Annotated in this window: 57 protein-coding genes and 1 tRNA gene (2 of these 58 running past the window's edge); 27 read left to right on the forward strand and 31 right to left on the reverse strand. The window is 67.3% G+C overall.

Annotated features, from left to right (window positions below; translation table 11 throughout):
- Both secD and yajC read right to left on the reverse strand, forming a co-directional pair.
- Window positions 1-1,022: the 5' portion of a protein translocase subunit SecD gene (gene secD, locus NUW81_RS06065; protein WP_245111518.1), read on the reverse strand. Its footprint begins 610 nt before the window's first position; 1,022 of the gene's 1,632 nt are visible here — the first part of the coding sequence; it begins with the start codon at window positions 1,020-1,022; its stop codon lies off the left edge, out of view.
- A gap of 9 nt (window positions 1,023-1,031) precedes the next feature.
- A complete protein-coding gene (yajC, locus tag NUW81_RS06070; protein WP_245111519.1) occupies window positions 1,032-1,361 on the reverse strand; it encodes a preprotein translocase subunit YajC in 330 nt (109 codons plus the stop codon).
- 184 nt (window positions 1,362-1,545) lie between these two features.
- On the opposite strand from yajC, the gene NUW81_RS06075 reads away from it, so the two are divergent.
- Together NUW81_RS06075 and NUW81_RS06080 are read left to right on the forward strand one after the other, a co-directional pair.
- A tRNA-Pro gene (locus NUW81_RS06075) sits at window positions 1,546-1,622 on the forward strand.
- Window positions 1,623-1,762: 140 nt separating this feature from the next.
- A complete protein-coding gene (locus NUW81_RS06080; RefSeq protein WP_245111520.1) occupies window positions 1,763-2,488 on the forward strand; it encodes a TIGR02117 family protein in 726 nt (241 codons plus the stop codon).
- Here NUW81_RS06080 and hslU read toward each other — a convergent pair.
- The 8 genes from hslU to NUW81_RS06120 all read right to left on the reverse strand — a co-directional run bounded on the left by hslU (window position 2,485) and on the right by NUW81_RS06120 (window position 8,001).
- Entirely contained in the window at window positions 2,485-3,807 is a 1,323-nt protein-coding gene (gene hslU / locus NUW81_RS06085) for an ATP-dependent protease ATPase subunit HslU (protein ID WP_245111521.1), read from the reverse strand. The two genes, NUW81_RS06080 and hslU, sit on opposite strands and share 4 nt — an antisense overlap.
- A gap of 31 nt (window positions 3,808-3,838) precedes the next feature.
- Complete coding sequence (locus tag NUW81_RS06090) at window positions 3,839-4,873, reverse strand: FAD-dependent oxidoreductase (protein WP_245111522.1); 1,035 nt, start codon at window positions 4,871-4,873, stop codon at window positions 3,839-3,841.
- Between the two features lie 32 nt (window positions 4,874-4,905).
- A complete protein-coding gene (gene hslV / locus NUW81_RS06095; RefSeq protein ID WP_245111523.1) occupies window positions 4,906-5,448 on the reverse strand; it encodes an ATP-dependent protease subunit HslV in 543 nt (180 codons plus the stop codon).
- Between the two features lie 23 nt (window positions 5,449-5,471).
- Window positions 5,472-6,419, reverse strand: a complete 948-nt coding sequence (locus NUW81_RS06100; protein WP_245111524.1) for an alpha/beta hydrolase — start codon at window positions 6,417-6,419, stop codon at window positions 5,472-5,474.
- Between the two features lie 99 nt (window positions 6,420-6,518).
- The gene (locus tag NUW81_RS06105; RefSeq protein WP_245111525.1) at window positions 6,519-6,770 is read right to left on the reverse strand and encodes a hypothetical protein; all 252 of its coding nucleotides are present in this window, start codon (window positions 6,768-6,770) and stop codon (window positions 6,519-6,521) included.
- A complete protein-coding gene (locus tag NUW81_RS06110; protein WP_245111526.1) occupies window positions 6,733-7,110 on the reverse strand; it encodes a hypothetical protein in 378 nt (125 codons plus the stop codon). The genes NUW81_RS06105 and NUW81_RS06110 overlap by 38 nt, the downstream gene beginning before the upstream one ends.
- Window positions 7,103-7,426, reverse strand: coding sequence for a hypothetical protein (locus tag NUW81_RS06115; RefSeq protein ID WP_245111527.1), 324 nt, complete (start codon window positions 7,424-7,426; stop codon window positions 7,103-7,105). The genes NUW81_RS06110 and NUW81_RS06115 overlap by 8 nt, the downstream gene beginning before the upstream one ends.
- Complete coding sequence (locus NUW81_RS06120) at window positions 7,423-8,001, reverse strand: glycoside hydrolase family 108 protein (RefSeq protein WP_376741966.1); 579 nt, start codon at window positions 7,999-8,001, stop codon at window positions 7,423-7,425. The genes NUW81_RS06115 and NUW81_RS06120 overlap by 4 nt, the downstream gene beginning before the upstream one ends.
- A 238-nt stretch (window positions 8,002-8,239) precedes the next feature.
- Here NUW81_RS06120 and NUW81_RS06125 point away from each other — a divergent pair, with 238 nt between their 5' ends.
- Window positions 8,240-10,180 carry an autotransporter domain-containing protein gene (locus tag NUW81_RS06125; protein ID WP_245111529.1) on the forward strand — a complete coding sequence of 647 codons (1,941 nt, stop codon included), beginning with the start codon at window positions 8,240-8,242 and terminating at the stop codon, window positions 10,178-10,180.
- Window positions 10,181-10,262: 82 nt separating this feature from the next.
- On the opposite strand, the gene NUW81_RS06130 is transcribed toward NUW81_RS06125, so the two are convergent.
- Window positions 10,263-10,865, reverse strand: coding sequence for a hypothetical protein (locus NUW81_RS06130; protein WP_245111530.1), 603 nt, complete (start codon window positions 10,863-10,865; stop codon window positions 10,263-10,265).
- Window positions 10,866-10,969: 104 nt separating this feature from the next.
- On the opposite strand from NUW81_RS06130, the gene NUW81_RS06135 reads away from it, so the two are divergent.
- Window positions 10,970-12,487, forward strand: a complete 1,518-nt coding sequence (locus NUW81_RS06135) for a DUF389 domain-containing protein (RefSeq protein WP_245111531.1) — start codon at window positions 10,970-10,972, stop codon at window positions 12,485-12,487.
- A gap of 73 nt (window positions 12,488-12,560) precedes the next feature.
- A complete protein-coding gene (locus NUW81_RS06140; RefSeq protein WP_245111532.1) occupies window positions 12,561-13,025 on the forward strand; it encodes a hypothetical protein in 465 nt (154 codons plus the stop codon).
- Between the two features lie 78 nt (window positions 13,026-13,103).
- Here the strand turns inward: NUW81_RS06140 and NUW81_RS06145 are convergent, their stop codons facing one another.
- The 3 genes from NUW81_RS06145 to uvrB all read right to left on the reverse strand — a co-directional run bounded on the left by NUW81_RS06145 (window position 13,104) and on the right by uvrB (window position 16,569).
- Window positions 13,104-13,634, reverse strand: coding sequence for a hypothetical protein (locus NUW81_RS06145; RefSeq protein ID WP_245111535.1), 531 nt, complete (start codon window positions 13,632-13,634; stop codon window positions 13,104-13,106).
- Window positions 13,635-13,771: 137 nt separating this feature from the next.
- Window positions 13,772-14,305, reverse strand: coding sequence for a CIA30 family protein (locus NUW81_RS06150; protein WP_245111537.1), 534 nt, complete (start codon window positions 14,303-14,305; stop codon window positions 13,772-13,774).
- Window positions 14,306-14,373: 68 nt separating this feature from the next.
- Complete coding sequence (uvrB, locus tag NUW81_RS06155) at window positions 14,374-16,569, reverse strand: excinuclease ABC subunit UvrB (RefSeq protein ID WP_245111539.1); 2,196 nt, start codon at window positions 16,567-16,569, stop codon at window positions 14,374-14,376.
- A gap of 98 nt (window positions 16,570-16,667) precedes the next feature.
- Between uvrB and NUW81_RS06160 the strand changes: the two genes are divergently transcribed.
- The 4 genes from NUW81_RS06160 to NUW81_RS06175 all read left to right on the forward strand — a co-directional run bounded on the left by NUW81_RS06160 (window position 16,668) and on the right by NUW81_RS06175 (window position 18,631).
- The gene (locus NUW81_RS06160) at window positions 16,668-17,126 is read left to right on the forward strand and encodes a DUF3617 domain-containing protein (RefSeq protein ID WP_245111541.1); all 459 of its coding nucleotides are present in this window, start codon (window positions 16,668-16,670) and stop codon (window positions 17,124-17,126) included.
- A gap of 110 nt (window positions 17,127-17,236) precedes the next feature.
- Complete coding sequence (locus tag NUW81_RS06165) at window positions 17,237-17,446, forward strand: hypothetical protein (protein ID WP_376741939.1); 210 nt, start codon at window positions 17,237-17,239, stop codon at window positions 17,444-17,446.
- Window positions 17,447-17,509: 63 nt separating this feature from the next.
- On the forward strand, window positions 17,510-18,058 hold the full coding sequence (locus NUW81_RS06170; protein WP_245111545.1) for a DUF3617 domain-containing protein: 549 nt from the start codon (window positions 17,510-17,512) through the stop codon (window positions 18,056-18,058).
- Window positions 18,059-18,097: 39 nt separating this feature from the next.
- Complete coding sequence (locus NUW81_RS06175) at window positions 18,098-18,631, forward strand: DUF3617 domain-containing protein (RefSeq protein ID WP_245111547.1); 534 nt, start codon at window positions 18,098-18,100, stop codon at window positions 18,629-18,631.
- An 83-nt stretch (window positions 18,632-18,714) separates the two neighbouring features.
- Here NUW81_RS06175 and NUW81_RS06180 read toward each other — a convergent pair whose 3' ends face one another.
- Window positions 18,715-19,476, reverse strand: a complete 762-nt coding sequence (locus tag NUW81_RS06180) for a carbonic anhydrase (protein ID WP_245111549.1) — start codon at window positions 19,474-19,476, stop codon at window positions 18,715-18,717.
- 256 nt (window positions 19,477-19,732) lie between these two features.
- Window positions 19,733-19,912, reverse strand: a complete 180-nt coding sequence (locus tag NUW81_RS06185; protein ID WP_245111551.1) for a hypothetical protein — start codon at window positions 19,910-19,912, stop codon at window positions 19,733-19,735.
- A 693-nt stretch (window positions 19,913-20,605) separates the two neighbouring features.
- On the opposite strand from NUW81_RS06185, the gene NUW81_RS06190 reads away from it, so the two are divergent.
- The 3 genes from NUW81_RS06190 to NUW81_RS06200 are packed head-to-tail and all read left to right on the forward strand — an operon-like array spanning window position 20,606 to window position 24,429.
- On the forward strand, window positions 20,606-22,468 hold the full coding sequence (locus NUW81_RS06190; protein WP_245111552.1) for a ribonucleoside-diphosphate reductase subunit alpha: 1,863 nt from the start codon (window positions 20,606-20,608) through the stop codon (window positions 22,466-22,468).
- Window positions 22,469-22,516: 48 nt separating this feature from the next.
- Window positions 22,517-23,557 carry a ribonucleotide-diphosphate reductase subunit beta gene (locus NUW81_RS06195; RefSeq protein WP_245111553.1) on the forward strand — a complete coding sequence of 347 codons (1,041 nt, stop codon included), beginning with the start codon at window positions 22,517-22,519 and terminating at the stop codon, window positions 23,555-23,557.
- 59 nt (window positions 23,558-23,616) lie between these two features.
- Complete coding sequence (locus NUW81_RS06200) at window positions 23,617-24,429, forward strand: DUF7946 domain-containing protein (RefSeq protein WP_245111554.1); 813 nt, start codon at window positions 23,617-23,619, stop codon at window positions 24,427-24,429.
- A gap of 140 nt (window positions 24,430-24,569) precedes the next feature.
- Here the strand turns inward: NUW81_RS06200 and NUW81_RS06205 are convergent, their stop codons facing one another.
- Window positions 24,570-24,854, reverse strand: a complete 285-nt coding sequence (locus NUW81_RS06205) for a hypothetical protein (protein WP_245111555.1) — start codon at window positions 24,852-24,854, stop codon at window positions 24,570-24,572.
- Window positions 24,855-25,237: 383 nt separating this feature from the next.
- Here NUW81_RS06205 and NUW81_RS06210 point away from each other — a divergent pair, with 383 nt between their 5' ends.
- On the forward strand, window positions 25,238-25,531 hold the full coding sequence (locus NUW81_RS06210) for a hypothetical protein (protein WP_245111556.1): 294 nt from the start codon (window positions 25,238-25,240) through the stop codon (window positions 25,529-25,531).
- Here NUW81_RS06210 and NUW81_RS06215 read toward each other — a convergent pair.
- Together NUW81_RS06215 and ppk2 are read right to left on the reverse strand one after the other, a co-directional pair.
- Window positions 25,528-25,818, reverse strand: a complete 291-nt coding sequence (locus tag NUW81_RS06215; RefSeq protein ID WP_245111557.1) for a ribosomal protein L7/L12 — start codon at window positions 25,816-25,818, stop codon at window positions 25,528-25,530. The two genes, NUW81_RS06210 and NUW81_RS06215, sit on opposite strands and share 4 nt — an antisense overlap.
- Window positions 25,818-26,591, reverse strand: a complete 774-nt coding sequence (ppk2, locus tag NUW81_RS06220) for a polyphosphate kinase 2 (RefSeq protein WP_245111558.1) — start codon at window positions 26,589-26,591, stop codon at window positions 25,818-25,820. Before ppk2 ends, NUW81_RS06215 begins: the two co-directional genes overlap by 1 nt.
- Window positions 26,592-26,762: 171 nt before the next feature.
- On the opposite strand from ppk2, the gene NUW81_RS06225 reads away from it, so the two are divergent.
- The 4 genes from NUW81_RS06225 (at window position 26,763) to NUW81_RS06240 (ending at window position 28,474) form a co-directional block, all read left to right on the forward strand.
- Window positions 26,763-27,179 carry a DUF1330 domain-containing protein gene (locus NUW81_RS06225; RefSeq protein WP_245111561.1) on the forward strand — a complete coding sequence of 139 codons (417 nt, stop codon included), beginning with the start codon at window positions 26,763-26,765 and terminating at the stop codon, window positions 27,177-27,179.
- A gap of 34 nt (window positions 27,180-27,213) precedes the next feature.
- Entirely contained in the window at window positions 27,214-27,714 is a 501-nt protein-coding gene (locus NUW81_RS06230) for a nuclear transport factor 2 family protein (RefSeq protein ID WP_245111563.1), read from the forward strand.
- An 11-nt stretch (window positions 27,715-27,725) separates the two neighbouring features.
- On the forward strand, window positions 27,726-28,238 hold the full coding sequence (locus NUW81_RS06235; protein ID WP_245111565.1) for a DsrE family protein: 513 nt from the start codon (window positions 27,726-27,728) through the stop codon (window positions 28,236-28,238).
- 77 nt (window positions 28,239-28,315) lie between these two features.
- Window positions 28,316-28,474, forward strand: a complete 159-nt coding sequence (locus NUW81_RS06240) for a hypothetical protein (RefSeq protein ID WP_245111566.1) — start codon at window positions 28,316-28,318, stop codon at window positions 28,472-28,474.
- Here NUW81_RS06240 and NUW81_RS06245 read toward each other — a convergent pair.
- On the reverse strand, window positions 28,471-28,974 hold the full coding sequence (locus tag NUW81_RS06245) for a thermonuclease family protein (protein WP_245111567.1): 504 nt from the start codon (window positions 28,972-28,974) through the stop codon (window positions 28,471-28,473). The two genes, NUW81_RS06240 and NUW81_RS06245, sit on opposite strands and share 4 nt — an antisense overlap.
- 187 nt (window positions 28,975-29,161) lie before the next feature.
- On the opposite strand from NUW81_RS06245, the gene NUW81_RS06250 reads away from it, so the two are divergent.
- The 3 genes from NUW81_RS06250 to pepN are packed head-to-tail and all read left to right on the forward strand — an operon-like array spanning window position 29,162 to window position 33,728.
- Complete coding sequence (locus NUW81_RS06250; protein ID WP_245111568.1) at window positions 29,162-30,163, forward strand: threonine aldolase family protein; 1,002 nt, start codon at window positions 29,162-29,164, stop codon at window positions 30,161-30,163.
- A complete protein-coding gene (locus NUW81_RS06255; RefSeq protein WP_245111569.1) occupies window positions 30,160-31,095 on the forward strand; it encodes a DMT family transporter in 936 nt (311 codons plus the stop codon). Before NUW81_RS06250 ends, NUW81_RS06255 begins: the two co-directional genes overlap by 4 nt.
- A 23-nt stretch (window positions 31,096-31,118) precedes the next feature.
- The gene (gene pepN / locus NUW81_RS06260) at window positions 31,119-33,728 is read left to right on the forward strand and encodes an aminopeptidase N (protein ID WP_376741940.1); all 2,610 of its coding nucleotides are present in this window, start codon (window positions 31,119-31,121) and stop codon (window positions 33,726-33,728) included.
- A gap of 16 nt (window positions 33,729-33,744) precedes the next feature.
- Here the strand turns inward: pepN and NUW81_RS06265 are convergent, their stop codons facing one another.
- From NUW81_RS06265 to NUW81_RS06280, 4 genes are read right to left on the reverse strand one after another with little or no spacing between them, the layout of a single operon-like run.
- Complete coding sequence (locus tag NUW81_RS06265; RefSeq protein ID WP_245111571.1) at window positions 33,745-34,326, reverse strand: ABC-type transport auxiliary lipoprotein family protein; 582 nt, start codon at window positions 34,324-34,326, stop codon at window positions 33,745-33,747.
- Entirely contained in the window at window positions 34,323-35,276 is a 954-nt protein-coding gene (locus NUW81_RS06270) for an MlaD family protein (protein WP_245111574.1), read from the reverse strand. Before NUW81_RS06270 ends, NUW81_RS06265 begins: the two co-directional genes overlap by 4 nt.
- Window positions 35,277-35,285: 9 nt before the next feature.
- Window positions 35,286-36,077: an ABC transporter ATP-binding protein gene (locus NUW81_RS06275; protein ID WP_245113708.1), complete on the reverse strand. Its 792-nt coding sequence runs from the start codon at window positions 36,075-36,077 to the stop codon at window positions 35,286-35,288.
- On the reverse strand, window positions 36,077-37,177 hold the full coding sequence (locus tag NUW81_RS06280; protein WP_245111577.1) for an MlaE family lipid ABC transporter permease subunit: 1,101 nt from the start codon (window positions 37,175-37,177) through the stop codon (window positions 36,077-36,079). Before NUW81_RS06280 ends, NUW81_RS06275 begins: the two co-directional genes overlap by 1 nt.
- 106 nt (window positions 37,178-37,283) lie before the next feature.
- Between NUW81_RS06280 and NUW81_RS06285 the strand changes: the two genes are divergently transcribed.
- Window positions 37,284-38,459, forward strand: coding sequence for a CDP-alcohol phosphatidyltransferase family protein (locus NUW81_RS06285; RefSeq protein ID WP_245111579.1), 1,176 nt, complete (start codon window positions 37,284-37,286; stop codon window positions 38,457-38,459).
- Window positions 38,456-39,124: an HAD family hydrolase gene (locus tag NUW81_RS06290; RefSeq protein WP_245111582.1), complete on the forward strand. Its 669-nt coding sequence runs from the start codon at window positions 38,456-38,458 to the stop codon at window positions 39,122-39,124. The genes NUW81_RS06285 and NUW81_RS06290 overlap by 4 nt, the downstream gene beginning before the upstream one ends.
- A gap of 132 nt (window positions 39,125-39,256) precedes the next feature.
- On the opposite strand, the gene NUW81_RS06295 is transcribed toward NUW81_RS06290, so the two are convergent.
- Genes NUW81_RS06295 through lgt form a run of 4 tightly spaced genes read right to left on the reverse strand, consistent with a single transcriptional unit; the run spans window position 39,257 to window position 43,255 of the window.
- Window positions 39,257-40,522: a cystathionine gamma-synthase family protein gene (locus tag NUW81_RS06295; RefSeq protein WP_260508483.1), complete on the reverse strand. Its 1,266-nt coding sequence runs from the start codon at window positions 40,520-40,522 to the stop codon at window positions 39,257-39,259.
- Between the two features lie 35 nt (window positions 40,523-40,557).
- Window positions 40,558-41,334: a peptidoglycan editing factor PgeF gene (pgeF, locus tag NUW81_RS06300; RefSeq protein ID WP_245111584.1), complete on the reverse strand. Its 777-nt coding sequence runs from the start codon at window positions 41,332-41,334 to the stop codon at window positions 40,558-40,560.
- Entirely contained in the window at window positions 41,331-42,308 is a 978-nt protein-coding gene (locus tag NUW81_RS06305) for a class I SAM-dependent methyltransferase (RefSeq protein ID WP_312025023.1), read from the reverse strand. The genes pgeF and NUW81_RS06305 overlap by 4 nt, the downstream gene beginning before the upstream one ends.
- The gene (lgt, locus tag NUW81_RS06310) at window positions 42,305-43,255 is read right to left on the reverse strand and encodes a prolipoprotein diacylglyceryl transferase (RefSeq protein ID WP_245111587.1); all 951 of its coding nucleotides are present in this window, start codon (window positions 43,253-43,255) and stop codon (window positions 42,305-42,307) included. The genes NUW81_RS06305 and lgt overlap by 4 nt, the downstream gene beginning before the upstream one ends.
- Before the next feature lie 64 nt (window positions 43,256-43,319).
- On the opposite strand from lgt, the gene NUW81_RS06315 reads away from it, so the two are divergent.
- The 5 genes from NUW81_RS06315 to NUW81_RS06335 are packed head-to-tail and all read left to right on the forward strand — an operon-like array spanning window position 43,320 to window position 49,096.
- On the forward strand, window positions 43,320-44,981 hold the full coding sequence (locus NUW81_RS06315; protein WP_245111589.1) for a class I adenylate-forming enzyme family protein: 1,662 nt from the start codon (window positions 43,320-43,322) through the stop codon (window positions 44,979-44,981).
- Window positions 44,982-44,987: 6 nt separating this feature from the next.
- Entirely contained in the window at window positions 44,988-47,099 is a 2,112-nt protein-coding gene (locus NUW81_RS06320; RefSeq protein ID WP_245111592.1) for a molybdopterin cofactor-binding domain-containing protein, read from the forward strand.
- Window positions 47,100-47,102: 3 nt separating this feature from the next.
- Entirely contained in the window at window positions 47,103-48,101 is a 999-nt protein-coding gene (hemH, locus tag NUW81_RS06325) for a ferrochelatase (RefSeq protein WP_245111594.1), read from the forward strand.
- 18 nt (window positions 48,102-48,119) lie between these two features.
- The gene (gene phbB / locus NUW81_RS06330) at window positions 48,120-48,845 is read left to right on the forward strand and encodes an acetoacetyl-CoA reductase (protein WP_245111596.1); all 726 of its coding nucleotides are present in this window, start codon (window positions 48,120-48,122) and stop codon (window positions 48,843-48,845) included.
- Window positions 48,845-49,096, forward strand: coding sequence for a ribbon-helix-helix domain-containing protein (locus tag NUW81_RS06335; protein WP_245111598.1), 252 nt, complete (start codon window positions 48,845-48,847; stop codon window positions 49,094-49,096). The genes phbB and NUW81_RS06335 overlap by 1 nt, the downstream gene beginning before the upstream one ends.
- A gap of 10 nt (window positions 49,097-49,106) precedes the next feature.
- Here NUW81_RS06335 and NUW81_RS06340 read toward each other — a convergent pair whose 3' ends face one another.
- The 3 genes from NUW81_RS06340 to NUW81_RS06350 all read right to left on the reverse strand — a co-directional run.
- Window positions 49,107-49,958, reverse strand: coding sequence for an ATP-grasp domain-containing protein (locus NUW81_RS06340; RefSeq protein ID WP_245111600.1), 852 nt, complete (start codon window positions 49,956-49,958; stop codon window positions 49,107-49,109).
- 9 nt (window positions 49,959-49,967) lie between these two features.
- The gene (locus NUW81_RS06345) at window positions 49,968-54,605 is read right to left on the reverse strand and encodes an NAD-glutamate dehydrogenase (protein WP_245111603.1); all 4,638 of its coding nucleotides are present in this window, start codon (window positions 54,603-54,605) and stop codon (window positions 49,968-49,970) included.
- A 96-nt stretch (window positions 54,606-54,701) separates the two neighbouring features.
- A protein-coding gene (locus tag NUW81_RS06350) for a PAS domain-containing protein (protein ID WP_245111605.1) crosses the window boundary here: on the reverse strand, window positions 54,702-54,989 show its 3' portion. 1,908 nt of this gene lie beyond the right edge of the window; the window shows 288 of its 2,196 coding nt (coding positions 1,909-2,196); the start codon falls outside the window, past its right edge; it ends in the stop codon at window positions 54,702-54,704.

Here is a 54,989-nt window from a genome sequence, read left to right on the forward strand (position 1 = left end):
AAATTGCCGCTGATCTGCGCCTGCCCGCCGAGGATCGGCTCGTTGATATTGGGTGCCGAGAGCACCTGCCCGTCGAGCAGCATGGCGAAGGGCTTGCCGACATTTTCCTGCGTCACGCGGCCGAAGCGGCGCGCTCCCTGCGAATTGAAGGTCAGGCTGACGACGGGATTGCCGTCCTGGTCGAAGCTCTGCTGCGCATTGGCAAGCTGGTCGCCCGACACGATGACGCGGCGCTTCAGCGCGATCTTGGGCACGCCGTCGGCGCTGCGATAGCCCGTCGCGGGCATGCCCGGAGGCGCATCGGGATAGGGCGCCAGTTCGCTGCCCACGGGGGCACGGCCGGCGTCCACCTCGGCAGGGTTGGCCTCGAGGTCGACGAGCTTGAACTCGAGACGCGCGGTGCGGCCGATGAGGGCTTTGAGCGCCTCGGGATCCTCGACGCCCGGCACCTGCACGAGGACGCGGTTGTCGCCCTGCGTGCGGACCGTGACCTCGCGGGTACCCGACGGGTCGATACGGCGGCGCACGACGTCGCGCGCCACGGTCACCGCATCCTGCAGCGCGCTGGTGGCGCCTTCGGGGGTCGGGGTCAGGACGACGCGCGTGCCGTCCTCGACCGAGACGTCCCAGTCGCGCTGGCCGGTGAGGCCGACGGGCTGGGTCATCGCGCGCAGCCGCTCGACCGCCTCGTCGAGCTGGCCGGGGTCGCGCACCATGAAGGACAGGCGCCCGTCGGCGGTCGACACGTCACCGATCCGCACGCGCGGGTCGTTGCGAAGCTCGGTCTGGACATTGTCCTCCTGCGCCTGGAGCCGCTGCTTGGCGAGGTCTTCCTCGTCAGCCTCGAGGAGCAGGTAGGAGCCGCCCGCCAGATCGAGCCCGAGGCTGATCCGGCTTTGCGGCAGGAAGTCGGGGTAGTTTTCGAGCTTCTCCTCGGGGAGGAGGCTCGGAATGGCCATCAGGAGACCGGCGAGGATGATCCCCCAGATCGCCCAGACCTTCCAGCGCGCAAATTCGAGCATGGCTCTGTCCTAGTCGTTGGCCGGCTTGGCGGTCTTGTCGATGACGTTGGCCAGCATGCTCTTCACGCTGCGGACCTTCTGGCCGCCGCCGAGATCGATCTCGACCTCGTCGTCGGTGACCTTGGTCACCTTGCCGATGAGCCCGCCGCCGGTGACGACGCGGTCGCCCTTCTTGACGGCGGCGATGGTGTCCTGGTGCTCGCGCATCTTCTTTTGCTGCGGACGGATCAGCAGCACGTAGAAGATGATGAAGATGAGCAGCAGCGGGAAAAGCTGGAAGAAGAAAGCGGCCGCGCCCGACGGTTCGGCGGCGGCGGCGGCAAGGAGATTGATGGTCATGTGATCACTCTTGTTCGGCTGCGGGGCAGCGGCTCCGACCGATGGTCGGATCACTCCCCCCGTTTTTCAAGTCGGGCAAGCGCCTATCACTTGTGAAAATGTTTTGCCAGAGGCGCTTGCATGGGGCGGATGATCGGGCTAGAGGCCCCTTCGCGCTCGCGGCACCCATAAGCCGCGGGACGGTCGGGGAGTAGCGCAGCCTGGTAGCGCATCACACTGGGGGTGTGGGGGTCGCAGGTTCGAATCCTGTCTCCCCGACCATTTTCTTTCGGGAAGCGACTAAGGCGTGCCGCACGGCGCGCCTTTTTTGTTTGCCCCGCCCACGCGCTCTGTCGCGACGGGGGGTGACGAGACAGGCCCGCCCCTTCCTGCTACCGCCAGATGAGCAAGAGGGAACGGGCGTGGCAAGGCTCAAGCGAAGCACATCACGGAAAAAGACGAAGAAGGCGCGGCCCGGCTGGCTGCGCCTCCTCGCCGCCATGCTGTTCGTCCCGCTGTTCGTCTATCTCGGCCTCGCCGCGCTGGGCAGCCTCGTCCCCGTCAACCGCGGCTGGGTCGAGGCAGACGAGGGCGTCACCGTCTATCTCGTCGACAATGGCGTCCATCTCGACATCGCCTTTCCCGTCGCGGCGGCGGGCGTGAGCTGGGCGCCCTATTTTCCCGCCGGCGACCTGGCCGATCCCGACTGGGCCAATGCGGCCCATGTCATGATCGGCTCGGGCGATCGCGGCATCTATACCGAGGCCAAGGACTGGGCCGACCTCAAACCCGGCACGGCGCTTCGCGCGCTGGCCGGCGGCGACCGCGTCATGCATGTCCAATATGTCACGGGCCCCGAGCGCTTCGCCGACGCCGAGATCCGCCTCACCCTCGCCGAATATCGCCGCCTGTGGCAGTCGGTGCGCGAGAGCTTCGCGATGGACGAGGACGGCTGGCCGCAGCGGCTCGACACCCCCGGCTACTGGCCGTCCGATGCCTTTTACGAGGGCAAGGGCGGGTTCAACGCGATCATGACCTGCAACCAGTGGGTCGCGCGCCAACTGCGCATCGCGGGGGTGGAATCGAGCCTGTGGAGCCCCCTGTCGAAGGGGCTCCCCTGGCGTTACCGCGAGGTGGGTGAAGACTAGAGGACGTAGCGCGACAGGTCGGTGTCGCCGGCAATGTCCTTCAACTGGCTTTCGACGAAGGCGGCATCCACGACCACCGTCTCGCCCTTGCGCTCCTCGGCCTCGAAGCTCACGTCCTCGAGCAGCTTTTCCATCACCGTCTGCAGGCGCCGCGCGCCGATATTCTCGACGCTCTCGTTGACGTCGGCAGCGATGCGCGCGAGCGCTTCGATCCCCTCGTCGGTGAATTCCACGCTGACGTCCTCGGTGCCGAGCAGGGCGCGATACTGGTCGGTCAGGCTGGCGCGCGTATCCTTGAGGATGGCGACGAAATCCTCCTTCGTCAGCGCGCGCAATTCGACGCGGATCGGCAGGCGCCCCTGCAATTCGGGCAGCATGTCCGACGGCTTGGCGACGTGGAAGGCACCGCTCGCGATGAACAGGATATGGTCGGTCTTGAGCGGCCCGTACTTGGTCGCGACCGTCGTCCCCTCGATCAGCGGCAACAGGTCGCGCTGCACGCCCTCGCGGCTCACCGAGCCGCCGCGCACGTCCGAGACCGCGATCTTGTCGATCTCGTCGAGGAAGACGATGCCATTGGCCTCCGCATCCTCGAGCGCGGCGCGGTTCACATCGTCATCGTCGAGCCGCTTGTCGGCCTCTTCCTCGACCAGCCGGTCATAGGCCGCGGGCACCTTTAGCTTGCGCTTCTTCCTGGGCATCTGCCCGCCCATCCGCTTCATCATGTCGCTGAGGTTGATCATGCCGATACCGCCCTGCCCCGGCACGTCGAAGGGAGAAGAGGGCGCCTCGACCACCTCGATCTCGACCTCGGCCGTATCGAGGCTGCCGTCCTTGAAGCGCTCGCGGAAACTCGCGCGCGTCGCCTCGCTCGAGGTCTCGCCCGTCAGCGCGTTGAGCAGCCGGTCCATCGCCGCTTCCTCGGCGGCGCGCTTGACCTTGCGGCGGCGGCGATCGCGTTCCAGCCGCACCGCTTCCTCGACGAGGTCGCGGGCGATCTGCTCGACGTCGCGGCCGACATAGCCGACCTCGGTGAACTTGGTCGCCTCGACCTTGATGAAGGGCGCATCGGCAAGCTTGGCCAGCCGGCGGCTGATCTCGGTCTTGCCGCAGCCGGTCGGCCCGATCATCAGGATGTTCTTGGGTGTCACCTCGGCGCGCAGTTCGGGGCCGAGCTGCTGGCGCCGCCAGCGATTGCGCAGCGCCACCGCGACGGCCTTTTTCGCCTCGCGCTGGCCGATGATATGTTCATCCAGTGCCGCCACGATCGCCTTGGGGGTGAGCGGCTGCGCCTTCGTAATCGGGATATGTTCGTTCATGCCGCCAAGGTGGGAAGCGGCCTCCCCGCCTTCAAGAGAAGCAGCGCGACGCCTGGATCTCGCGGTGGCCTGCCATGATGCGCTCGATCGTCGCGGGCTCGGGGGTGCGCGACCATTGCCCCCGCTCCCACGTGCCCCCGAGCAGCACCGCATCGTCGCGCGGGAAGCAATAGCCCTCGGGCAGCACATAGGCGAAATCCACCGCCTGCCGCTCGACCCACGCCAGCTGCCCGCGCGCCGGCACCAGCCCCGTGTCGCCGACAAGCTGGCGCGCGTGGACGCCCGTGCAGTTGAACACGACCGGCTCGTCGAGCCCCGCCACCTCTTCGAGCGAGGCGAAGCGCCGCACCACCATCCGCCCCCCGTCCGCGAGGAATTGCGCCAGCAGTTCGGACAGGAAGCGCGGCGTCTCGACATACATGGTGCGATAGCGCTGCAACCCGTTCGCCCGCCCGTGGACGGGCATGTAGCGCTCCTCTATGTCGCTCCGCTCCCCGCCCTCGCGCTCATAGGTATCGACCCAGCGCACCCCGTAGCGCGGTCCCGCCATCGCCGAAAAACGCTCCCACGAAATCGCCATCGCCGCATCGAGCTGGCGCTGCTTGCCCTGCGAATAGCGTCGCCCGATCCCCACCGGCCGGACCTGCCCGCCCGCGACCCAGCTCGTCGTCTCTTGCGGAAGCTCGGCGCTGTAGATGGTGACCTCGCCCCCGCGCTCCTGCAGCAGCCGCGCGGTGGTCAGCCCCATCACCCCCGCACCGATGACCGCATAAGGGCCGGTGCGCGGTCCCGCCTCGACCGCCAGCGCGGACGAGCCCCAGCTGAGCGTGATGCCGCCCCCGCCATGGCCGTAATTATGGACGAGCGCCTTGGGCCCCAGCGCATCGCGCCGCACCACGAACCCGTCATCGCGATAGGGCCTGAGCCCCGCGCTCGCGCGCAGCAGCCGCTCCGCGCCAATATCGGCAAAGGCGCGGCATGGCGCCGGTGCCAGCACCCGCGGCCCCGCGCAGCCCGCCAGCAGCAGGCCCGATCCGGAGGCGGCAAGGAAGGCGCGGCGGTCCATGCCGCCACCCTACGCCCTCGCGCGGTTACGGCCTAGACCGTCTCGACCGTCAGATTGTCGTTGGTGAAGACGCACACCTCGGCGGCGATCTGCATGGCCTTGCGCGCCAGCTTCTCGGCGTCCTGCTCATAGTCCGACAGCGCCTTGGCCGCCGCGAGCGCATAGTTGCCGCCCGAGCCGATCGCCGCGATCCCGCCCTCGGGCTCGAGCACGTCGCCATTGCCCGTGACGATCAGCATCGTCTCGGCATCGGCGACGATCATCATCGCCTCGAGGTTGCGGAGATATTTGTCGGTGCGCCAGTCCTTGGCGAGCTCGACCGCCGCGCGCATCAGCTTGCCCGAATGCGCCTCCAGCTTCTTCTCGAGCCGCTCGAACAGGGTGAAGGCATCGGCGGTGGCACCGGCAAAGCCGCCCACCACCTTGCCCTCGCGGCCGAGGCGGCGGACCTTGATGGCATTGGGCTTCATCACCGTATTGCCGAGGGACACCTGCCCGTCGCCCGCCACGACGGTCGTGCCGCCGCGCTTGATGCCGATGATGGTGGTGCCGTGAAACTTGGGTGTATCGCTCATGACCCGCATGTGGGGAGCGATGCTCAGTCCTGCAAGCCGAGCGCCGCATCGAGGAAATCGGCAAGGTCGCCCGCGATGTCGGCCTTGTCGACGATGGGCGAAAATGCCTTGATCGGATCGGAGTGGGTCAGCCCGCGATAGAGCTTCATCTCCGAGCGCCCGCCCGCCGCCAGCACCTTGCGATGCAGCTGCTGCGCATTGCGTGCCCGCACGATGATGTCGGCGGTGCCATGCTGGAGGAACAAGGGCGGCGCATCGCCATGGGCGAGGTGATAGGGCTGCGTTTCGTGCGCGGGCTCGTGCGCGCCCAATGCCGCGATCGCGCGCGGGTCGACGAAGGGCATGAAATTGGTCGGCGCCGAGATCAGCCCCGCCGCCTTGATCGCATCGCCCCGCACGCCCGCCGCCTCGACGTAACGCCCGTCCAGTGCGAGGATCCCCGCCAAGTGCCCGCCCGCGCTATGCCCCGCGACCGCCAGCCGGTCGGCATCGCCGCCCAGCTCGGCACCATGTTCGAGCGCCCATTTCACACTGAGCGCCCCGTCCTCGATAAAGGCGGGGAAGCGATGCTCGGGGGCCAACCGGTAATCGGGCAGGATGACGAGATAGCCGCGCGCCGCCATGCTACGCGCCACCCAACCGAACTCACGCCGCTCGCCGCGCACCCAGCCGCCGCCATAGAAGAAGACGAGCATCGGCAGCGGCCCGTTGCCGCGCTTCACCGGCGCATAGACGTCGAGCTTCTGGCGCGGATGGTCGCCATAGGCGATCCCCTCGGCGACCTGCCGCGCGACATCCTTGGGCTCGCGCATCTTGCTCAGCCGGTCGAACAGCGCGATCGGCGACACGCCGACCTTCTCCAGCGCATAGAGCGAGGTCTCCCCCGCCACCGCGAGCCGCCGCGCCCAGCGCCGCGCGCGCCGCCGCGCCTGCGGCGAGACGGGCGTCGGCATCTTGTCACGATCAAGCATCGGGAAGGGAGGCAATTCCAGTTTCATATCGCTATCGAGAATAGCATTAGCGACCAAAATCAACAAGAATTTGACGAACAGCCAATGTCCCGTTCGAGGTCACAGACCGAGACGCCCCAGCAGGCCGCGCCGCCGCGCGCCCTCGCTCGCCCTGGCATGGCGCGCCTCGCACGTCTCGATGATCGCCAGCGCGTCGCGCGTGCGCGCATTGGCGCGGTCGAGCCGCCCCGTCTGCGCATCGGCAAAGGCGATCCAGTCGCCAACGCTTGCCGCCTCGGGCGGCAGCGGCGCGCCTGCCACCCCGTCGCGCCAGTCAGCGGGCACCAGCCCCGCGCACCCGGCAGCGGGCATGGTCACGATAGGCGGCGCGGCGGCACAGCCCGTCAAGGCCGGCCCCGCCAACGCCAGCATCCACAGTCGCATCGGCCCCTGTCGCATCGCTGATCTCCCTTGCATTGTCGCGCGTGATGGCTTCCTCCGCCGCAGTCGCCGCGCCATTGGCCGCGACGGTCCCGACCGCCGCGCGGCCCGCCGCCGCGCCCGCCATCGCCGCCTCCCGCGCCGCGCGTGCCTCGGCGCCCGCCTGAAGCGCCCGCTGGCGACAGGTGCCGAGCAGCAGGAGCGCCAGGAGAAGGCCGCCGACCAGCACCGCCCGCAGCGCGAGCGACAGCCCGCGCCAGGCCTCAGGCATCGGGCGCCTCGTCGGGATGCCGCGCCCCGCCATCGGCCTCGAACTCCGCGCCAAAGGCCCTCGCCTTCACGCTGCGCCGGTTGATCGCCAGCCCGAGGCTCAGGAGGACCGTCCCGATGATCGCGATGAGGCCATAGTTCGACCGCGCCAGCGCCTGCAGCGCGGGCAGCGCCAGCGCGTCATCCTTCGCCCCCGCCTCGGCGATGGTCGCAATGATCCGACCCGACAGGAAGGTCAGCACCCCCGCCCCCGCCACGCTCGCCGCCAGCGCCACCATCCCGCGCCAGTCGCGCGCGCTCCAGCGCGGCAACTTCACGCCCGGTCCCCGAGCCGGTTGGCGAGCCAGCCGTAAAGGAAGGTCTCGTTCGCCGGCCTTTTCTCGGCGAGCCGCAGGTAGCGCTCGCCCTGCAGGGCCTCCAGCGCGCGGAGCAGCACCGTCTCGCCCTCCTCGCCGCGTAAGCTCAGGAATGCCTCCAGCGCCGCCAGCGTCTTGCGCCCGATCCGCCCGTCGGGGACGAGATCGGCATAGTCGCGCCCCTGCCGGTTCAATGCGGTCAGCGCGCGCTGGAGAAAGGTCGAGGCCACCCCCGGCCCCATGTTGGCGCCGGTGTCGAACAGCTCGGCCGCCACCCCCGGCGCCACCGCCGCCACCGCATCGAAGCGCGGACGCAGCCAGTAGAGCCGCCGGTAGATCGCCCGCGCCTCCGCCCGCGGCAGCAGCGCCATCGGCCCGTCATAGCCATGCGCGCGCGCCACCCGCTCGGTGATGCCGAAGCGCGTCGCCCCGCCGGCATCCGCAGGGTCGTCGACATAGCCGCCCTCGCGATCGATCAGCCCGTCCACCAGCCGGTCGAGATAGTCCACCCGTCGTTCGGGCGTCGAATAGTCCATCGGTTTCATCGCTCACGTCCCTCCTTGGTCGAGTCGCACCGATTTAACCTTTTTGGTTATCTGTAGGACAGCAACTTGTTCCAGCTGCTGTCGTCGCCCGCCGTGTCCAAAGAGCAACAGCCCTGCGACTTTCCGACGAAGGGCGGGGCCGCGCGCTTGTCTTGGGCGCAGGCCTTTTGCAACGCTCCGGCCATGTCAATCTTGGGGCGCGTGTCCGGCCCCGTCAGGAGAGAAAAACATGTCCAAGACCCGTCTGCTGACCGCCACGATGCTGGCGGCGGCCGCTGCTACCGCCCTGCCGCAGGCCGCCTCGGCCCAGCGCATCGACCGCGTCGTCTCCTTCGGCGACAGCTACACCGATGACGGCAATGCCTTCGAACTGGGCGGCGTGGATCCGCGTACCACCGTGGTCTACACCTCGGGCCGCTTCTCCAACGGTGCGGCCTATACCGAAGTCCTCGCCGAGCTGCTCGGCGTGAGCGCCGACATCTTCGGCGTCGGCGGTGCCAAGGCCAATGGCGGCAACACCAACGACCTGCTCCCGGGCCTCGACTACCAGGTCGGCAGCTTCCTCGCCGGCGGCTATCTCGAGCAGCTCGAAGTCGCCCCCGGCGTCGTCATCCCCAACCCCTATAACGACGTTTTCCCGACCGTTTCGGGCAACTTCTCGGAAAGCGACCTCGTCACCTTCAACATCGGCGGCAACGACGCGCGCGACTTCCAGCTCGACGTCGCGCTGGGTGATGCCGACATCGCCGACCTCGGCGCCGAAGCCGCCGCCAGCGTCGCCGGTGCCACCGCCGCGATCGACGCGGTCGTCGCCGCGGGCGCGCAGAACATCAGCTGGATCGCGGGCAACACCGCCAACCTGCCCGAAACCGCGCTCTATCCGCCGGCCGCCAACGCCGGCGCGATCCGCCAGGCCTATAAGGACATCTACGACGCGGGCACCCGCTCGGTGCTCGCCGACTATGCCTCGCAGGGCATCATGGTCCACTATCTCGACCTCGACACGCTGTCGGGCGTCCTCGCGCAGAACCTGTCGGAATTCGGCTTCACCGACCTTGCCTGCCCGATCTTCGACACGGCGGCCGCGGCCGGCGGCGACCTCAGCTCGCTCGTCTGCGCGCTCGATGACAGCGTCGCCAGCCAGTATGTCTTCTACGGCGACGGCGTGCACCTCACCGCCGCCGGCTCGGAAGTCGTCGCCCGCTACATCGCGACCCAGACGCAGGCCCCGCTGACCCTCGACGGCCCGAGCGACGTGTCGTTCGAGAACGCCCATCACTTCACCCGCGTCATCGGCAACCGCCTCGCCGGCACCGCGCCGCGCGACGGCGACTATGCCGAGGGCGTCAGCGTCTTCATCGAAGGTGACGGCTTCACCCGCACCAAGGCGATGAACTTCTCGACCGACGAATTCGCCATGAACGGCGCGGGCGTCACCGCCGGCGTCGAATTCGGCATGGGCAATGCGGTTGTCGGCCTGGCCGGTCGCTACGGCGTTCCCGAAGGCGAATATTTCCGCGGCACCTCGGCGGTCGACGGCGAGAGCCTGTCGGGCGCGGCCTATGGCGCCTATGCCCTCGGCCCGATCTTCGCGCAGGCCTATGTGGGCCTTGGCACCGACAGCTTCGACCTCACCCGCACGGGCGTGCTCGAAAGCCTGCCGATGACCGCCGAGTTCGACGGCGACCATTTCGTCGCGGGCGGCAAGATCGGCTATCTCGCCAACATCCTCGGCATGCGCCTTGGCCCGGTGGTCGGCCTCGACCATGTCAGCCTCGACGTCGACGGCTATAGCGAGAGCGGCGACCCCGTCCTGGCGCTCAGCGTCGACGGTGTCGGCATGGACAGCCTGCGCGGTCACGCCGGCCTCGAGATGCGCACCGACTTCGAAGGCTATGGCGTCCAGATCCGTCCCTACTTCTCGATGGTGGCGGAACAGGAACTCGACAGCGACCAGCGCACCTACGCCTTCGCGCAGGCCACCGCGCCCGAGATCGTCAACAGCTACACCACCGTCGAAGTCGACGACAGCGTCTACGGTCGCTTCAACGGCGGCTTCACCGCGCTCATCGGCTCGAACGTCAACCTCAACGCCAACATGTCCTACTCGCTGTGGAAGGACAGCGGCAACGACGCCAGCGTGATGGTGGGCCTCGGTCTCGGCTTCTAACAGCCGGCACCAGCCAGACGAAAAAGGGCGGCGGGTCACTCGACCCGCCGCCCTTCTTCTTTGTGCGCACGGGAGCGCCGCGCTATTCGGCCGCCGCTGCTTCCTCGTCCATGACCAGCGGCGCATCGCCGATCTCGCGTTCGGCATCGACCCCGCCGACCGCGCAGCGGTCGAGCAGCCCGCGCAGCTCGTCGCTGCCGGCCACCACGATCGGCTCGACGCTGGTTGCCGTGATGTTGACCGGCGCCTCGCCCGCAAAGGCCTCGGCGATGCTGTTGGCCAGTTCGCCGCGCGCCAGCGTGGCGGTCCAGTCGAAGCGGTCCTCGCCCTCGGCCTCGGCGGCCACCACCGGCACGCGCGCGCTCGACCCGTTACCGACGATGGTCAGCGTGCCCGCGCTGCCCGAGCCCTCGACCCCGTAGCGGGTCAGGATGAGACCGTTGTCGTCATCGCCGCAGGCGATCGACAAAGCGGGGTCCGCGCCCTCGGGTCCGAGCAGCGCCGCATTGCCCGTCACCTGCCAGGCCATGTCGCTGACCGGCAGCGCCGCGGTCTCGCCATCTTCGACAAGGGTCGGCGTCTCGACGGGCTCGACGACGGACAATTCCTCCTCCGACACCGGTTCGGTGCGCGCGCAGGCAGCAAGGAGGACGAGCGGGGCGAATGCGGGGATGAGCTTTTTCATATCCCCAACCTAGGCAGCCCGCGGCCTTCCGCCAAGTCCTCCACGCCCCGATCCCCTTGTGAAACAACTTGGCACGTGCCGCCCCTTGGGCCACTCATGCGCCCATGACCGATACGAGCGCGCCGCGTCCCACCGTCGAGATCAACGACAATCTCAAGATCCTCGCCCTGCTGCGTCGCCAGTGGCGCCGCCATTTCGTCCGCGAGGTCGACCATGAGGCCGCCATCACCCGCCTGCGCGAGGAAAGCGGCGCCGACCCGCGCTACATCTTCATGATCGCCATGTCGGCGGGCATAGCGGTGCTCGGCCTCATCATGTCCTCGCCTGCGGTGGTCATCGGTGCGATGCTCCTGTCGCCGCTGATGGGCCCGATCATCGGCGCGGGCTTCGCGCTCGCCACCTGGGACGTGCGCTGGATGCGCACCTGCGCCCGCGCCCTGTTCCTCGGCGTGCTGGCCGCCGTGCTCTTCTCCGCCTTCCTGTCGTGGCTCAGCCCGATCCAGCAGATCACCAGCGAGATCGCAGCGCGAACCCGACCCACGCTCCTCGACCTGTTCGTGGCGCTCTTCTCCGCGCTCGCGGGCTCCTACGCGATGATCAAGGGCCGCGCCGGCACCATCGTCGGGGTCGCCATCGCGGTCGCCTTGATGCCCCCGCTCGCCACCGTCGGCTTCGGCCTCGCCACCCTCGACTGGGACGTGTTCGGCGGCGCGCTCATGCTGTTCACGACCAACCTCGTCACCATTGCCGCCGCTGCCGCCGCGATGGCGCGCTTCTACGGCTTCCGCACCTCGCTCTCGAAGAAGCGCGGCATCGTCCAGTCGCTCGTCATCATCGGCGCGCTCATCCTTCTCGCCGTGCCGCTCACCCTCAGCTTGCGCGACATCGCCTTCGAGGCGCAGGCGACGCGCTCGATCAACCAGGCGGTCGCCCGCGAATTCGACAAGCGCGCGGTCATCGATGCCCTGTCGATCGACTGGGACGCCGAGCCGCTCGCCGTCTCCGCCATCGTCCTCACCCCCGACCTTCGCAGCGAGGCCGAGACCCGCGCCGAACGCGTCCTCGCCGACACGCTCGAGCGCCCCGTCGCCGTCCAGATCGAGCAGTTCCAGGTCGATGTCGGGGGCGAGGCGGCACAGCAGGCCGCCCTCGCCGCCGCGCGCGGGCGCGAGGCCGCCGAGGCCGTCCAGCGGCAGGTCGACAGCCTTACCCAGATCGTCTCGATCGTCGCCGGCGTGGATCCGCAGGACGTGCTCGTCGACCGCGACAAGCGACGCGTCCAGGCACGCGCGCGCGCCATCCGCGGCGCCGACTATGCCGCCTATCGCGGCTTCGAGGAGCGCATCGCCGACCGCGTGCCGGGCTGGAGCGTCGAGCTCGTGCCCCCGCTCCTGCCGCTCCGCCCGATCGCCATCGGCGAGGAAGGCGGGCTCGATCCCGAGACGCTCGGCACCGCGATCTGGGCCGCGCGCCGTCTCGACATGGGGCTGGCAGCCACCGGCCCCGCGCCCGCGCTCGAGACGCTCGCCGAGCTGACCGGCGACCTGCCGCTCGAGCGCGAGGTGGACGAGGATGCCGCCACGCTCACGCTTCGCTGGCAGGCACCGTCGGCGGGCAATTGACGGGGCGGTGGCCTTGCGTCACCTTCGCTTATGTCGGGCACCGGACGCGGTGCCGCACGTCAGGGGGAATATCATGACCGAACGCATCGTCACCTCGAACGCCACCGCCGCCGCGCCCGCCGCGCCGTGGCACCTGTGGGCCGTGGGCATCGTCAGCCTCTTGTGGAATGCCTTCGGCGCCTACGACTATCTGATGACGCAGACGCGCAACGACGCCTACATGGGCCAGTTCACCGAGACCCAGCTCGACTATTTCTACAGCTTCCCTACCTGGATGGAGGCCTTCTGGGCGCTGGGTGTCTGGGGTGCGGTCGCGGGCTCGGTGCTGTTGCTCCTGCGCAAGCGCTGGGCGCTCCACGCCTTCATCGTCTCGGCCATCGGCCTCGCGGGCTCGACCTTCTACAGCTACGGCGTCGGCAACCTGCCCGAGGAGCTGTCGGGCGCGGGCTACACCGCCTTCACCGCCGTCATCATCGCCATCACCCTGTTCCTCATCTGGTACAGCTGGTCGATGACCAAGAAGGGCGTGCTCCGCTAGCACCCGCTTCGACCACCAAGAAAAAGGGGCCGGCGCCACCAAGGCACCGGCCCCTTTCCTCATTCGCTCCGGATGCGCTTACTGCGCGCCCATCGACCGGCCGGCCTCGCCCTTGGCATAGAGGCCCTGTTCCTCGAGCCCGTGGCGGACGTCTTCACCAACCGCGGCATTATGCTCGGCAACGGTGCCGATGATCTCGCCCTTCTTGTTGAGCAGCACCGGCGTGTCGCTCGACCCGACCGGCACCATGCGCACGTAGACGGGATCGGGATACAGGTGGTTGGAGGCCCCGTTCGAGCCGTCGATCACGCCGCCAATGATGCCGCCGGCGATGATGTTGCCGAAGGTCGCACCGCCGGTGCGGCTCTGGATGAAGATGGTCACCGGCTCATAGCCGTCCAGCGTGAAGGTCACCGCCGAATCCTTGCCGCGCTTCATCTGATATTCGCACGGCGCCTCGCAGGTCAGTCCCGAGACCAGCTCGACATGCGCGCCTTCCGGATCGGACTGGAAGGCCACCGGCTGGCTGGTGCCGTTCACGACCGTGGCACAACCACCAAGACCGGTCGCGGCCACCGCGAGCGCGGCCGCCGTCACAAATTTCTTCATCTTCGATAGTCCCCTTTGAACTCACTAAGGCGCCCGTGTCCCCCGAACCATCGAGGTCCCCCCGTGGACACCGGCCGCGCCACCCTCGTCAAAGAAGGATTAAATTGGAAACGAAAAATACGGTTAACATGAGCTGTTCACTCGCGACATGCCTCGATCGCCATCAAGTCGAGCTCGAACGGCCCGTCGCGCCCGTCGGCGAGGATCACGCCGATGCTGTGCGCGGAGGACAGGTCATAGCCCGGCCCGCGCAACGCCTGCCCGAACAGCGAGGGTGACAGCGCCTCGATTGCCACCGACGCCATCGCGCCCTCGGGCTCGAGATCGCCGCGATAGGCGACCCGCCGCCCGCTCACATTCTGGTCCGAGCGCAGGCTCAGCTGATATTGGCGCCCGTCGCCGCGCATCGTCACGCGCACATGGCTCGCGCCGTCAATGGCGGCAGGTGCGAGGTCCCGGCGGATCGATGAAAAGCCACCCCCGTCGGTCACGATCTGGCCCGAAAAGCGCAGCGCCTCGCCAGCGGGCGACAGTCCCCCGCGCGACAGGCCGCCCATCACCCCGTCATTGACGACCTGCCAGCGCGCGCGCTCGGCGGGATCGGAAAAGTCGGCGATTGTGCGGCATTCGCCGGGGGCGAGGGCAAGGCTAATGGCCATGAGAAACTCCATCGGGACACTCCTACGTCCCCCCAGCCCCTCGTTCCTAGACCTGGTCGAGCGCGCGCCGCCAGCCGTCCTTAAGGCCGCCCGCCCATCCGCTTGGCCTTGGTCTTGCCGAAGCGCGTCTTGCGCGTGCCCGGGCGGCCGGCGTTGGAATAGCCGACCTTGGGCGCGGCGCGTTCGGCTTCGGGGATGCCGAGCTCGTCTTCCTCGAGCTTCCTGATCTCGTCGCGCAGCCGCGCCGCTTCCTCGAATTCGAGATCGGCGGCGGCTTTCCGCATCTTCTCCTCGAGTTCGCCGATATAGGCGCGCAAATTGTGCCCCGCGAGCGGGGGCGCCTCGGCCTGCGGATGCGCCGCGCCGCCCGCGACCGCGTCCTTGACGTCCTTGAGCAGGTCCTCGACCGCGCGCTTGGTCGACTGCGGTGTGATGCCATGCTCCTTGTTATAGGCGACCTGCTTCTCGCGGCGGCGCTGCGTTTCGTTCAGCGCACGCTCCATCGAGCCCGTCACCCGGTCGGCATAGAGGATGACGCGCCCGTCGACATTGCGCGCCGCGCGCCCGATCGTCTGGATGAGCGACGTCTCGGAACGCAGGAAACCTTCCTTGTCGGCATCGAGGATGGCGACCAGCCCGCATTCGGGAATGTCGAGCCCCTCGCGCAGGAGGTTGATCCCGACCAGCACGTCATAGACCCCGACCCGCAGGTCGCGAATGAGCTCAATGCGCTCCAGCGTCTCGACGTCCGAGTGCATGTAGCGCACCTTGAGGCCCTGCTCGTGCATATATTCGGTGAGGTCCTCGGCCATCCGCTTGGTCAGCGTCGTGACCAGCGTGCGATAGCCCGCCGCCGCCACCTTCCGTGCCTCGTTGACGAGATCGTCGACCTGGTCCTCCACGGGGCGGATATCGACTGGCGGGTCGATGAGGCCGGTCGGGCGGATGACCTGTTCGGAGAACACCCCGCCCGTCTCCTCCATCTCCCACGGACCCGGCGTTGCCGACACGAACATCGACTGGGGGCGCATCGCGTCCCACTCGTTGAAGCGGAGCGGGCGGTTGTCGATACAGCTCGGCAGCCGGAAACCATGCTCGGCCAGCGTGATCTTGCGCCGATGATCGCCCCGCGCCATCGCGCCGATCTGCGGCACCGTCTGGTGGCTTTCGTCGACGAACAGCAGCGCATTATCGGGGAGATATTCGAACAGCGTTGGCGGCGGCTCGCCCGGCAGGCGTCCCGTGAGAAAGCGCGAATAATTCTCGATCCCCGCGCAAGAGCCGGTGGCGGCGATCATCTCGAGATCGAAATTGGTCCGCTGTTCGAGCCGCTGCGCCTCGAGCAATTTGCCCTCCGCCGTCAGCTCCTTCAGCCGCTCCTCCAGCTCATGCTTGATCGCATGGCGCGCCTGTTCGAGCGTGGGCCCCGGCGTCACATAGTGCGAATTGGCATAGATCTTCACGCGGTCGAGCTTGGCCCCCGGCTTGCCGGTCAGCGGATCGAACTCGAGGATTTCCTCCACGTCGTCGCCGAAGAAGGACACGCGCCACGCCATGTCCTCATAGTGCGAGGGGAAGATCTCGAGATTGTCGCCGCGCACGCGGAAACTGCCGCGCGTGAAATTGGCATCGTTGCGCTTGTACTGGAGCGCCACCAGCTTCCTGATGATCTCGCGCTGGTCGACGCTGTCGTCCTTCTTGAGGCTGAAGGTCATCGCCGAATAGGTCTCGACCGACCCGATGCCGTAGAGGCAGCTCACCGAGGCGACGATGATGACGTCGTCGCGTTCGAGCAGCGACCGCGTCGCCGAGTGGCGCATCCGGTCGATCGCCTCGTTGATGGACGATTCCTTCTCGATATAGGTGTCGGTCCGCGGGACGTAGGCCTCGGGCTGGTAATAGTCGTAGTAGCTGACGAAATATTCGACCGCATTGTCGGGAAAGAAGCTCTTGAACTCGCCATAGAGCTGCGCGGCGAGGATCTTGTTGGGCGCGAGGATGAGCGCGGGCCGCTGCAGCGTCTCGATCACCTTGGCCATCGTGAACGTCTTGCCCGAGCCCGTGACGCCGAGCAGCACCTGGCTGTTCTCGCCATGGTCGCGCACGCCCTCGGTCAGCTCGCGGATCGCGGTCGGCTGGTCGCCCGCGGGCTCGTAGTCCGACTTCAGCACGAACTTCCTGCCCCCCTCTGCCTTCTCGGGGCGCGCGGGACGATGCGGCTTGAACTCTTCCCCCGTCTCGGGTTCGGCGAGGCTGGTGCGGATCTGGATGGCCATAGAAGCGTCAATGTGGGGGCCGGACGAAGGTTGCGCAACCAAGGCGCCTATGGCTTGCTCAGCGCCCGTTCACCCGCCCGATGGGACAAGGCTAGCCCATGCGTATCCTGCCCTTCCTCGCTGTCTCCCTGCTCGCCGCGCCGCTTGCCGCCGCCGCGCCGCCGCCGCCGCTCGCCCCGGGCCTCTGGTCGGTCGAAGCGCGCGTCGTCTCGGTCGACAGCAAGCAAGTGCCCCTCCTCGTCCGCAAGATGGTCGAGGGGCGCGTCGAGACCTACGAACGTTGCGTCAGCCCCGAGGAAGCCGCCGGCAAGTTCGAGCATGTCCTCGTCCAGAAGGAAGCCAGCTGCCGCTTCGCCGAAACCGACTTCGCCGACGGCAGGATGCGCGTGCGCGGCCGCTGCACCTCGGACAAGGGCAATATGACCATCGACCTCTCCGGCCGCCATTCGGGCGCGCGCTTCACCGCGACCAGCCGCACCCACCTCCAAAGCCCGCTTGGCGCGGTCAATGTGACCACCGCCCATGTCGGCACCCGGCGCGGTGCCTGCCCCGCCTGAGCCCGATGCCGCGCCGCGTCCCCCAAGGCCCGCCGCCCCCCGCTCCGTCCCCCGAGAGATGCTGGCTGTGCGAGCGCCCGCTCGGCGCCCGTGTCGAACGCCACCATCCGGTGCCCAGGTCGCGTGGCGGCCGCCTGACCCGCGCCGTCCACCCGATCTGCCACCGCGCGCTCCACGCCAGCCTCGACAACAAGGCGCTCGCCGCGATCGGCGATGACGCGCCCGCCTTGCGCGCCCGCCCCGACCTTGCCCCCTTCCTCGACTGGATCGCGGGCAAGGACCCCGACTTCCACGCCCCCACGCGCCGCGCCCGGCGCTGAGGCCCCCCTTGCCAAGCGCCCCCGCCCCCTCCAAGCTGCCGGGCAATCAAGGGGAGACAAGTCATGCGTCACGTCGTCACAGCCACCCTCGCGCTGGCGCTCGCCGCCTGCGGCAACAATGACGGCGAGGTCCGCGACACCGACGGCGACGGCGTCATCTCGGCCGAGGAGGTCGAGGCCCAGCTCGGCGACGCGATGGCCTCGGGCAGCTTCATGCAGGCGGGCGAATGGGAAAGCCGCATCACCATCGAGGATGTCTCCATGCCCGGCATGACCGACGACATGGCCGCGATGATGCAGGACATGATGGGCAACCGCACCTATTCCACCTGCCTCACGCCCGAACAGGTCGAACAGCCCGACGAACGCTTTTTCGCGGGCACCGACAATGACTGCGCCTACAACCGCTTCGCATTGAAGGACGGGCGTATCGACGCGCAGATGACCTGCAGCGTCGAGGGGCAGACGCAGGTCATGGAAATGTCGGGCCAATATGGCGAGGAAAGCTACGATCTCACCATGCGCGCCACGTCCGAGAGCGAGGGCGGCATGAACATGACGATGAGGGTCAGCGCCGAACGGGTCGGCGACTGCAAGCAAAGCGCGGCCTGACGGCACGGCGCTCAAACGTTCCAACAGGAGGGGACAATCATGAAAGCACGCATTCTCGCCACGGCCACGCTGGCCCTGACGCTGGCGGCCTGCGGCGGCGGCGACACCGCTGCCGACGAGGAGGTCGCCGAGCCGGTAGACACCATGCTGCCCGGCAATTTCCAGCTCACCAGCGAAGTGACCGACCTGTCCTCGACCGACGGCACCGATCCGGTGACCTCGGCCGAAGTCGGCTCCTCGGTCACCGCCAATGTCTGTGTCGGCGAGGACGGCCTGCTGCCCGCCGCCGCCTTCGGCGAGGAAGGCGATGATTGCGTGATCGAGAATCCCTACGTCCGTCGCGGCAAGATCCGCCAGGCGCTGGTCTGCCAGCGCGAGGGCCAGGACGGCCAGATCCGCCTCCAGGTCGACGCCGACTTCACCGAGGACGGCATCGAGGGCACGGTCAGCACCATGACCTATTTCTCGGGTGACGGCGATTATTCGATGAAGCGCACGCTCACCGGCACGCGCACCGGCGACTGCACCGAGGCCGAGGCCGAGGAAGATCTCGAGGCCGAGGTCGCCGAATAGGCCCCCGCACCTCGCGACGAAAGGAAGGGGCGGCACCTCCGGCAAGGTGCCGCCCCTTCTCTTTTGTTCGCCGGACGCAAACCCTAGCGGATGGGCTCCGTCACCAGCCGGTTGCCGGTCGGCTGGATCGAGCGCGCGCTCGGGCCGAGGGCGGCCTCCATCGCCGCGATCTGTGACGCGCTGGCGGTCAGCGGGCGGTCGGCGACATGCCAGTTGACCCCTTCCGAACAGGGCGGCGTCGTCAGCGAGCCCATGTAGCGATAGACATGGAGGTCGTCGGGCACGAGCGGGTCGAGGTCGAGTGCGACCGCGGCCCCGCTGCCGGCCGCGGCACCATCGACGATCTTCTGCAGTTCGGGGTTGGCCGCCCCTTCGGCGAACATCACGCCGAGCACGCCGAGGCGCCCGTCATCGGTCGCATGGACGAAATGCGCCACCAGCGGATAGCGCTTGCCGTCGATCGCATGTTCGGACGGGGTATGGAAATGCACCTGCAGGAGGTTGAAGGCGGTCTGCCCCGACATCATGCCGAGCATCTCGCGGTTGCTCTCCCTCGGGAAATCGACCTGAACCTTTTCCTCCGAGACCGCCATCACGCCATTGGCGGTGCCGAAGGCGGTGTCGAATTCGACATGGGCGCGGGCATTGGCGCTGCCGAGGTCGATCGGCGACTGGGCAAGGCCGGCATCGCACATGGCATAGTCGCCGTTGACGAGGCTCCAGCGTTCGGGCGTCACCCCGTCACCGAAATTCCAGTCCTTGCCCTTGTCCTGCGCGTAAAGCGGGGCGGCGATCAGCGCGCCGCCAACGGCGAGCGCGGCAATCGCGGGTCCGAGTTTTTTCATCTTCTAGGTCCTCTCAATCCGTGGGGCCTCGTCGCCCCGTCCTGGGTCGTTCGGTCCTTCGTTCGCCGGGAGGTTGCCGATGCTCTAGGCAGGCCGGGGTCCCATCGCTCGAAATCCGATACGGTCCGACATCACGTGCGCTGCAATCGCGCCCGCCAGAGGGGCCCGGTCCGTAGGTGCTCAATCGACGGGCGCGGCAGGAAGTTTCACGATAAAGCGCCGACCCCGACCAAAAGAGGTGAAGCGCGGCGCCGCGCTAGAAAGGCAGGCGCTGGTCGGTCAGGCGCTGCATCGTATCACGGGCGCGCGCCTTCATCGCGGTGAGCCGCCCGACCTCCGCCAGGTCGGGAATCTCCCGTCCGCGCGCGCGGCGCAGCTGGCGGTCGATGTCGTGGTGCAGCTTGGCGATACGGTCGAAGGCGCTGGCCATGTTCATGTCCTCGTCGGGCGAGGGGCAGCGATGGCGGGCGACCGGGAGGGAGAGGCCCGGCAGTCCCGCGCATCGGCACCCCGGGCTTAGGGGGACGATGGCGCCGGAGAGGGAGGGGGCGACCCTGCCGGCATCCATCGATCCCGTACCAAACCAACCCTCGCGCGCGCGATCGGTTGCAGGAAATCGACCGACCAAGACCAAAGCCCGTAGACGCAATTCCATGCCCGAACGAGCGGTTCGTCGCACCCGCCGCACGCGGCCTCTTGCGTGACCTGCGGGCAACGCTAGGAAGGCCGCCCCGAGGGGCGCCTCTCGCGACTCATTTCGGGACAAATTCATCCACAGATTTTTTGACCGTCAAAAAAGCGCGGATCGGCAGGGCTTTGCCGTTCAAAAAACCTTAAATCGGCGCACCGGCGAAAAAATGACTCTTGCGTTCACCGTCTGCCTTAGACACTATCCCTTGTGTTGACCGACGGTTCGCCCCGCAACATCTAGCGATTGGGGCCGGGAATCCCTATTTCCGGCATGGGGCGAGTTGTGGGTAGCGGGGATGATGGGGATAAGTCGCTGGTTTGACTCTCCTTTTCCCCGTTTCGGCTTCCAACAGGGGGTTGGAACCGGTATGAACGAAACAAGAACATCGGACGGCCGCGAGTCGATCCGGATGCGATAACGGGGCCTAGGGAGAAGAACATGGATCTGGCATCGAGCAGCGATGTGACCGCCGACGACGTCACCGTCTCGGATTCGAAGAAGGTTCACGAGCGTCGCTTCAAGATCGAGACCGATCCCTCGCGCGATGCCAAGCTCACCGAGTTCGGCAAGGAAACGCTGAAGGATCGCTACCTCCTGCCGGGCGAGAGCTACCAGGACCTGTTCGCGCGCGTCGCCTCGGCCTATGCCGACGACCAGAAGCACGCCCAGCGCCTCTATGACGCCATCTCGAACCTCTGGTTCATGCCCGCCACCCCCGTTCTCTCGAACGGCGGCACCGGTCGCGGCCTGCCCATTTCCTGCTATTTGAACTCGGTCGACGACAGCCTCGACGGCATCGTCGGCACGTGGAACGAGAATGTCTGGCTCGCCTCCAAGGGCGGCGGCATCGGCACCTATTGGGGCTCGGTCCGCGGCATCGGCGAACCCGTCGGTTTGAACGGCAAGACCTCGGGCATCATCCCCTTCGTCCGCGTGATGGATTCGCTCACCCTCGCCATTTCGCAGGGCTCGCTGCGCCGCGGCTCGGCCGCCTGCTACATCGACATCCACCACCCCGAGATCGAGGAATTCCTCGAGATCCGCAAACCTAGCGGCGACTTCAACCGCAAGGCGCTCAACCTGCACCACGGCGTGCTGCTCACCGACGAGTTCATGGAAGCGGTCCGCGACGGCACCGACTTCGACCTGAAATCGCCCCGCGACGGCACCGTTCGCGGTTCGGTCAACGCCCGCAACCTGTTCCAGAAGCTGGTCGAGACCCGCCTCGCCACCGGCGAGCCCTATATCGTGTTCGCCGACACGGTGAACAACAACATGCCCAAGCATCATCGCGATCTCGGCCTCAAGGTCTCGACCTCGAACCTGTGCTCGGAAATCACCCTGCCGACGGGCCGCGACCATCTCGGTGCCGACCGCACCGCGGTCTGCTGCCTGTCGTCGCTCAACCTCGAGACGTGGGACGAGTGGAACGGCAACCACCTCTTCATCGAGGACGTGATGCGCTTCCTCGACAATGTCCTGTCGGACTATATCGCCCGCGCCCCCGACGAGATGGCGCGCGCCAAATATAGCGCCGAGCGCGAGCGTTCGGTCGGCCTCGGCGTGATGGGCTTCCACAGCTTCCTCCAGGCCCGCGGCCTGCCCTTCGAGGGCGCCATGGCCAAGAGCTGGAACAACAAGATCTTCAAGCACATCCGCGCGCAGGCCGACGAGGCCTCGATGATGCTCGCCAAGGAACGCGGCCCCTGCCCCGATGCGGCCGACATGGGCGCGATGGAGCGCTTCAGCTGCAAGATGGCGATCGCGCCGACCGCGTCGATCTCGATCATCTGCGGCGGCACCTCGGCCTGCATCGAGCCCATTCCGGCCAACATCTACACCCACAAGACGCTCTCGGGCAGCTGGTCGGTGAAGAACCCGCATCTCGAAAAGCTCCTCACCGCCAAGTCCAAGAACTCGGACCAGGTGTGGAACTCGATCCTCGAGAAGGGCGGCTCGGTCCAGCACCTCGACTTCCTCTCGGAAGACGAGAAAGCGACCTTCAAGACCAGCTTCGAGATCGACCAGCGCTGGCTCTTGGAGCTCGCCGGCGACCGCGCCCCGATGATCGACCAGGCGCAGAGCCTCAACCTCTTCATCCCCGCCGACGTCGACAAGTGGGACCTGCTGATGCTCCACTTCCGCGCCTGGGAGCTCGGCATCAAGTCGCTCTACTACCTCCGCTCGAAATCGGTGCAGCGCGCCGGCTTCGCGGGCGGTGTCGAGGCCGACAACACCCCCGAGGCGGCCAAGTACGAGCTGCCCACCACCGACTATGACGAGTGCCTCGCCTGCCAGTAGGCGCGTTCATCGCAGCCCGCAGCCGACCGACCAACAAGGACCACGACCATGAGCCTCCTCAAAGCCCGCAAGACCTACAAGCCCTTCGAATATCCCTGGGCCTATGACTTCTGGAAACGCCAGCAGCAGGTCCACTGGATGCCCGAAGAGGTCCCGCTGGGCGAGGATTGCCGCGACTGGGCGCAGAAGCTGACCGATCACGAGCGCAACCTGCTCACCCAGATCTTCCGCTTCTTCACGCAGGCCGACGTCGAGGTGCAGGACTGCTACCACGAGAAATACGGTCGCGTGTTCAAGCCGACCGAAGTGAAGATGATGCTGGCCGCCTTCTCCAACATGGAGACGATCCACATCGCGGCCTATTCGCACCTGCTCGACACCATCGGCATGCCCGAGAGCGAATATTCGGCCTTCCTCCAGTATAAGGAGATGGCCGACAAGCACGATTACATGAACCAGTTCGGGGTGGAGTCCGACGAGGACATCGCCAAGACGCTGGCCATGTTCGGCGCCTTCACCGAGGGCCTCCAGCTGTTCGCCAGCTTCGCCATGCTGATGAACTTCCCGCGCTTCAACAAGATGAAGGGCATGGGCCAGATCGTCAGCTGGTCGGTGCGCGACGAGAGCCTCCACTGCGAAGGCATCATCCGCATGTTCCACGAATTCGTGAAGGAACGCGACTGCCTCACCCAGTCGGTGAAGGACGACATCGTCGACTGCTGCCAGAAGGTCGTGCGCCTCGAGGACGCCTTCATCGACCTCGCCTTCGAAATGGGCCCGGTCGAAGGCATGACCGCCAAGGACATCAAGAAGTATATCCGCTACATCGCCGACTGGCGCTTGGGTCAGCTCGGCTTCAAGCCGATCTACATGGTCGAGGAACACCCGCTCCCCTGGCTCGCCCCGCTCCTCAACGGCGTCGAGCACGCCAACTTCTTCGAGACCCGCGCCACCGAATATTCGAAGGGCGCCACGCGCGGCGACTGGAAGGACGTCTGGGACAATTTCGACACCCGCCAGAAGGCCAAGATCGGCAAGGCCGAAGACGCCGCCGACGAAGGCGAGGACATGTTCGCGGGGGCGAAGTAAGGGGTTGTAATATTTTCTAGCGCCTCCAATTTGCGAACCGCTCGGTAGCAAGGGGAGGTATGTCCGACTTAATTATTTCTTTCCAAGGGCTCGATGCTAGCGAAGGCCACATTGAGGCCTTTGCGGGCTTGGAGTCTGTAGCGGGCGTGGCCCGTGCACTTACGCTTGTGGCGCACTATGCTGCTACTGGCGAAGTAAGGCATCGCTATCCGTTCTCAGATGATGTCCAATTTTTCCTTGAAGATACCGAAGAAGGTAGTTTCAACTTCAGACTTCGGTTAGCGATCGCGACTGCTGTCTCTGCACCGATTGTGGTCTCCATGACCCATAATGCTGTTTATGATCTGACAAAAACAGTCTTCCAGCGCTGCATTGGGATCGAGCCGCAGGGCGTCGCGCCGCAGATTTCCGACCTGGATCGAACGAGGGGCGGCGATATCAACGCGCTTATCGAGGCAGTCGAACCAGCGCTCAAGAAGTCGCATTATGGTGTTGGCGACACGACTGCTAAAATCACGCTTCGAGAAGAACACACGCAAGAAATTATCGTCCGATTTGATAACGAGTCGAAACTTTACCTCACGCAGGACATCGCAGCTGATGATGATGTGCAGCAAGTGTCGATCAGTGCGCTAAATGCGAATGATCGAACTGGGCGCGCTTATTTCTTAGACTTAAAACGCACCGTGCCGTTTCGTATATCGAAACACGCAGCGCCTGATACGTTGTCGATCCTCTCTCGGAGTTTAGACGACTACGTGAACGAAGACCCGTCTCCGGTTCAAATCTCTTTTGAGCGCATAGAGGCCGCTGATGGGCGATTGAAAAGAGTTGTAATCTACAAAGCAGAGGACGTTGCGGGATCAAACTGAAGCGTTTTGAAGCGGGGTCAGGGCGGCCTGACCCCGTCGGTCCTGTCGCGTCGATCGCGCGCAGGCCGTCCGCGGCGCGCCGCTTCGGCGTCGCCGTGCCCCCGGCACGGCTTTGGCCTCACTCGACGTAGCGTCGCTCGCTACGCTCCGCTCCCGCTACGCTCGGCGGCGCGATGGGCTTCCCATTCCTGCAGCCTCGTCGGCCCGTCATGGCGGCCGCCGACGAACCCCCACCACAGCCCGGCGAGCATCGCCAGCGCGATCACGCCGCCGATCCCCCAGGCGAGCTTCGCCCCGCGCTCGCGCGGGCAGGGTGGAGGGCGCCAGCCTTCACGTTCCAGCTGGCGCATGGCCTCGTCGCGCGCATGCGCGCCGATCCAGTCCCACAGCGCCTCCCCCGGCGCGATATGATCCTGACGTGCCATGCCCCCAATGGTTGCTCCTCAGGGTTCACAAATGCCTGCTGATATAGGTTAAGAAAGCGGAACCCCTGCCCGCTCGCCCCGCGTTACACCCCGCCCCCGCAACGATCATGGTTAAGCCCACCGTCAAAACCGTTTACCCGCTGTTAAAAGCCTTGCCCTACGTAACGATCAACAGGCAGCAAACGGGGGCGTTTGGGGATGTCGATTACAACGTACATGCTGATCGTGCTGATCATCGGCCCGATGCTGCTCGGCCTCGCCGACCTCGCGAAAATCCTGCCGCACCGCCGCGACCCCGCCGCTCCGTCGGACGATTGAGGCGTCAATCCTTTGGCAACACTGATCGCTTATCCTTCGAGTTCATCCGCAAGGGGCCAGCAGCCATGATCCGCGCCGTTATCGGCATTTTCGCCCTCGCCCTCGTCGGTTCGCTTTTCTGGGGCGTGATCGAGCATCTGGCCGCTGCCGCCTTCGTCGGCGGGCTGCTCCTTCTCGGCATCCTGCCCGTCAGCGCGCTCTTCTTCGCCCGGGTGATCTACGGCAAGGCCGAACAGCGCGAGGGCGATGCCGACGCGCAATACGCAAAGCTCCAATACAAGCTGCACCTCGCCGAACAGGCGCGCGCCGCGCGCGAACGCGGCGAAAGCTGGACCCCGCCCAAGGGCTGGGACCGCTAACCCCGGCTAATCGGGTCGCCCTTGCGCCGCTCGGCGCGCTTGGCGGCAAAGGCATCGACGAAGGCCTTCGATTCCTTGAGGCCCGCGCCCGTCGCGGTGCGCACGATGCGGACGGCGTCAATCTTGTCGCCGCGCCGCAGCGCATCCTCCATCCGACCCTTGGCCTCGGCGGGCAATTCTCCCACCGGCATCGGCGCGCGCATCTCTCCGTCCATCTTGAGCACCGAATTGCGCCCCAGCACATAGCCCACCGCCAGCGCCACCATCACCCAGAAGAAATTGTCCATCACCCGTCCCCCTCATGATGCGCAACGGGCTGGAGCAACCCGAAGTCCTCGCCCAGCGGTTCATGCCCCAGCGCGGGCCAGTCGAGCACTTCCTCCGCCACCTGCATATCGGGCAGCCGGTCCAGCAAATCGCGGATCAGCGTCAGCCGCCCCTGCTTCTGGTCATTATAATCCACCACCGTCCACGGCGCGTGGGCCGTATGCGTCTTGGCGAACATCGCCTCGCGCGCGGCGGTATAGTCGGCATAGCGCGTGCGCGCCGCCGCATCGATCGGCGACAGCTTCCAGCGCTTCAGCGGATCGGCCAGCCGCTCGGCAAAGCGCTCTTCCTGTTTCTCCTGGCTCGTCGACAGCCAATATTTGAACAGCCTGATCCCGTCATCGACCAGCATCTTCTCGAACACCGGCACTGCGTCGAGGAAGTCCGCCACCTGTTCCTCGGTCGCAAAGCCCATCACCCGCTCGACGCCCGCGCGATTGTACCAGCTGCGGTCGAACAGCACGATCTCGCCCGCCGACGGCAGGTGCGCGACATAGCGCTGGAAATACCATTGCGTGCGCTCGTCCTCGCTCGGCTTGCCCAGCGCCACCGTCCGGCACTGCCGTGGATTGAGATGCTCGCTGATCGCGCCGATCGTGCCGCCCTTGCCCGCCGTGTCGCGCCCCTCGAGCAGCACGACGATCCGCTCGCCCTTCGCCTTGGCCCAATGCGCCATCTGCACCAGCTCGTGGCTCAATGGCTCGAGCGCGTCGCGATAATCCTTGCCCTTCATGCCCCCGAGCCTGCGCCGAGCCTGCACGGCGCGCAAGCCCCCCCTGTCCTACGCCGCGCCCCTCTGCCATGCTCGCGCACACCGGCCCGACAAGGGCGCAAAGTTCCATAAGTGGACAAAGTGGACACTGTTCGCTTTTCGTCCGACGACCAAGATCGAAAGGCCCGGCGAATGACCCATATCCACCCGACAAGGGAACAGCTCGCCGCCTTCCGCGCCCTGCCCACGGACGGGCCGATCGAGATGCTCAACCTGCTGCGCTTTCGCGAGCAGGCCCGCTATCCCGACGACCACCCCGCCGGGCCTTGTTCGGGCGCCGATGCCTATCACCGCTATCTCGATGCCGCGGGCACGGTGACCGCGCGTCTCGGCCTCGACGTCATCTGGTCGGCAACCCCCGCCCTCACCCTCATCGGCCCCGCCGACGAGGATTGGGACATGGCCTTCATCGCCCGCTACCCCGACGCTTCCGCCTTCCTCACCATGATCGCCGATCCCGACTACCAGGCCGCGACCGTCCACCGCACCGCCGCGCTCGCCGACAGCCGCCTCCTCCGCCTCGCCCCCATTGCAATGCAGCGCGACTAGTGTATCGCATTAGCAATACACCTAGGAGATGATGATGTTGCTTTCCCTCGCCGCCACCCTCGCCGCCGCCGCACCCATGCCCGAGGGCGATGCGCTGACCGCGCAGATCGAGGCGCTCGATGCAAAGATGTTCTGGGCCGCCTTCGAAGGCTGCGACCCGACCGGTGTCGATGCCATTGTCGATGACGGCTACCGCATGGTCCACGATCTCGTCGGCATCGCGGTGGAGAGCAAGGAGGACTTTGTCGCCTCGATGGAAAAGCAGTGCGCCGCCCGCGCCCCCGGCGGCGAGAATGAAGGCTATGCCAACCGCCGCCTCCTCACGCCCGGCTCACGGACCATCAAGAAGCTCGGTGACTGGGGCGCGCTCGAGGAAGCACACCACCAGTTCTACGAGCGCCGCGCCGATGGCAGCTGGGAGCTGACCGGTGGCGGGCGCTACCTCCACCTCTGGCGCTGGACCGGCGAGGCCTTCGTCCTCAATGAAACGCTGAGCCTCGACCACGGCCCCGCCCCGCAATATCCGCCGCAATAGACAGAGAGACGATGATGATCCTCACGCTCGCGCTGATCGCCGCCCAGCCGGCCGACTGGCCCACCGGTCCCGTCATCACCGGTCACGGCCCCCACGCGCCGGTCGAGCTGACGTCGCCGATGCCAACGGATGTGACGCTCGCCCACGCCTTCGACAGCGCCGGGCTCACCGAGGATCATCACAATCGAACGCTGCAAAGCGCGGCGCGCTTCATCAACATGCATGCCGCCGCGGGCGTGGACCCCGGCAACATCCGCCCCGCCGTCGTCATCCACGGCGCCGCGGTCTTCTCGGTCGTCTCGGATGCCCGCTTCGAGGCCAAACACGCCCACGCCGCCAACCCCAACCGCGAGCTCGTGGAGGCACTGCTGGCGGCGGGCACCCGCATCATCGTCTGCGGCCAGTCGGCGGCGGCGCAGGATGTCGCGACCGCCGATCTCCTGCCGGGCGTCGAGATGGCGCTGTCGGCGATGACCGCCCACGCCCTGCTCCAGCGCGAGGGCTATAGCATCAACCCTTTCTGAACCATCTTCGTTCGGCGGGGATTCAGGCAATCGGTGCTAACAGGCGAGTCAGTAAGAGAGAGAAGGGAGTAGCAACCGTGAAGACCACCGCCGCCGCCAGCATCCTCGCCGGTAGCCTCGCCTTCGTCGTGACCCGCGCCGTGCGCGAGCGCCGTGCCAATGACGATGACGCGCCGGTGCGCTTCGCCGATGCCGAGGAAAGCCCCTTCGTCCGCGCCGCCCGCGCCGTCGCCTAGCACCAGCCCTGTCGCTGCCCGCCGCGATAGGGCCGCGCCAGCCCGCGCCGGATCAAATGGTCGGCGACATCCTCGCCATCGCGCTCCAGCCGCCCCAGCCGCCGTCCGTATCGGTCCCGTTCCTCGACATAGTGGATCTCGAACGGCCCGCGATTGACCCAGCGCTGCAATTCGGCCCTCGCGGAAATCGCCAGCGCCCGCTCTGCCTCGCATTGCGGCCGCCCGATCTCCGCCGTGTCGAAGCCGACGACCCGGAGCGGCGCGCCGCCCGCCAGCCGGATGCTGTCGCCATCCGAGATGCAGGCGGTGTCCGCCCCCGAGACCTCGCACAGCGGGAACCGGCCCGACATGGTCAGCACCTTTTCCTCCTCGCGAATGACCCGGGCCGGGTCGCGGAAAAAGGCGACCAGCATCAGGATCGCGAGCAGCACCAGCGGCCGCTTCAGTCCCGCCAGCCAGCGAAAACGACGACCCGCCCTTTTCCGATGATGAAATTTCAATCGTTTCGCCTCGAAATACAGGAATCGTTAACCATATTAGGGTAGAACAAGAAGTTGAAAGCGACGGCTTTCTTCATGATGTTCCCTATGATCTCGGGGCTGGGTCGCCAAGCGATCCGGCCCCATTTTTTTGCCCTCTCCCCCGGGCCCGATTGACGCCGACCGCGCGCCTCGCCATGCCAGCGGCATGCGCTTCTTCTCGGACAATGCCGCCCCCGCCTGCCAGCCCGTGATGGAGGCCCTCGTCGCCGCCAACCGGCTCGACACCGCCTATGACGGCGATGAGTGGTCGCAGAAGATGGACGCAGCCTTCTCCGACCTGTTCGAGACCGAGGTCGCGGCCATCTGGGTGTCGACCGGCACGGCTGCCAACTGCCTCGCGCTCGCCGCCCTCTGCCCGCCGTGGGGATCGGTGCTGTGCCACCGCATGGCGCATATCGAGCAGGACGAGGCGGGCGCGCCTGGCTTCTTCACCCATGGCGCCAAGCTGCACCTTCTCGACGGCCCCGGCGCCAAGGTCGACCCCGAGGCTGTCGATGCCGCGCTGGCCGCGATCCGCAAGGACGTCCACCAGGTCCAGCCCGCCTGCCTGTCGGTCACCAATGCCACCGAATATGGCCTCGCCTACGGCCGCGCCGAGATGGAGGCACTGGGTGCCAAGGCCAAGGAGCATGGCCTCCGTTTCCATGTCGACGGCGCGCGCTTTGCCAATGCGGTCGTCTCGACCGGCCGCTCGCCCGCCGAGTTGACGTGGAAGGCGGGTGTCGATGCGCTCTCCTTCGGCTTCATCAAGAATGGCGGCATGAACGCGGAGGCGCTGATCCTGTTCGACCGCGACCTCGCCAATGACATCAAGGTGATGAAGAAGCGCTCGGGCCACCTGCACTCGAAGGGCCGCTTCGCCGCCGCGCAGATCCTCGCCATGCTCGAGGGCGAGACATGGGTCGCCAATGCGAGCAATGCCAACAAGGCGGCGAGCATCCTCGCCGAGGCCTGCGGCGATCGCCTCGTCTATCCGGTCGAGGCCAATGAGTTGTTCGTGAAGATGACGCCGAAGGAAGCCGCCAGCCTGCGGGACGAGGGTTTCGACTTCTACGACTGGGCGGCAGGCGAAGTGCGCTTCGTCACCAGCTGGGACCAGGACATGGACGCGGTCCGGTCCTTCGCCGAGGCGATCGCCGCCCTATGAGCCTGCCCACCGACGGCCTCCGGCAGGTCGCGCTGCCCTTCGTCATCTTCACGCTGATCTGGGGCTCGACCTGGATCGTCATCAAGGACCAGCTCGGCGTCGTGCCCGCGCCATGGTCGGTGACCTACCGCTTCATCATCGCGGCGGCCGGCATGGCGCTGGTCGCGCGCTGGAAGGGCGAGAGCCTGAAGCCCACCCCGGGGTTCCTCGGCGCCGCAGCCATCGTCGGGCTGAGCCAGTTCTGCTTCAACTTCAACGGCGTCTATGCCGCCGAGCATCACATCACCTCGGGGCTGGTCGCGACCGTCTTCGCGCTGCTGATGCTGCCCAATGCGCTGCTCGGCTGGTGGTGGCTCGGCCAGCGTCCCAACGCCCGCTTCATCCTCGCCACGCTGGTGGCGACCGCGGGCATTGGTCTCCTTTTCCTCCACGAGCTGCGCGAGCGGCCCGACCTCACGCTCACCGCCCTGATGATCGGGGTCGGCTGGACGATCTTCGCCCTGCTCGCGGCAGCGGTCAGCAACGTCTACCAGGCGCGCGACAGCGTGAAGCGCTTCCCGCTCTTCTCGCTCCTCGCCTGGGCGATGGCGATCGGCGCGGTGGCCGATGGGATCATCGCCTATGCCCTGCACGGCGCGCCCACGGTGGAGTGGCGATGGGGCTATTGGGCGGGGCTGTTGTGGCTCGCCATTGCCGCTTCGGTCGTCTGCTTCTCGCTTTATTATCCGGTGGTGCGCCGCATCGGACCGGGCAAGGCGGCCTATTCCTCCGCCATGGTGCCGATCGTCGCCATGGCACTCTCGACCCTGTTCGAGGGTTTTCGCTGGACAAGCCTGAGCCTTGCCGGGGCGGGGGTGGCCTTTCTCGGCCTCGTCCTCGCGCTCTGGTCGCGCCAGCGCCCGATGAAAGTGACCAACCCCGACGCGGGGTGAGATTTAGAAATGGAGTTTTCGACATGGCCGATGCACGCATGAACCCCGAGGCGCCGCCTGCGCCCGACCATGCCGCCATCTATGCGAAGGACTATCAGCCGCCCGCATGGTGGGTCCGCCATGTCGATCTCGACATGGACCTGTCGCCCGAAACGGCACGGGTGCGCGCCACTCTCGATGTCGAGAAGAACAGCGGCGGGCCGCTCCGGCTCGCGGGCGACGGGTTGAAGCCGCTTACCGTGCAGGTCGACGGGCAGGATGCACGCTGGACATTGGATGGCGATGATCTCGTCATCGAGCTGTCGGGCGAGCGCCACGAGATCGTCACTACCGTCGAATTCGATCCCAGCGCCAATACCCAGCTGATGGGGCTCTACGCCTCGGGCGGCCTGCTCTGCACCCAGTGCGAGAGCGAGGGCTTCCGCCGCATCACCTTCCACCCCGATCGCCCCGACGTGCTGTCGACCTATTCGGTCACCATGCATGCCGACGAGGCGGCCTTCCCCATCCTCTTGGCCAACGGCAACAAGGTCGCGGAAGGGCAAGGCGAGGACGGGCGCCACTGGGCGCGCTGGGAAGACCCCTTCCCCAAGCCCAGCTATCTCTTCGCGATGGTCGCTGGCGACCTGTCGGCGAACTCGGACAGCTTCACCACGATGAGCGGGCGCAAGGTCGACCTCAACATCTGGGTGCGCGAGAAGGACCTGCCGCTCACCGCCCATGCCATGCAGGCCCTGAAGGACAGCATGAAGTGGGACGAGGAGACCTACGGGCGCGAATATGACCTCGACCTGTTCAACATCGTCGCCGTCGACGATTTCAACTTCGGCGCGATGGAGAACAAGGGGCTCAACATCTTCAACTCGCGCTACATCCTCGCCGATGCCGAGACCGCGACCGATTTCGATTTCGACAATATCGCGGGCGTCGTGGCGCACGAATATTTCCACAACTGGTCGGGCAATCGCGTCACCTGCCGCGACTGGTTCCAGCTCTCGCTGAAGGAGGGTTTCACCGTCTTCCGCGACCAGTGTTTTTCGCAGGACATGAACTCCGAAGCGGTCAAGCGCATCGAGGACGTGCGGCTGCTGCGCGCCATCCAGTTCCCCGAGGACAATGGCCCGCTCGCCCATCCGGTGCGGCCCGAAAGCTATATCGAGATCTCGAACTTCTACACCGCCACCGTCTACAATAAGGGCGCCGAGCTCATCCGCATGATGCGCACCATCCTCGGCCCCGACAAATTCCGCGCGGGCTCGGACCTCTATTTCGAGCGCCATGACGGCGAGGCGGCGACCTGCGAGGATTTCGTCCGCGCGATGGAGGATGCCAGCGGGGTCGACCTCGCCCAGTTCCGCCTGTGGTACAGCCAGGCGGGCACGCCGCGGGTGAGCGCACATCTCGACCATGACGAGGCCGCGGGGCGCTGCACCCTCAAGCTCGCGCAGGAAGTGCCTGACACGCCGGGCCAGACGGACAAGGCGCCGATGGCCATTCCCCTGAAGCTCGCGCTGCTCGACCCGCAGAACGGCGCCGAGGTGGCGGGCGGCGAACAGCTCGTCATGCTCACCGGGCCCGAGCAGAGCATCAGCTATGAGGCGGTGGGCGATGCCTGCCCGATCCTGTCGATCAACCGCGATTTCTCCGCGCCGATCGTCCTAAAGTCGGACCGCACCGACGAGGAACTGGCCGCGCTCGCCCGCGTCGACGGCAATGCCTTCGCGCGCTACGAGGCGCTGCAGGAGCTGGCCTTGCGCGCGATGATCCCCGCGATCGAGCAGGATGCGCCGGTCGACCCTTCCCCCGTCATCGCGGCGATCGAGGCGACGCTCGGGGACCCCGCGCTCGACACCGCTTTCAAGGCCGAAGCGGTCCTGCTGCCGTCGGAGAGCATGATCGGCGAGCGGCTCGACCTCATCGACCCCGACAAGGTGCACGAGGTCCGGCGCGGCCTGTCGAACGCCATCGGCAAGGCGCTGGCGCCGCAGTTCGAGAAGATCCTCGAGGGCGAGCGACCCGCGGGCGATGACCTGTCGGTCGAGGCCAAGGGGCGCCGCGCGCTCAGGAACATCGCGCTCGGCTATCTCGCCTCGGGCGATGCGACAGCGGGGGCGAAGGCCGCCAAGGCACAATATGACAGCGCCACCGGCATGACCGAGCGGCAGGGCGCGATGGCGGTGCTCGCCAATCTCGACCAGCCGCAGCGGGTCGAAGCGCTGGGCGATTTCTACGCCCGCTACAAGGACAACAATCTCGTCCTCGACAAATGGTTCGGGCTTCAGGCGCGGGCCGAGCGCGAGGGCACGCTCGAGGAAGTGGCGCGGCTGTCGGAGCATCCCGACTTCACGCTGAAGAACCCCAACCGGCTGCGCTCGCTGATGGGCAATTTCACCGCCAACCAGTGGGTCTTCCATCATGCCTCGGGGCGCGGTTACGAAATGCTCGCGGACATGATCATCGCCGCCGACAAGCTCAACCCGCAGGTCGCGGCGCGCCTCGTGCCGCCGCTCGGCCGGTGGAAGCGGTTCGAAGCGAAGCGCGCCGAGCAGATGCGCGCGGCGTTGAAGAAGGTCGTGGAGACGGAAGGGCTGTCGAAGGACGTCTTCGAACAGGTGTCGAAGAGCCTCGGCTAGCGGCTAGTAAGCGCCTTTAATTTCCGGTGGTGATCCAGGTGGCGACGTCGCTCGCCACCCGGTTCGCTGCGCGGTTCAAGGCCGGCGCAACGTCGGTCGAATAGCCGAGCGCGGGTTCGCGTGCCTCGAAACGGCGGCTGGCGACGCGGTCACCGTCGGCCCACAGCGCTTCATAGCCCACCACCACTTCGTTCGTGTCGGCATCGAAGCCGAAACGATAGAGCGTGCCGGTGACCTTGAGCGCCGGCACCTGGTCTTGCTGGCGCGGGTCGACGACGAGCAGGTCGGTCGAGCGGTAGACGGTCTCGGACACGAGCTGCTGGAACAGGTTATCGGGACTGTCGACCAGCAGCAGGTCCTGGATATAGGCGACCGCCGTACCGCCGCGGAAGGCGGCGACGCGGGTGGTGGCGAGCGCCTCGGGCGTCAGCGGCACCGCGAAGGTGACGGCGCGGTCGCGGCGCACGGTCGTGGCCGGTTCGGGCGCGCTCGAGGCGAGCGTGGTGAGCGAGGCGGGCGGATCCTCGCCGCCCAGCTTGGGCAGCCCGCACGAGGCGAGCGCGAGCGTCATCGCGGCAATCGTGAAAGCGCGGATCATCGGCCGTCTCCGGGTTCGTAATCGGGCAGTTTCTTCGGCCCCAGCGCGCCGCCGATGCCGTCGCTGTCGAGACGGGTCGAGAAGCGCTCGAGGCTCTGCGTCAGGGTGCGCAGGTCGCGCACGAGGCGGTCGGCCTCGGGCATGGTGGAATTGGAGAATTGCTGGAGGCCCGGGCGGGCATCGTCGACCGCCGCGTCGAGCGTGACAGTCGCGTCCTTCATCGCCGAGATGGCTTCCTGCAGCTCGGCCATGGCGGGGCCGGCATTTTCCTTGAGGATGACATCGGTGGTCTCGGCCACCGCGCCCCATTTCTCGGCGGCGACACCGGCGCGTTCGGCGGCCACGCTCGCCTGCGCGATGGCATCGGCGAGGTCGGGCGCGCGCGCGGCCAGCGTGTCGGTGGTCTTCTCGATATTCTCGAGGATGTCCGAAATGGAATTCTGGTTCTCGTCCGACAGGAGCTCCGCCATGCGCTCGGTCAGGCGCTGGATGCGGTCGATGAGTTCGGGCGCGCTGTTCAGCACGCTGTCGAGGACGCTGGCCGAGGAGCGGATGACGGGGCAGCCCTGCGGGCCGACGTCGGTGACCGGCGGGGCGCCGGTCTGCGCGCCCGACAGCTGGATTTCGGAGACGCCGGTGAAGCCGACGCCCGAGATGGTCGCCTCGGTGCCCTGGAGGACGGGGGTGTCGGCATCCACGCTGATCCGGACCCAGACGAATTCGGGGCGTTGCGGCAACAGGCTGATGCCCTGCACCTCGCCCACCGGCACGCCCGAGAAGGAGACGTTGGAGCCGCGGTTGAGCCCGCCCACGCCGCCCGGGAAGTAGATGTCGTAACACTTCTTCGCCGAGCCCGAGAGGCCCGCGATCCACACGGTGAAGACGAGCAGGCCCGCGAGGAGCGCGAGCACTACCGCGCCGACGAGGATATGGTTCGATCTTGTTTCCATTTCCCCCTCTTACCCCTCGACAACATGCGCGGCAGCACGCCCGCGTGGCCCCTGGAAATACTCCTGGATCCAGGGATGGTCCAGCGCGGTGAGTTCCGGGATGGTACCCACCGCGATCACCTTCTTCTCCGCGATCACCGCGACGCGGTCGCAGATATGGTAGAGCGTGTCGAGGTCATGCGTGATCAGGAACACGGTCAAATCGAGCTTTTTCTTCAAGGACAGGATGAGTTCGTCGAACTTGGCCGCGCCGATGGGGTCGAGCCCCGCGGTGGGCTCGTCGAGGAAGAGAAGCTCGGGATCAAGCGCCAGCGCACGGGCCAGCGCGGCGCGCTTCCTCATGCCGCCCGACAGCTCGCTCGGATATTTGGGCCCGGCTTCCGGCCCCAGCCCCGCCAGCGCGATCTTGTAGCCTGCGATCTCGTCGATCAGCGGGCGGCGGATGAAGGGGAAATATTCGCGGATCGGCACCTGGACGTTCTCGGCCACGGTGAGGGTCGAGAAGAGCGCGCCGTTCTGGAACAGGATGCCCCAGCGACGGCGGATGTTCTTGGCCTCGTCCTCGTCGCGGTCGAGCATTTCCTCGCCGAGCACGCGGACCGAACCGGCGGCGGGCTGCTGGAGGCCGATGATCGAGCGCATCAGCACCGACTTGCCCGAGCCCGAGCCGCCGACCACCCCGAGGATCTCGCCGCGGCAGACGGTTAGGTCGAGTTCCGAATGGACGACCTGGTCGCCAAACTGGTTCCTGAGGCCCCTGACCTCGATGATCGGATCGCACTGCGGCGGCACCTTGATCATCAGATCCACCCGATCTTGGAAAAGAAGACGGCGAAGACGGCATCGAGCACGATGACGAGGAAGATCGACTGGACGACCGCCGCGGTGGTGCGAAGGCCGACCTCTTCCGAATTCCCCTTCACCTGCATGCCCTGGTAGCAGCCCGCGAGCGCGATGAGGAACCCGAAGACGGGCGCCTTGATGAGGCCGACCCACAGGTCGGTGATGGGCACCACTTCCTGCAGCCGCTGGATGAAGGTCAATGGCGGGATCTCGAGGACGAGCCAGCAGAACAGCCCGCCGCCGATCAGGCTCATGATCATCGAGAAGAAGGACAGGAGCGGCATCATGATGACCGCCGCCAGCATGCGCGGGATGACCAGCGCCTCGACCGGCGAGACGCCGATGGTGCGCATGGCGTCGATTTCCTCGGTGATCTTCATGGTGCCGAGCTGGGCGGCGAAAGCCGAGCCCGAGCGGCCCGCGACCATGATCGCGGTCATCAGCGTGCCCAGTTCGCGCACGGTGATGCGGCCGATGAGGTTGATGGTGAACACCTCGGCACCGAACTGGGCGAGCTGGACCGCGCCCTGCTGGCCGACGACGATGCCGATGAGGAAGCTCATCAGGCCGATGATGCCCAATGCACGCACGCCGACGAGGTCGAAGCGCTGCACCACCGCGTTGAGACGGAAGCGCCTGGGACGGCGGATGACGCTGGCGAAACCGATCAGCGTGGCGCCGAAGAAGCCGAGCATGCCGAGGAAGGTCTTCCAGAAGTCGTGCGCCCACAGCCCCAGTTCCTCGAGGAAGGCGAGCGGACCGGGCGGCGTATCGGGCCGCACCTGCATCTCGTGATCGGCCTCGGCGACCTGCTTCAGCAGTTCGCGCTGCTCGGGGCTGGCACCCACCAGCTCGGCCTTGCGATGCTTGGCCGTGCGGTAGAGGAGCCAGGCGCCGACCGTGTCCATGCTCTCGACGCCGGACAGGTCGATGACCAGCGGGTCGGGCGCGGCGGCGATGTCGCGTTCGAGCCCGCCGACACGCGCGATCGTCAACGCGCCCGTCGGCTCGAGCCGTGCCGCCTCACCATGGGCGCTACTGGTTGCGGGGTCCCCCATCGGCTCCACAGATGGGGCAAAGCGCCGCGCCCCGCAAGCGGCGAGAAGCGCCTTTCCCGCGGCAAAAGGCTTGGCGCGGGGCGACAAGGCCGTCTAGCAGGGAGCCATGAGCGGGATTTTTCCTGAGGCCAGCGAACGGCCGATGCTGTTCGTGCCGCTGGGCGACGGGGCCATCAGCCCCTTCGGGCTGGCCCCGCGGATGCGTGCCTATCGCGTCGCAGCGATGATGGGGCTGGAGGCCGCCGGCGAGGATGCGCTGCGCGAGGATGGCGCCCGCCCCGTCATGATCCAGGACGCGGGCCATGCCGTCAGCCCCGGCTGGCTCGACTATCTCATCGCCCGCCCCGGCACGGTCCTGTGCTACGAGGGCGTCGCCGTGCTCGCACATGCCAGCCGCCCGGGCGAGCGCATCGAGGCGCAGCGGCTCATCGGCAAGGGCGATGCCACGCCGACCGTCCTCACCCTCGTCCATGCCGAGGATGTCGACCTCGAGGCGATCGACCAGCGCCACCGCCCCTTCATCGCCCGCCTCGACGAGGAGGCCGACGTGAATGCGATCGAGCGCGCGCTCTATGGCGCAGCGACCCCGCGTGTCTCCGACGCCGTCAGCCTGACGCTGTTGAAGCCGATCGGCTTTGCCGCGACGCGGGCCGCCGCCCGCGCGGGGCTCACCGCCAATCGCGTCACATGGATCGCGGCCTTGTTCGCGCTCGCCGCCTTTGCCTTCTTCTGGTTGGGCTGGTTCGGGATCGGCCTCGTCGCCGCCGCCCTGTTCGCGCTGGCCGACACCATCGACGGCAAGCTCGCCAAGATCACCGGCACCTCCAACCTGTGGGGCCGGCGCCTCGACGGGCTGCTCGACCTTCTCCACCCGCCGCTCTGGTATATCGGCTGGATGCGCGGGCTCGAGCGCGGCGAACAGGCATTGGAGCCCGTCTATGCGCTCCTGCTCCTCGTCACGATCGTCACCGCTTATGGCGCGATCCGCGGGAGCGAGATCCTGTTCGCCCGCGCCCACGGCTTTGCCATGCACCTGTGGAAGCCGTTCGACAGCCGCTTCCACGCGGTCGCGGCGCGGCGGAACATCAACATCCTCCTGCTCGCTGTGTCGGCGCTGCTCCTGAAACCCGAATGGGGCATCCAGTGGGTCGCCTTCTGGAGCCTGGTGACGGCGATGATCCTCGGATCGCGGCTGGCGGCAGCGAAAAGTGCCGCGCTGCGCGGCGAGAAAGTGAAGAGCTGGCTGCTTCCGGTGGCCGATGAAAGTGACGAGGGCGCATGACGACCGACCTGGCAATCTACGACATGGACAAGACGGTCACGCGCCGTCCTACCTACACGCCCTTCCTCCTGCATGTCGCGCTCGAGCGGGCACCGTGGCGGCTCGCGCTGCTGCCCGTCGTCGGGCTGTCGCTGGTGGCTTACGGCCTCAAGATGGTCGACCGCGCGCGGCTGAAGGAAATCAACCACCGGCTGCTCATCGGAAAGGCGGTAAGCGAGCGGGCGCTCGAGCCGCATATCGCGACCTTTGCGAAGAAGACGCTCGAAAACAACCTGCGCCCCGGCGCGGTGAAGGCGATCGAGCGCGACAAGGCCGAAGGGCGGATGGTCGTCATGGCGACCGCCAGCTACCGCTTCTACGCCGCCGCGATCGGCGAAGCGCTGGGCTTCGACCATGTCATCGGCACCGGCACGGTGGGCGGGGTCGACGACCTCATCCACGCCAAGATCGACGGCTACAACTGCTATGGCGCGGCCAAGCTGACGATGATCGAGGAGTGGCTCGACAAGGCGGGGCTGACGCGCGCCCATGTCCGCTTCTATTCGGACCACAATAGCGACGCCTTCGCCTTCGAATGGTCGGACGAGGCGGTCGCGGTGAATCCCGACGACGAGCTCATCCGCATCGCCAGCGTGCGGGGCTATTCAGTGGAAGATTGGGGATAGCGCCAAGAGGGGTCGGGGCGGCCCGACCCCGTCGGTCCTGTCGCGCCGCGGGCGCGCAGGCCGTCCGCGGTTGATCCTGTCTACGACACAAGGCGGACGACGCTTGCGCGTCGCTCGCCTTGTGCTCGGGGATCAGACCGACTTCAGCGCATTCTCGAAGTCGGCGATGAGGTCGTCGGCCTTCTCGATACCGATCGAGATGCGGACGAGATTGTCCGAGATGTCGAGCTCCTTGCGGCGCTCGGCAGGAACCGACAGATGGGTCATGGCAGCCGGGGCCGAGGCGAGCGTCTCGGTGCCGCCGAGGCTGACCGCCAGCTTGGCGAGCTTCAATGCATCGAGGAAGGCAAAGGCCTCCTTCTCGCCGCCCTTGAGGTAGAGCGAGAAGGTCGAACCCGCGCCCAGTTCGTGGCGGTCGAAGATGTCCTTCTGGCGGCTGCCCTCGGCGAGGTGGCCGAGATAGGCGATGCGCTCGACCTTGGGATGGTCCTTGAGGAAGTCGCAGACGGCCTTGGCGTTCTCGGCGGCGCGGGTCATGCGCAGTTCGACCGTCTCGAGGCTGCGCAGCAGCATCCAGGCGGTGTTGGCATCGCAGATGCCGCCCATCGTGTTGCGGATACCGCGCACCTGGTCGAGCAGCTTCTTCTTGCCGGTGAGACCGCCGGCGATGAGGTCCGAATGGCCGCCGACATATTTGGTCAGGCTGTAGACGCTCATGTCGGCGCCATGGTGCTGCGGCTTGGCGAAGACGGGGCCGAGGAAGGTGTTGTCCATCGCGATGGGCGCGTCGGGCAGCATCGCGTCGCGCGCGGCGGCGACCGCCTCGACGTCGACCAGCGCGTTGGTCGGGTTGGCGGGGCTTTCGAGATAGATGAGCGACACCTTGCCGCCATTGGCCTCGGCCTTGGCCTTGGCTTCTTCCATCTTCGCCTCGATCTCAGCGCGGGTGGCCGAGGCGGGGAAGTCGACATAGCTCACGCCGAACTGCGGCATGATCTTCATGATGATGCCCTCGGACGCCGCGTAGAGCGGGCCCGACATGAGGATGACGTCACCCGGGCGCGCGAAGGCAAGGATGAGGTTGCCGATGGCGGTCATGCCCGAGGAGAAGACGAGCGCGTCTTCCGAATCTTCCCACAAGGCGAGGCGATCCTCGAGGATTTCCTGATTGGGGTTGTTGAAGCGCGAATAGACAAGGCCCTTGGCGACGCGGTCGCTCTGGCCGGTCAGGTAGGCGAACAGGTCCTTCCCGTCCTGCGCCTTCTCGAAGACGAAGGTCGAGGTGTTGAAGATCGGCGGCTTGAGGCTGCCTTCCGACAATTGCGGGTCGTAGCCGAAGCCCATCATCAGCGAATGGGGGTCGATCTGGTGGTTGCCGATCTTGGTCTCGTTGGTCACGGGAACTGCTCTCCTGAAATACGTTCGGGAGCGTCCTAGCGGGCCTCGGGGGCAATGCCAATCAGGCTGATCTGGCGACCGTTGTCGGGGGCCTCCTCATGGGTGGCGCGGCGGTAGCTGTAATAGCGCTCCGGCTGGCCGTAGGTGTCCTCGCCCGCCAGCCAGACGGTACCGATCCCCGCGCCCGCGAGCCGCGCGGCGACATAGGATTCCAGATCGAAATGCGCCTTGCCGCGCGCGCCCTCGCGGAAGAAGCGGGCATTGGCCGGATCCTCCTCGATGAAGGGCGCCAGCATGTCCTCGCCGACCTCGAAATTTTTCTGCGCGATGCAGGGACCGACCGCGGCATGGATGCGGCGCGGATCGGCGCCGAGCTTCAGCATGGCGCCGATGGTCTTGTCGGTGACCCCGCCGATCGCCCCGCGCCAGCCGGCATGGGCAGCGGCGACCACGCCCGCCTCGCGGTCCGCAAGCAGCACCGGCGCGCAGTCGGCGGTAAGGATGCCGAGAAGGATGCCGGGCGTCTTCGTGACCAGCGCGTCGGCCTTCGGGCGCCCATCCTCGTCCCACGGCTCGGTCACGATGACGACGTCGGGCGAATGGACTTGGTAGAGGCCGACGAGCGGCGCGCCCTCGATCAGCGCATCGGCGGCGCGGCGGCGGTTCTCGCGCACCTTTTCCGCGCCGTCGTCCGAGCCGAGGCCGGTGTTGAGGCTGTCGAACGGCGGCAGCGAGACCCCGCCCTCGCGCCCGAAGAATCCGTGCGGCACGCCGGAGAGCGGCGGGGCAGTGACGAAGGGCGGCGCGCTCACTGGCCCAACCCCGCGGGCACGGGCCAGCCGCGATGGTGAATTGCCATGACCTTGAACAGCGTGCCCATCCCGTCGTCCGACGACAGGCGGCGGCGCTGCGCGGCGATGTCGTCGGCGCGCTCGGGGTTGTTGCCGGCCAGCGTCATGGCGCGGGGGCCGAGCCCGAGGGTCTCGAGCCAGTTGCCCTGGCTGATGACGCGGCTGGTGCGCGCGCCGGCTTCCTGCGCGGCCCTGGCGAGCGCGACGAAATCGACATGGGTGGTGAGGTCGGCCTCGCCGGGAGCGCTGAGCGGATCGACCTTTTCGTGGCGCTTGACCGCCTGCAGCGTGTCGCGCTGCTCGCCGCCCGCATAGCCATAGTCGATGACGAGCGCCGCGCCGCCATGCTGCGCGAGATGCGCCGCCAGGCGGAATGCGATGTCGGTGGCGACCTCGCTTGCCTCGCGCGCCACCTCGCCCTCGGGCTCGAAGGCGAGCTTGCCGTCCATCATCACCACGCGGCGCTCCTCCTCGCCGATGAACTGGCGGGTCGGGAGGGCATCGAAGAATTCGTTGGCGACGATGAGCAGCGGGCACTCGGGCAGGTCGTCAACGCTGTCATGCCAGACGGCGGTCGGATGGCGCCTTTCCTGTTCGGCGCGCAGCGCGGGGCTCGTCTCGACGAAATGCGTGGGCCCCGAGAAGCCGACCCCGCGCAGGAGCTTGAGCGCATCGCTCGCGAGCGTGCCTCGCCCCGGTCCCAGCTCGCAATAAGCGGCATCGGCAGGGGCTCCCGCGCGCAAAAAGCAGTCGGCGAGGCAGGCGCCGACCATCTCGCCGAACATCTGGCTGATCTCGGGCGCGGTGGTGAAGTCGCCGCCTTTGCCGAGCGGATCGCGGCTTGCGTAATAATGCGCGTTGGAGGCCGCGATATAGTCATGGACGGTCATGCCGTCCGCGGCGATGCGGTCCTTCAGGTCGCCGGCAAAGCTCACGCCACGCTCGTCGGTCCGGCGATCGGTTCGATGCGCTGGCGGCGCCCCTTGGCGGTGGCCATCAGGAAGATGCCGCCGAGGATCATCGGCACGCTGAGCCACTGGCCCATCTGGAGACCCGTATCGATCGCGAAGTCGCTGAGGTGGCTGTCGGGCTCGCGGACATATTCCACGCCGAAACGGAAGATGCCGTAGAAGAAGATGAAGGCGCCCACGAGCATGCCCGGATAATAGCGCGCCTTGGTCTGCCAGAACATCAGCGCGAGGATGATGAACAGGACGAGGCCCTCGAGCACGGCTTCGTAGAGCTGGCTCGGATGGCGCGGGGGGCCGAGCACGGCGACTCCGTTCGCCACTTCAACGAAGCGGATGGCCCACGGCACGTCGGTGACCCCGCCCCACAATTCGCCGTTGACGAAATTGGCCAGCCGCCCGAGCCCCAGCCCGATCGGCACACAGCAGGCGACATAGTCGTGCACGCGCAGCCAGTTCAGCTTGTGCTTCCAGCTGTAGATCATGATCGCGAGGCTCACACCGACGACCCCGCCGTGGAAGCTCATGCCGCCATCGCGCAGGTTGATGATGCCGAACGGCGGCGGCAGGTCCACGCCGAAGATCGTCGTGCCCTGCGTGAGGTAGAGCTCGAGATTGTAGAAGAGGACGTAGCCGAGGCGCCCGCCGAGGATGACGCCCAATGCGGCCCACAGGACGAGGTCGTCGACATGGCGTTCGGCCATCGGCGACCCCGGCTGTCGGGCCAGCTTGCGCACGTACCAGTAGCCGAGGAAAATCCCGACGATATAGGCAAGGCTGTACCATTTGAGCTCGTAGAAGCCGAAATCCAGCGCGGTGTCCGACAGGCCGAGGTCGGGGAAAGCCGTATATTCGAATGAGTTCTGCGCCGGATCGGGCGCAGGGGCGGTCGGAGCGGGCGAAATCGCGGTCATACTGGCTTCCCTAAGGCTTTTTCGCCTCATAGGGTACGGGCCAACAAAGGCAAAGGAGAGTTGAATGCCGAGTGTGCTCGATCAGAAATATGAAGCGGTCCTCGCCGCGGTGAGTGGCGAAGGAGGTCGCATCGTGATCGGGCCCGACGCGCAAGGGCGGCCCACGATCGCCAATTTCCCGCCGACCCTCCCGATGATGTTCATGATGTTCGCGCAATTCTATGCGAACAATCCCTACATCATCTCGGGCGACGAGAAGCTGACCTATGCCGAGATCAACGCGCTCACCGACAGGATCGCCAAGGGGATCGTCGCGCGCGGCGTGGAGAAGGGCGACCGCGTCGCCATCGCCATGCGCAACTGCACCAGCTGGATCGCCGCCTACATGGGTGTCCTCAAGGCGGGCGGCGTGGCCACCCTCATCAACGGCTGGTGGCGCGAGGAGGAGCTGCGCCATGCGCTCGAGCTGACCGGCCCCAGGCTCATCATCGCCGATGCCCCGCGCGCGGCGATGGCCAACGGCCTCGGCCATGGCGACATCACGCTCGACGTCGACATCGACCAGCCGGTCGAGACCGCGATGGCCGCGCTCCTCGATGCGCCCGAGGACACCGCGCTGCCGCAGGTCACCCCCGACGACGATGCCACCATCCTCTTCACCTCGGGCTCGACCGGCAAGGCCAAGGGCGCGCTGTCGACCCACGGTCAGGTGGTGCAGGGCACCTATACCTATGTCACCTCGCTGATGGTGCTGCGCGGCATCCTCGAGAGCGAGGGCAAGCCGGTGCCCGAGCAGATGCGCGCGCTCGTCTCGGTGCCGCTGTTCCACGTCACGGGCGAAGTGCCGGTCATGCTGACGAGCTACGTCATCGACCGCGCGCTGGTGCTCATGCCCAAATGGGATGCCGAGCTCGCCATGCAGCTCATCCAGGACGAGAAGGTGACGGTGTTCACCGGCGTGCCGACGATGGCACTCGAACTGATGACGCATCCCAACAAGGACAAGTACGACCTGTCCAGCCTCGGCGACATCAACTCGGGCGGCGCCGCGCGCCCCGCCGCGCACTTGAAGCGCCAGGACGAGGACCTGCCCGGCACGCGCTCGATCCAAGGCTATGGACTGACCGAGACCAATGCGGTCGGCTGCGGCAATTTCTGGCAGAATTACAAGGATCGGCCGACCAGCGTCGGACGTCCGCAAATCCCCTTCGTCGAGATCGGCATCTATGGCGATGACGGCAAGACGCTCCCTGCGGGCCAGACCGGCGAGATTGCCATCAAGGCGGCGGCGACCATCAAGGGCTATTGGGGCGACGAGGAGGCCACCAAGGCGGCCTATACCGACGAGGGTTATTTCCGCACCGGCGACATCGGCTATCTCGACGAGGAGGGCTATCTCTACATCGTCGACCGGATGAAGAATATCATCATCCGTGGCGGCGAGAATATCGCGGCGGCCGAAGTCGAGGAGGCGCTCTACGCGCACCCCGCCGTGGCCGAGGCGGTGGTGCTCGCCAAGAAGGACGAGCGGCTGGGCGAGGTGCCCTTCGCCATCGTCTCCTGCCCCGAAGGCGGGTGCGTGGCCGAGGATTTGCGCGCCTTCTGCGCCGAGCGGCTCGCCGCCTTCAAGGTGCCCGAGGAGATCGTCGTCGCCGATACCGCGCTGCCGCGGCTCGGCACCGGCAAGATCGACCGCATCGCGCTCGCCAAGCAATATCGCGACTAGCAGCGCGTGCGGCTCGACCGGCGATCGCTGTTGATCGGCGGCGGCGTGGGGGTCGGCCTCCTCGTCGCCTGGCAGCTGTTCGCCGATGACGATCCGCGCGTTCCGGTCCCCGAGGGCGGGACGGCGGTGGGCGGGCTGGTCGCATTGGACCCGCAGGGCGGGATCACGCTGCACAGCCCGCAGGTCGAATATGGGCAGGGCATCTGGACCGCTTTTTCCCAAGCGATCGCCGATGAACTCGGCGCCCGCATGGAGGGCATTTCGGTCCAGCCGCTGCAGGCGGGATCCGGCTTTGCCAATCCGCTCATCGAGGAGGCGTTCGGCACCGAGGTGCGGCTGACCGCGGCGGCCACCTCGGTGCGCGCTTTCACGCTCGATATCCGCCGCGCCGCCGCCTCGATCCGCTCCTTGTTGCTCGAGGAAGCGGGCGAGCGCAGCGGGGCCGAGGTCAATTCGCTCCTCATCGCCAATGGCGAGATCCGCGCCGGCGAGACGGTCTTCGGTTTCGGCGACCTCGCCGAAGGCGCGGCAAGACGCGGGGCGCGTGCCGCCAAGCTCAGGCCATGGGCGGGCGGCGGCGTCATCGGCACCAGCCCGCCGCGCGTCGACACGGCCCCAAAGATGCGCGGCACCTTCGCCTTTGCCGCCGACGTCCGGCTGCCAGAGATGGTCCATGCCGCCGCGCGGGTCGCGCCGCCGGGCGGACGCGTGACGCGGCTCGACCGTGCCGCCGCCACCGCCACCCCCGGGGTGGTCGAGCTGGTCGAGGCACCGGATTTCGTGGCGGTCGTGGCCGAGACCGGCTGGGCCGCCGAACGCGCGCTGAAGGCCGCCGACGTGCGGGTGACCAGCGCGCCGCTCGACGACGCGGCCATCGCTTCGCGCCTAGAAGAGGCGCTTGCGGCGGATGACGGGCGCCGCCTTCTCGACATCGGCAATGCGGACGCGGTGCTCGACGCCGCGGACGCGCCCTTGCTGGCCGATTTTCGCGCCGCACCGCTCATCCACCACGGGCTCGAAGCGCCGTCAGCCACCGCGCGGCCCCGCAATGACGGCGGGCTCGATATCTGGGCGGCAACGCGCGCGCCCGATGCGACGCGCGGCGCTGTCGCTGCGGCCTGCGGGCTGTCGGCGGGCGCGGTCCAGCTGGTGCCGATGGGCATCGGCGATCCCTCGGGCCGCTTCCTCGAAAATGACGCCGCGCCGGTGGCGGGGCGCCTTGCCCTGAGGCTCGGACGACCGGTGCAGCTGCGCCTCGCGCATGGCGCCGCCGACCGCACCGGCCCGCTGGCCCCGCCGATGGCGGCGCGTATCGAGGTGGCGCTCGGCGGCGGCGGGATCGCGGGCTGGCGCGCGCATTATGCCGCACCGGCCGCGCTCGGCGCGTCGCTGGCGCGGATCGCAAAAGGCGATGCGGCCAGCCGTCTCGGCGCTGACGGCTTACCCTATTCGATCCCGTCGCAGGCGATCGCCACCACCACGCTCGACCTGCCGATGCGCAATGGCTGGCACCGCGGCCGCGAGGCGGCGTTCCACGCACTCGCCAGCGAGACCATGATCGACGCCGCCGCGCGCGCGCTCGGCCGCGAGCCCCTCTCCTTCCGCATCGGGCTGCTCGGCGGCGACGTGCGCATGGCGCGGCTGCTGACGCGGCTTGCCGCTGCTTCGGGCTGGGACGGCGGCGGCTCGGGCAGCCGGATGGGCGTCGCCTGCGCGCGGCTCGACGGCAGCCGCATCGCGCTCATTGCCGAGGCCAGCGGCAGCGCTGCCAATTTCCGCGTGACCCGCCTCGTCGCGGCAGTCGACTGCGGGGCGATGGTCAATCCGCGGCTGGTCGAACAACAGGTGGCGGGCGGCATGCTCGCCGCGTTGCAGGAATTGCGCCTGACCGCGCCGCGCATCCTTGATGCCTTGCCGCGCGGCAATGCGCCCATCGGACCGGCGCTGCGCGACCTGCCCGAGATCGAGATCTACACCACCCCGTCGGGCGATCTGCCGGGCGGGGTGTCGAATCTCGGCGCCGCGATCCTGCCCGCCGCGGTGGCCAATGCGCTCGGCAATGCGGGGACAGGCCAAGGGCCAGCCTTGCGCAGCCTGCCATTTTCCGTAAGCGCTTGAGCCATGGACAAGCCTGCCGACCATCCGACCTTTCCGCCGAAACGCATCGGCGTGCTCCTGACCAACCTCGGCACGCCCGATGCCGCCGAGGCCAAGGCCGTGAAGCGCTATCTCAAGCAATTCCTGTCGGACCGCCGCGTGGTCGAGATCCCGCCGATCGCGTGGCAGCCGATCCTGCGCGGCATCATCCTCAATGTCCGCCCCAAGAAGAGCGCGGCGGCCTATCGCGAAGTGTGGACCGAGGACGGCTCGCCGCTTGCCGCGATCACCAAGGCCCAGGCGGAGAAGCTCCAGCAGCGTCTCGGCGAGGAGATCATCGTCGACTGGGCGATGCGCTACGGCAATCCGAGCATTCCAGACGCGCTCGACCGCCTGTGGGATGCAGGCGCGCGGCGCATTTTGTTCGCGCCGCTCTATCCGCAGTTCTGCGCCGCCACCACGGCGAGCAGCATGGACGCGCTGTCGGACTGGCTGGGCGCGCGGCGCTGGCAGCCCGCAATCCGTACCCTGCCCCCCTATTTCGACCATGAGGCGCATGTCGCCGCGCTCGCCGACGATCTCGGCGCGCAGCTGGCCACGCTCGATTTCGAGCCGCAGAAGCTGCTCCTCAGCTTCCACGGCATGCCCGAGGCGACCTTGTTCAAGGGCGATCCCTATCACTGCCACTGCCAGAAGACGGGGCGGCTGCTCACCGAAAAGCTGGGGATCGCGACCGAGGTGACCTTCCAGTCGCGCTTCGGGCGGGCCAAGTGGCTGACGCCGGCGACCGACACCCGGCTCGAGGCGCTGCCGGGCGAGGGCATCAGCCGCATCGCCATCGCCGCGCCCGGCTTTTCGGCCGACTGTCTCGAGACGATCGAGGAGCTCGGAATCCGCGGCCGCGAGGACTTCCTTGCCGCCGGAGGTGAACAATTCGCCCGCCTCGATTGTCTGAATGATCGTAAGGCGGGCATGGACATGCTCGAAACGCTCGTCCGGCAGGAGCTCGCCGGCTGGGTTTGATCAACAGGGGAGTTGGACATGACGAGACGAGTTGCAGTGGTAACCGGTGGTACGCGCGGGATCGGCGAGGCGATCGCGGTCCATCTCAGGGACAAGGGCATGCAGGTCGCCGCGACCTATGCCGGCAACGAGCAGAAAGCCGCCGAATTCACCGAGCGCACCGGCATCCCCGCCTACAAGTTCGACGTCGCCGACTATGACGGCTGCCAGCAGGCGGTGAAGAAGATCGAGGACGACCTCGGCACGGTCGACGTGCTCGTCAACAATGCCGGCATCACCCGCGATGCCACCATGAAGCGACAGAGCCACGAGCAGTGGCAGGAAGTCATCGACACCAATCTCGGCGGCTGTTTCAACATGGCCAAGGCCGTGTTCGACGGCATGTGCCAGCGCGGCTACGGGCGCATCGTCAACATCGGCTCGATCAACGGGCAGGCGGGCCAGTACGGGCAGGTCAACTATGCCGCTGCCAAGTCGGGCATCCACGGCTTCACCAAGGCGCTGGCGCAGGAAGGTGCGCGCTTCGGGGTCACGGTCAACGCCATCGCGCCGGGCTATATCGACACCGACATGGTCGCCGCCGTGCCCGAGAATGTTCTGGAGAAGATCGTCGCGCGCATCCCCGTGGGGCGTCTTGGCAAGGCCGAGGAAATCGCCCGCGGCGTCGGTTTCCTCACCGACGAGAATGCGGGCTTCGTCACTGGCAGCACGTTGAGCATCAACGGCGGCCAGCACATGTACTGATGTCCTTCCTCCCCGATCCGGTCGGCAAGCGCTCGGTCACGATCGGGGGCCACGAGACGTCGATCAGCCTCGAGCCGCTATTCTGGGAAGCGCTTAAGGTCGCGGCCAAGGAGCGCGGGCTGCCGGTCAACGCGCTGGTCGCGCAGATCGACCTTACCCGCTTCGACGAGACGGGCGCGGCGCGCACGGGGCTGGCGAGCGCGATCCGGCAGTGGCTGATGGTCGAGGGGCCGATCGCCCGCCCAAGCTGACCGACAATGTCTAGGAAAGGCGCATCAGCACCGCTTTGCGCAAGGCGGCACCGTCGTCGGGGGCGTAGCGCAGGAACATGTCGGGCTCGATCAGCTCCAGTTCCATCAGCAGCGGGCCCTTGTCCGTCATGACGAGATCGACCCGCGCATAAGCAGGCGGGAGCGGGGCACAGGCAAGCGCGGCCTCCGCCACCTTGCGCGCTTCCGACGGCGCCTCGACCTGCTCCTCGCTGCCGCCGAACTCGGGCTGGACGCGGAATTCGCCCGCCTTCGCGCGCTTCACCGCGGCATGGCTGTAACGGCCGTCGAAATAGAGGAGGCTCATCTCGCCGCCTGTGAGGATCTCGGGGAGGAAGGGCTGGACGATCAGGCGCCGGTCGCGCACGTCCTCGGGCAGCTCGTCGCTTGCGGACAGCGCATAGGTGCCCTCCCCGCTCGCCGACAGTCGCGGTTTCACCACGAGCTTGTCGGTCTTGAATGTGGTCGCGGCGCGGGCGAGCAGGCCGTCCTCCTCGCCATGCGCCTCGAGGGTCGGCACCACCGCCACGCCCTTGTCGCCAAGCTCGGAGAGATAGGCCTTGTCCGAATTCCAGCGGAGAATGGCGGGGTCGTTGACGCACGGCACCTTGCGGAAGGCGATGCGGTCGAGAAGGTCGAACCAGCGCCCGCCATCGAGGTGATAGCCCCAGGCGATGAGCGGCAGGACCGCATCGACCGAGCGCAGGAAGGCGTCGTCCGCCTCGTTCCAGCGGCAGGCCACGACCTCGTGCCCCGCATCCTCGAACAGCGCGCGCTGGCGCTCCAGTTCGCCCGCGTAGAACTGGGCGTCCCACTCGGAGGGGGTGAGGATGGCAAGGCGCATGGAGGCTTCCTAGCGGGCGAGCAGGATGCGCGCTTGGCTGGCGATCTGTGCGAGCATCGGGGTGGTCGATCCCCCCGCCTTCTGCGCGCGGTCGACGAGGCGGCGGAACTGGTCGATTCGCGGCGCATTGCGGCCGATCCACTGCTCCACCGCTTCCTCGACGCCGGCGCCGCCCCGCAACACCTTTGACAGGAAGTCGATGCGCAATTGCTCGAAGTCGCGGGCGAGGCCGGCGACCAGCAGGCGTTCCCAATTGTCCTCGGGCACGAAGCGGATCAGCTGCTGCTGGGCCCAGTCGAGGCCGAGTGCCTCGCCGAGGCGCGTGTAGGCCGAGGTGAGGGTCAGCACGTCGGTGTCGCGGCGCTTGGCCAGTGCGGCGAGGCCGAAGACGCCATCGAGCTCGTAGAGATGGATGAGGGCATCCACCAGTTCGGGCTCGGCACCGAGGCCGGTGAGGCGTTCGCGGCGCGACTGCGCCTCGTTGCGGACTTCGGCGCGGATCAGGCGGCCGGCATTGCCCTCGACGGCTTCGAAGCCGGGACCGAACAGGTCGAGCAGCGCCGAGGCACGCGTTTCCGCGCCCGCCGAGCGCAGGATGTCGCTGAGGTGACTGCGCACCGAGCGCGCGGCGACCGCGAACAGTTCGATGCGGGTCTTCTCGTCGACCTCCGCCGTCTCGATGCGGCCCCACAGGTCCTTGAGACCGAGCAGCCGCTCGGCGACGATGAAGGCGATGGCGACCTGCCCCAAGGCGACGCCTTCCTCCTCGGTCATGTCGAGCGCGATCGACGGGCCGAGGCGGTTGACGAGGCGGTTGGCGACCTTGGTGGCGATGATCTCGTTCTCGAGGCGGTGCGCGGCGACCGCGCCCTTATGCTCGGCGACGAGTTCGCGCGGGAAGGCGGCGAACAGCTCGCCCTCGAGCGCGGGGTCATTGGCAAGATCGAGCTTCTCGGCCGCTTCCTGCAGCGCCATCTTGGACATGGACAGGACGACCGCCAGTTCGGGACGGGTCATGCCGACATTGTCGAGCCCGCGGCGCATCAGCGCTTCCGAGCTCGCCAGCCCCTCGACGCGGCGGTCGAGACGGCCGGCGGCCTCGAGGATCTCGATGGTGCGCACGAAGCCCGGCAGGCCCGGGGCACCGCGGGCCTCTGCGACCGACAGGGCGAGTGCCTGCAGGCGATTGTCCTCGAGCACCAGCGCACCGACCTCGTCGGTCATGCGCGCGAGGAGAGCGTTGCGCTCCTCGAGTTCGAGGCGGCCCTCGTTCATCTCGCGGTTGAGCGGGATCTTGATGTTGACCTCGTTATCCGAGCAATCGACGCCGGCCGAATTGTCGATGAAGTCGGTGTTGATGCGGCCGCCCTCGAGCGCGAACTCGATGCGCGCCTGCTGGGTGATGCCGAGGTTGGCGCCCTCGCCGATCGCCTTGACGCGAAGCTCGCTCGCGTTGACGCGGATGGCATCGTTGGTGGGATCGCCGACGTCGCTGTTGCCCTGCGTCGAGGCCTTCACATAGGTGCCGATGCCGCCGAACCAGAGGAGGTCGGCGGGCGCCTTGAGGATGGTGGAGAGGATCGCCTGCGGGGCCATTTCCTCCTCGGCATCCTCGGGCACGCCGATGGCAGCGCGCGCCTCGGGGGTGAGGCGGATCGACTTTTGCCCGCGCGAGACGATCATCGCCCCCTTGGACAGCTTGGACTTGTCATAGTCCTGCCAGCTCGACCGGCCCATCTCGAACAGGCGCTTGCGCTCCTCCCAGCTCGTCGCGGGGTCGGGATCGGGATCGATGAAGATGTCGCGATGGTCGAAGGCGGCGATGACGCGCAGTGCCTTGGACAAGAGCATGCCGTTGCCGAACACGTCGCCCGACATGTCGCCCACGCCGACCACGTCGATGGGGTCGGTCTGGACGTCCACGCCCATCTCGAGGAAGTGGCGCTGGACCGAGACCCACGCGCCCTTGGCGGTGATGCCCATCGCCTTGTGGTCGTAGCCGTTGGAGCCGCCGGAAGCGAAGGCATCGCCGAGCCAGAAGCCGCGCTCCAATGCGATGGCGTTGGCGACGTCGGAGAAGGTCGCGGTGCCCTTGTCGGCGGCGACGACGAAATAGGGGTCGTCACCGTCGTGGATCACGACATTGTCGGGATGCACCACGCGATCGTCGACGATATTGTCGGTGACCGACAGGAGCGAGCGGATGAAGGTGCGATAGGCCTCGGTGCCTTCGGCGAACCAGGCCTCGCGGTCACCCGGGGGCGGCAGCTGCTTGGCATAGAAACCGCCCTTGGCGCCGGTCGGCACGATGACGGCATTCTTGACGAGCTGCGCCTTGACGAGCCCCAGCACCTCGGTGCGGAAGTCGTCGCGGCGGTCGGACCAGCGCAGGCCACCACGCGCGACGGGCCCGCCGCGAAGGTGGATGCCCTCGACGCGGGGGCCGTAGACCCAGATCTCGCGATAGGGGACGGGAGCCGGAAGACCGGGGATCTTGCCACTGTCGAACTTGAAGGCGAGGCATTCGCCGTCCTTCAGCGCGAAGGCGTTGGTCCTGAGCGTCGCCATCACGATGGCGCGGAACAGGCGCAAGATGCGGTCGTCGTCGATGCCCTGCACCATCGAGAGCGCATCGTCGAAATTGCGGAGCGCATTCTTGACGCTGGCGGCGCGGTCATCGCCTGCATGGGGATCGTGCGCCGCGATGAAGGCCTCGATCAGCGAGGCGGTCGCGTGCGGCGCTTCCTGCAGCGTTTCCACCACGGTAGCGAGACCGAAGGCGACGCCGATCTGGCGCATGTACCGGAACCAGGAACGCAGCCAGACGACCGAGCGCGGCTCGAGGCCGGCGAACAGGACGAGGCTGTTGAAGCCGTCGTTCTCCGCCTCGCCCGACATCACCTCGGCGATCGCCTTCTCGATCACCTCGGCGCGTTCCATGATCGCGTCCATGTCGGTGCCCTCGGGCAGCTCGAGATGGAAATCGTGGACATAGCCGAGCGCACCATCGGCGAGCGCGGTCGGGATTTCCTCGAGTACGTGGAAGCCGAAATCCTCGAGCACGGGGACGGCGTCCGACAGCGGGATGATGCCCTTGGCGCGATAGGTCTTGAGGCGCAGGCGGTTGGCCGCCTCGTGGGGCGCGCGGACGAGGCGCACGCTGCGCTCGTCGCCCTCGAGGGCGCTCATGCGGGCGATGTCGAGCGCGCCTTCGCGCGGACTGGTGCGCGCGCGGTAGCTCTCGGGCATGCCGGGCAGGTAGGAGAGCGCGAGACGGGTTGCGCGGCCGGCGCCGACCTCGTCGATCAGCTCGCTCTCGACCGCGGGGGCCCAGCCGCGGACCATCTCGACCAGCGCCTTGTCGAGCGCGTCGACGTCGGGCAGCGGCATCGAGGGATCGGTCGCCATGGTGTAGCGAAGGAGCGCCAGTTCGCCGTCGCCCAGTTCGACCGACCAGCTGGAGATGGGCGAGCCCACCTCGTCCTCGAGCATCATGGCGATGGCGAGGCGACGCGAGGTCGAGAGCTCGTCGCGCGGCAGCCAGACGAAGGCGTAGAGGTGACGCTGGAGCGCGCCCTGCAGGACGAGCAGCGTCGGGCGCGGCCGGTCGGCAAGGCTCATCGCGGTCAGCGCCGCAAGCCGGACTTCCTCTTCCTCGAAGCTGATGACGAGGTCGTGAGGCAGCGTCGAGACGGCATGGGTCAGCGCCTTGCCGCCATGGCTGGCGGGCGAGAAGCCGAGTTCCTTGTCGAGCGCGTCGAGGCGCTGGCGCAAGATCGGCACTTCGGCCGCGGGCGCGCGGAGCGCCTCCGAGGTCCACAGGCCTGCGTGGATCGAAATGCCCTCGTCGCGGCGCACCATGATGACATCGAGCGGCACGCGCCGGTGCACCGGCGAGACCTGGTCGGCCTTGAGGATGAGGTAGGAGCGGCCACCGGTGGTGAGCGCCTCGACGGCGGCGCGCACGACGCTCTCGTCCCACAGTTCGATGCCGTCGCGCAGCAGGCCGAGACCCTCGCCCGCCTCGCCGTCCTCGCCCACGAGGAGGTGGCCGAGCAGCGTGAAATTATTGTCGGCGAGCCAGTCGAGGAAGGCCGCCGCCTCGGGGCGCGGTTCGCGCAGGCGGTCGGCATCGGCGGCCATTTCGCCGAGCATCTGCTTCCAGTCGCGCACCGCGGCGCGGACATGGTCGAGCACGTCACGCAGCGCGACCGACAGGTCGTGGCGCCCGCGCGCGTCGGCGCGGTCGAGCTCGATGTAGATCAGGCTTTCGGGCGTGCCTTCCTCGCCGCCCCAGCCGGTGATGCGACCCTCGTCATCGCGCTGGACGCGGATGATGGGGTGGAGGAGGCGATAGACGGCGAGCCCGCGCGCGGCGATGGCGCCGGCGACGCTGTCGACGAGGAAGGGCATGTCGTCATTGACGAGCGCGAGGCGCATGCGGCGCCTGCCCGCCTCGCCGCCAGAACTCTCGAGCTCGAGGTTGAGCTGGCCCGCCTTGCGCTGCTGCGCGGCGGCGGCGACGAAGCGCGCCGCATCCTCGAGATCCTCGAGCCCGTATCCATCGAGGTCGCCTGGAAGCGCACTGGCCTCCATCGCCTGTTCGAGCAGTTCCACCCAGGCGGGATCGATCCCTTGTTCCGACATGCCCTCTTCCCTGACGCGTCCATGTTTGGCGGCGGGCTATAGACCCGCCTTCGAGGGGGCGACAAGAGCTAGTTTTGCCGGAAGTTCAGGGGCTTTTCAGCGCCCCGACTTGAGGATCGCGCGCTCGACCAGTTTGTGATCGATCACACGGGCGACGGGTGCGTGCCCGCCATTTTCGTCGCGACGGACGAGCACCAGTGCGAACTCCTCGTTGGCTCCGAGGCGCGCAAGGTCGATGGCATCGCGTTCGCGCAGGCGTCGGCACGCGGCATCGAGCCGGGAATTGGGCTTGGGTTCGGGCACCTCCTCGCCGCGCTTCAACGCTCGCTCGGCGGCGACGAGGCCCTTCAATCCGCCTTCGGCCTCGCTGACAAAGGCCTCGAA

This window comes from Sphingomicrobium aestuariivivum (assembly GCF_024721585.1).
GTDB lineage: Bacteria > Pseudomonadota > Alphaproteobacteria > Sphingomonadales > Sphingomonadaceae > Sphingomicrobium > Sphingomicrobium aestuariivivum.

Excerpts from the sequence above, each read along its gene's own strand:
- NUW81_RS06100 (WP_245111524.1), bottom strand. The coding sequence starts at position 6,419 with ATGCTTGATCGTGACAAGATGCCGACGCCCGTCTCGCCGCAGGCGCGG.
- NUW81_RS06255 (WP_245111569.1), top strand. The coding sequence starts at position 30,160 with ATGAGCCTGCCCACCGACGGCCTCCGGCAGGTCGCGCTGCCCTTCGTC.
- uvrB (WP_245111539.1), bottom strand. The coding sequence starts at position 16,569 with ATGGCCATCCAGATCCGCACCAGCCTCGCCGAACCCGAGACGGGGGAA.
- NUW81_RS06145 (WP_245111535.1), bottom strand. The coding sequence starts at position 13,634 with ATGAAGAAATTTGTGACGGCGGCCGCGCTCGCGGTGGCCGCGACCGGT.
- NUW81_RS06265 (WP_245111571.1), bottom strand. The coding sequence starts at position 34,326 with ATGATCCGCGCTTTCACGATTGCCGCGATGACGCTCGCGCTCGCCTCG.
- ppk2 (WP_245111558.1), bottom strand. The coding sequence starts at position 26,591 with ATGAAGGGCAAGGATTATCGCGACGCGCTCGAGCCATTGAGCCACGAG.
- NUW81_RS06215 (WP_245111557.1), bottom strand. The coding sequence starts at position 25,818 with ATGGACAATTTCTTCTGGGTGATGGTGGCGCTGGCGGTGGGCTATGTG.
- NUW81_RS06120 (WP_376741966.1), bottom strand. The coding sequence starts at position 8,001 with ATGGACTATTCGACGCCCGAACGACGGGTGGACTATCTCGACCGGCTG.
- NUW81_RS06110 (WP_245111526.1), bottom strand. The coding sequence starts at position 7,110 with ATGCCTGAGGCCTGGCGCGGGCTGTCGCTCGCGCTGCGGGCGGTGCTG.
- NUW81_RS06270 (WP_245111574.1), bottom strand. The coding sequence starts at position 35,276 with ATGGAAACAAGATCGAACCATATCCTCGTCGGCGCGGTAGTGCTCGCG.
- NUW81_RS06285 (WP_245111579.1), top strand. The coding sequence starts at position 37,284 with ATGAGCGGGATTTTTCCTGAGGCCAGCGAACGGCCGATGCTGTTCGTG.
- hslU (WP_245111521.1), bottom strand. The coding sequence starts at position 3,807 with ATGAACGAACATATCCCGATTACGAAGGCGCAGCCGCTCACCCCCAAG.
- NUW81_RS06105 (WP_245111525.1), bottom strand. The coding sequence starts at position 6,770 with ATGCCCGCTGCCGGGTGCGCGGGGCTGGTGCCCGCTGACTGGCGCGAC.
- pepN (WP_376741940.1), top strand. The coding sequence starts at position 31,119 with ATGGCCGATGCACGCATGAACCCCGAGGCGCCGCCTGCGCCCGACCAT.
- lgt (WP_245111587.1), bottom strand. The coding sequence starts at position 43,255 with ATGACCGCGATTTCGCCCGCTCCGACCGCCCCTGCGCCCGATCCGGCG.
- NUW81_RS06250 (WP_245111568.1), top strand. The coding sequence starts at position 29,162 with ATGCGCTTCTTCTCGGACAATGCCGCCCCCGCCTGCCAGCCCGTGATG.
- NUW81_RS06225 (WP_245111561.1), top strand. The coding sequence starts at position 26,763 with ATGACCCATATCCACCCGACAAGGGAACAGCTCGCCGCCTTCCGCGCC.
- NUW81_RS06275 (WP_245113708.1), bottom strand. The coding sequence starts at position 36,077 with ATGATCAAGGTGCCGCCGCAGTGCGATCCGATCATCGAGGTCAGGGGC.
- NUW81_RS06315 (WP_245111589.1), top strand. The coding sequence starts at position 43,320 with ATGCCGAGTGTGCTCGATCAGAAATATGAAGCGGTCCTCGCCGCGGTG.
- NUW81_RS06190 (WP_245111552.1), top strand. The coding sequence starts at position 20,606 with ATGGATCTGGCATCGAGCAGCGATGTGACCGCCGACGACGTCACCGTC.
- NUW81_RS06090 (WP_245111522.1), bottom strand. The coding sequence starts at position 4,873 with ATGGACCGCCGCGCCTTCCTTGCCGCCTCCGGATCGGGCCTGCTGCTG.
- NUW81_RS06230 (WP_245111563.1), top strand. The coding sequence starts at position 27,214 with ATGTTGCTTTCCCTCGCCGCCACCCTCGCCGCCGCCGCACCCATGCCC.
- NUW81_RS06340 (WP_245111600.1), bottom strand. The coding sequence starts at position 49,958 with ATGCGCCTTGCCATCCTCACCCCCTCCGAGTGGGACGCCCAGTTCTAC.
- NUW81_RS06130 (WP_245111530.1), bottom strand. The coding sequence starts at position 10,865 with ATGAAAAAGCTCATCCCCGCATTCGCCCCGCTCGTCCTCCTTGCTGCC.
- NUW81_RS06180 (WP_245111549.1), bottom strand. The coding sequence starts at position 19,476 with ATGAAAAAACTCGGACCCGCGATTGCCGCGCTCGCCGTTGGCGGCGCG.
- yajC (WP_245111519.1), bottom strand. The coding sequence starts at position 1,361 with ATGACCATCAATCTCCTTGCCGCCGCCGCCGCCGAACCGTCGGGCGCG.
- phbB (WP_245111596.1), top strand. The coding sequence starts at position 48,120 with ATGACGAGACGAGTTGCAGTGGTAACCGGTGGTACGCGCGGGATCGGC.
- NUW81_RS06205 (WP_245111555.1), bottom strand. The coding sequence starts at position 24,854 with ATGGCACGTCAGGATCATATCGCGCCGGGGGAGGCGCTGTGGGACTGG.
- NUW81_RS06290 (WP_245111582.1), top strand. The coding sequence starts at position 38,456 with ATGACGACCGACCTGGCAATCTACGACATGGACAAGACGGTCACGCGC.
- NUW81_RS06210 (WP_245111556.1), top strand. The coding sequence starts at position 25,238 with ATGATCCGCGCCGTTATCGGCATTTTCGCCCTCGCCCTCGTCGGTTCG.
- NUW81_RS06160 (WP_245111541.1), top strand. The coding sequence starts at position 16,668 with ATGCGTATCCTGCCCTTCCTCGCTGTCTCCCTGCTCGCCGCGCCGCTT.
- NUW81_RS06125 (WP_245111529.1), top strand. The coding sequence starts at position 8,240 with ATGTCCAAGACCCGTCTGCTGACCGCCACGATGCTGGCGGCGGCCGCT.
- NUW81_RS06235 (WP_245111565.1), top strand. The coding sequence starts at position 27,726 with ATGATGATCCTCACGCTCGCGCTGATCGCCGCCCAGCCGGCCGACTGG.
- hslV (WP_245111523.1), bottom strand. The coding sequence starts at position 5,448 with ATGAGCGATACACCCAAGTTTCACGGCACCACCATCATCGGCATCAAG.
- hemH (WP_245111594.1), top strand. The coding sequence starts at position 47,103 with ATGGACAAGCCTGCCGACCATCCGACCTTTCCGCCGAAACGCATCGGC.
- NUW81_RS06185 (WP_245111551.1), bottom strand. The coding sequence starts at position 19,912 with ATGAACATGGCCAGCGCCTTCGACCGTATCGCCAAGCTGCACCACGAC.
- NUW81_RS06195 (WP_245111553.1), top strand. The coding sequence starts at position 22,517 with ATGAGCCTCCTCAAAGCCCGCAAGACCTACAAGCCCTTCGAATATCCC.
- NUW81_RS06175 (WP_245111547.1), top strand. The coding sequence starts at position 18,098 with ATGAAAGCACGCATTCTCGCCACGGCCACGCTGGCCCTGACGCTGGCG.
- NUW81_RS06200 (WP_245111554.1), top strand. The coding sequence starts at position 23,617 with ATGTCCGACTTAATTATTTCTTTCCAAGGGCTCGATGCTAGCGAAGGC.
- NUW81_RS06140 (WP_245111532.1), top strand. The coding sequence starts at position 12,561 with ATGACCGAACGCATCGTCACCTCGAACGCCACCGCCGCCGCGCCCGCC.
- NUW81_RS06345 (WP_245111603.1), bottom strand. The coding sequence starts at position 54,605 with ATGTCGGAACAAGGGATCGATCCCGCCTGGGTGGAACTGCTCGAACAG.
- NUW81_RS06335 (WP_245111598.1), top strand. The coding sequence starts at position 48,845 with ATGTCCTTCCTCCCCGATCCGGTCGGCAAGCGCTCGGTCACGATCGGG.
- NUW81_RS06280 (WP_245111577.1), bottom strand. The coding sequence starts at position 37,177 with ATGGGGGACCCCGCAACCAGTAGCGCCCATGGTGAGGCGGCACGGCTC.
- NUW81_RS06150 (WP_245111537.1), bottom strand. The coding sequence starts at position 14,305 with ATGGAGTTTCTCATGGCCATTAGCCTTGCCCTCGCCCCCGGCGAATGC.
- NUW81_RS06135 (WP_245111531.1), top strand. The coding sequence starts at position 10,970 with ATGACCGATACGAGCGCGCCGCGTCCCACCGTCGAGATCAACGACAAT.
- NUW81_RS06170 (WP_245111545.1), top strand. The coding sequence starts at position 17,510 with ATGCGTCACGTCGTCACAGCCACCCTCGCGCTGGCGCTCGCCGCCTGC.